This is a genomic window from Paenibacillus sp. AGC31 (assembly GCF_057334655.1).
Map to the genome: position 1 here is coordinate 173,014 of NZ_JBHFJH010000001.1, position 57,671 is coordinate 230,684.

General features: G+C 44.6%; 45 protein-coding genes (2 of these 45 only partly in view). 19 read left to right on the forward strand and 26 right to left on the reverse strand.

What is annotated here, in order from left to right; translation table 11 throughout:
* Together ACE04G_RS00705 and ACE04G_RS00710 are read right to left on the reverse strand one after the other, a co-directional pair.
* Positions 1–526: the 5' portion of an MFS transporter gene (locus ACE04G_RS00705; protein ID WP_449003508.1), read on the reverse strand. The gene continues 722 nt to the left of window position 1, outside the view; only the first 526 of its 1,248 coding nucleotides appear in the window; it begins with the start codon at positions 524–526; its stop codon lies off the left edge, out of view.
* A gap of 26 nt (positions 527–552) precedes the next feature.
* Positions 553–1,479, reverse strand: coding sequence for an ADP-ribosylglycohydrolase family protein (locus ACE04G_RS00710; protein WP_449003507.1), 927 nt, complete (start codon positions 1,477–1,479; stop codon positions 553–555).
* A gap of 499 nt (positions 1,480–1,978) precedes the next feature.
* On the opposite strand from ACE04G_RS00710, the gene ACE04G_RS00715 reads away from it, so the two are divergent.
* Together ACE04G_RS00715 and ACE04G_RS00720 are read left to right on the forward strand one after the other, a co-directional pair.
* On the forward strand, positions 1,979–2,647 hold the full coding sequence (locus ACE04G_RS00715) for an HAD family hydrolase (protein WP_449003506.1): 669 nt from the start codon (positions 1,979–1,981) through the stop codon (positions 2,645–2,647).
* A 47-nt stretch (positions 2,648–2,694) separates the two neighbouring features.
* Positions 2,695–3,867, forward strand: a complete 1,173-nt coding sequence (locus ACE04G_RS00720; protein WP_449003505.1) for a mannitol-1-phosphate 5-dehydrogenase — start codon at positions 2,695–2,697, stop codon at positions 3,865–3,867.
* 246 nt (positions 3,868–4,113) lie between these two features.
* On the opposite strand, the gene ACE04G_RS00725 is transcribed toward ACE04G_RS00720, so the two are convergent.
* The 3 genes from ACE04G_RS00725 to ACE04G_RS00735 form a co-directional block, all read right to left on the reverse strand.
* A complete protein-coding gene (locus ACE04G_RS00725; RefSeq protein ID WP_449003504.1) occupies positions 4,114–5,004 on the reverse strand; it encodes a hypothetical protein in 891 nt (296 codons plus the stop codon).
* A 142-nt stretch (positions 5,005–5,146) separates the two neighbouring features.
* Positions 5,147–5,800, reverse strand: coding sequence for a YkyA family protein (locus tag ACE04G_RS00730; protein WP_449003503.1), 654 nt, complete (start codon positions 5,798–5,800; stop codon positions 5,147–5,149).
* A 40-nt stretch (positions 5,801–5,840) separates the two neighbouring features.
* Positions 5,841–6,743: a polysaccharide deacetylase family protein gene (locus ACE04G_RS00735; RefSeq protein ID WP_449003502.1), complete on the reverse strand. Its 903-nt coding sequence runs from the start codon at positions 6,741–6,743 to the stop codon at positions 5,841–5,843.
* Positions 6,744–6,970: 227 nt separating this feature from the next.
* Here ACE04G_RS00735 and ACE04G_RS00740 point away from each other — a divergent pair, with 227 nt between their 5' ends.
* The 4 genes from ACE04G_RS00740 (at position 6,971) to ACE04G_RS00755 (ending at position 13,701) form a co-directional block, all read left to right on the forward strand.
* Entirely contained in the window at positions 6,971–7,915 is a 945-nt protein-coding gene (locus ACE04G_RS00740; protein ID WP_449003501.1) for a DMT family transporter, read from the forward strand.
* Positions 7,916–7,978: 63 nt separating this feature from the next.
* On the forward strand, positions 7,979–8,812 hold the full coding sequence (locus ACE04G_RS00745) for a sulfurtransferase (protein WP_449003500.1): 834 nt from the start codon (positions 7,979–7,981) through the stop codon (positions 8,810–8,812).
* A 678-nt stretch (positions 8,813–9,490) separates the two neighbouring features.
* Positions 9,491–12,682 (forward strand): sacsin N-terminal ATP-binding-like domain-containing protein, encoded by a 3,192-nt coding sequence (locus ACE04G_RS00750; RefSeq protein WP_449003499.1) that lies wholly within the window; start codon positions 9,491–9,493, stop codon positions 12,680–12,682.
* Positions 12,683–12,702: 20 nt separating this feature from the next.
* Positions 12,703–13,701, forward strand: a complete 999-nt coding sequence (locus ACE04G_RS00755) for a TIR domain-containing protein (RefSeq protein WP_449003498.1) — start codon at positions 12,703–12,705, stop codon at positions 13,699–13,701.
* A gap of 103 nt (positions 13,702–13,804) precedes the next feature.
* Here the strand turns inward: ACE04G_RS00755 and ACE04G_RS00760 are convergent, their stop codons facing one another.
* The 4 genes from ACE04G_RS00760 to ACE04G_RS00775 form a co-directional block, all read right to left on the reverse strand.
* Positions 13,805–14,077: a hypothetical protein gene (locus ACE04G_RS00760; protein WP_449003497.1), complete on the reverse strand. Its 273-nt coding sequence runs from the start codon at positions 14,075–14,077 to the stop codon at positions 13,805–13,807.
* Positions 14,078–14,210: 133 nt separating this feature from the next.
* Positions 14,211–15,770 (reverse strand): acetamidase/formamidase family protein, encoded by a 1,560-nt coding sequence (locus tag ACE04G_RS00765; protein WP_449003496.1) that lies wholly within the window; start codon positions 15,768–15,770, stop codon positions 14,211–14,213.
* Between the two features lie 456 nt (positions 15,771–16,226).
* Positions 16,227–16,814 (reverse strand): imm11 family protein, encoded by a 588-nt coding sequence (locus ACE04G_RS00770; protein WP_449003495.1) that lies wholly within the window; start codon positions 16,812–16,814, stop codon positions 16,227–16,229.
* Between the two features lie 607 nt (positions 16,815–17,421).
* On the reverse strand, positions 17,422–18,255 hold the full coding sequence (locus ACE04G_RS00775) for a helix-turn-helix transcriptional regulator (RefSeq protein WP_449003494.1): 834 nt from the start codon (positions 18,253–18,255) through the stop codon (positions 17,422–17,424).
* Between the two features lie 126 nt (positions 18,256–18,381).
* Here ACE04G_RS00775 and ACE04G_RS00780 point away from each other — a divergent pair, with 126 nt between their 5' ends.
* The 3 genes from ACE04G_RS00780 to ACE04G_RS00790 all read left to right on the forward strand — a co-directional run bounded on the left by ACE04G_RS00780 (position 18,382) and on the right by ACE04G_RS00790 (position 21,280).
* Positions 18,382–19,155: an SDR family NAD(P)-dependent oxidoreductase gene (locus tag ACE04G_RS00780; RefSeq protein ID WP_449003493.1), complete on the forward strand. Its 774-nt coding sequence runs from the start codon at positions 18,382–18,384 to the stop codon at positions 19,153–19,155.
* A gap of 329 nt (positions 19,156–19,484) precedes the next feature.
* Positions 19,485–20,453, forward strand: coding sequence for a phosphotransferase (locus ACE04G_RS00785; protein ID WP_449003492.1), 969 nt, complete (start codon positions 19,485–19,487; stop codon positions 20,451–20,453).
* Between the two features lie 32 nt (positions 20,454–20,485).
* On the forward strand, positions 20,486–21,280 hold the full coding sequence (locus tag ACE04G_RS00790) for an ankyrin repeat domain-containing protein (protein WP_449003491.1): 795 nt from the start codon (positions 20,486–20,488) through the stop codon (positions 21,278–21,280).
* Positions 21,281–21,437: 157 nt separating this feature from the next.
* On the opposite strand, the gene ACE04G_RS00795 is transcribed toward ACE04G_RS00790, so the two are convergent.
* On the reverse strand, positions 21,438–22,475 hold the full coding sequence (locus ACE04G_RS00795; RefSeq protein WP_449003490.1) for an NAD(P)/FAD-dependent oxidoreductase: 1,038 nt from the start codon (positions 22,473–22,475) through the stop codon (positions 21,438–21,440).
* A gap of 21 nt (positions 22,476–22,496) precedes the next feature.
* Entirely contained in the window at positions 22,497–22,883 is a 387-nt protein-coding gene (locus ACE04G_RS00800; protein ID WP_449003489.1) for a winged helix-turn-helix transcriptional regulator, read from the reverse strand.
* 140 nt (positions 22,884–23,023) lie between these two features.
* Here ACE04G_RS00800 and ACE04G_RS00805 point away from each other — a divergent pair, with 140 nt between their 5' ends.
* Positions 23,024–23,377: a DoxX family protein gene (locus ACE04G_RS00805; protein WP_449003488.1), complete on the forward strand. Its 354-nt coding sequence runs from the start codon at positions 23,024–23,026 to the stop codon at positions 23,375–23,377.
* A gap of 227 nt (positions 23,378–23,604) precedes the next feature.
* On the opposite strand, the gene ACE04G_RS00810 is transcribed toward ACE04G_RS00805, so the two are convergent.
* Positions 23,605–24,534, reverse strand: a complete 930-nt coding sequence (locus ACE04G_RS00810) for a DUF5050 domain-containing protein (protein WP_449003487.1) — start codon at positions 24,532–24,534, stop codon at positions 23,605–23,607.
* Between the two features lie 213 nt (positions 24,535–24,747).
* Between ACE04G_RS00810 and ACE04G_RS00815 the strand changes: the two genes are divergently transcribed.
* The gene (locus ACE04G_RS00815) at positions 24,748–26,709 is read left to right on the forward strand and encodes an AraC family transcriptional regulator (protein WP_486094111.1); all 1,962 of its coding nucleotides are present in this window, start codon (positions 24,748–24,750) and stop codon (positions 26,707–26,709) included.
* Positions 26,710–26,889: 180 nt separating this feature from the next.
* On the opposite strand, the gene ACE04G_RS00820 is transcribed toward ACE04G_RS00815, so the two are convergent.
* Entirely contained in the window at positions 26,890–28,242 is a 1,353-nt protein-coding gene (locus ACE04G_RS00820) for an exosporium glycoprotein BclB-related protein (RefSeq protein ID WP_449003485.1), read from the reverse strand.
* 32 nt (positions 28,243–28,274) lie between these two features.
* On the reverse strand, positions 28,275–28,634 hold the full coding sequence (locus tag ACE04G_RS00825) for a hypothetical protein (RefSeq protein ID WP_221824409.1): 360 nt from the start codon (positions 28,632–28,634) through the stop codon (positions 28,275–28,277).
* Positions 28,635–29,502: 868 nt separating this feature from the next.
* On the opposite strand from ACE04G_RS00825, the gene ACE04G_RS00830 reads away from it, so the two are divergent.
* The 3 genes from ACE04G_RS00830 (at position 29,503) to ACE04G_RS00840 (ending at position 34,499) form a co-directional block, all read left to right on the forward strand.
* Positions 29,503–31,437, forward strand: coding sequence for a carbohydrate-binding protein (locus ACE04G_RS00830; RefSeq protein ID WP_339178360.1), 1,935 nt, complete (start codon positions 29,503–29,505; stop codon positions 31,435–31,437).
* Between the two features lie 33 nt (positions 31,438–31,470).
* Positions 31,471–33,534, forward strand: a complete 2,064-nt coding sequence (locus tag ACE04G_RS00835) for a beta-xylosidase family glycoside hydrolase (protein ID WP_449003484.1) — start codon at positions 31,471–31,473, stop codon at positions 33,532–33,534.
* A 245-nt stretch (positions 33,535–33,779) separates the two neighbouring features.
* Positions 33,780–34,499, forward strand: a complete 720-nt coding sequence (locus ACE04G_RS00840; protein WP_449003483.1) for an SDR family oxidoreductase — start codon at positions 33,780–33,782, stop codon at positions 34,497–34,499.
* Positions 34,500–34,511: 12 nt separating this feature from the next.
* Here ACE04G_RS00840 and ACE04G_RS00845 read toward each other — a convergent pair whose 3' ends face one another.
* Positions 34,512–35,540, reverse strand: a complete 1,029-nt coding sequence (locus tag ACE04G_RS00845; RefSeq protein ID WP_449003482.1) for a leucine-rich repeat domain-containing protein — start codon at positions 35,538–35,540, stop codon at positions 34,512–34,514.
* A 256-nt stretch (positions 35,541–35,796) separates the two neighbouring features.
* On the opposite strand from ACE04G_RS00845, the gene ACE04G_RS00850 reads away from it, so the two are divergent.
* Both ACE04G_RS00850 and ACE04G_RS00855 read left to right on the forward strand, forming a co-directional pair.
* The gene (locus ACE04G_RS00850) at positions 35,797–37,872 is read left to right on the forward strand and encodes a methyl-accepting chemotaxis protein (RefSeq protein ID WP_221824418.1); all 2,076 of its coding nucleotides are present in this window, start codon (positions 35,797–35,799) and stop codon (positions 37,870–37,872) included.
* A 94-nt stretch (positions 37,873–37,966) separates the two neighbouring features.
* On the forward strand, positions 37,967–39,139 hold the full coding sequence (locus ACE04G_RS00855) for an aminotransferase class I/II-fold pyridoxal phosphate-dependent enzyme (RefSeq protein WP_449003481.1): 1,173 nt from the start codon (positions 37,967–37,969) through the stop codon (positions 39,137–39,139).
* 220 nt (positions 39,140–39,359) lie between these two features.
* On the opposite strand, the gene ACE04G_RS00860 is transcribed toward ACE04G_RS00855, so the two are convergent.
* The 9 genes from ACE04G_RS00860 to hcp form a co-directional block, all read right to left on the reverse strand.
* Entirely contained in the window at positions 39,360–41,408 is a 2,049-nt protein-coding gene (locus ACE04G_RS00860) for an iron ABC transporter permease (protein WP_449003480.1), read from the reverse strand.
* Positions 41,405–42,406 (reverse strand): ABC transporter substrate-binding protein, encoded by a 1,002-nt coding sequence (locus tag ACE04G_RS00865; RefSeq protein ID WP_449003479.1) that lies wholly within the window; start codon positions 42,404–42,406, stop codon positions 41,405–41,407. The genes ACE04G_RS00860 and ACE04G_RS00865 overlap by 4 nt, the downstream gene beginning before the upstream one ends.
* Positions 42,407–42,589: 183 nt before the next feature.
* Entirely contained in the window at positions 42,590–43,132 is a 543-nt protein-coding gene (locus ACE04G_RS00870; RefSeq protein ID WP_221824426.1) for a CueP family metal-binding protein, read from the reverse strand.
* Between the two features lie 313 nt (positions 43,133–43,445).
* Positions 43,446–44,114 carry a collagen-like protein gene (locus ACE04G_RS00875; protein ID WP_449003478.1) on the reverse strand — a complete coding sequence of 223 codons (669 nt, stop codon included), beginning with the start codon at positions 44,112–44,114 and terminating at the stop codon, positions 43,446–43,448.
* 327 nt (positions 44,115–44,441) lie between these two features.
* A complete protein-coding gene (locus ACE04G_RS00880) occupies positions 44,442–45,467 on the reverse strand; it encodes an NAD(P)/FAD-dependent oxidoreductase (protein WP_221824430.1) in 1,026 nt (341 codons plus the stop codon).
* Positions 45,468–46,484: an ABC transporter substrate-binding protein gene (locus ACE04G_RS00885; RefSeq protein ID WP_221824431.1), complete on the reverse strand. Its 1,017-nt coding sequence runs from the start codon at positions 46,482–46,484 to the stop codon at positions 45,468–45,470.
* Between the two features lie 102 nt (positions 46,485–46,586).
* The gene (locus ACE04G_RS00890; RefSeq protein WP_221824434.1) at positions 46,587–48,212 is read right to left on the reverse strand and encodes a helix-turn-helix domain-containing protein; all 1,626 of its coding nucleotides are present in this window, start codon (positions 48,210–48,212) and stop codon (positions 46,587–46,589) included.
* Between the two features lie 257 nt (positions 48,213–48,469).
* Positions 48,470–49,852, reverse strand: coding sequence for a PTS transporter subunit EIIC (locus ACE04G_RS00895; RefSeq protein ID WP_221824436.1), 1,383 nt, complete (start codon positions 49,850–49,852; stop codon positions 48,470–48,472).
* 299 nt (positions 49,853–50,151) lie between these two features.
* Positions 50,152–51,444: a hydroxylamine reductase gene (gene hcp, locus ACE04G_RS00900; RefSeq protein ID WP_221824438.1), complete on the reverse strand. Its 1,293-nt coding sequence runs from the start codon at positions 51,442–51,444 to the stop codon at positions 50,152–50,154.
* A gap of 310 nt (positions 51,445–51,754) precedes the next feature.
* On the opposite strand from hcp, the gene ACE04G_RS00905 reads away from it, so the two are divergent.
* On the forward strand, positions 51,755–54,406 hold the full coding sequence (locus ACE04G_RS00905) for a cation-translocating P-type ATPase (RefSeq protein WP_221824440.1): 2,652 nt from the start codon (positions 51,755–51,757) through the stop codon (positions 54,404–54,406).
* Positions 54,407–54,469: 63 nt separating this feature from the next.
* Here the strand turns inward: ACE04G_RS00905 and ACE04G_RS00910 are convergent, their stop codons facing one another.
* Positions 54,470–54,853, reverse strand: coding sequence for a VOC family protein (locus ACE04G_RS00910; RefSeq protein WP_221824442.1), 384 nt, complete (start codon positions 54,851–54,853; stop codon positions 54,470–54,472).
* Between the two features lie 286 nt (positions 54,854–55,139).
* Here ACE04G_RS00910 and ACE04G_RS00915 point away from each other — a divergent pair, with 286 nt between their 5' ends.
* Complete coding sequence (locus ACE04G_RS00915; protein ID WP_221824443.1) at positions 55,140–56,480, forward strand: MFS transporter; 1,341 nt, start codon at positions 55,140–55,142, stop codon at positions 56,478–56,480.
* 153 nt (positions 56,481–56,633) lie between these two features.
* Here ACE04G_RS00915 and ACE04G_RS00920 read toward each other — a convergent pair whose 3' ends face one another.
* On the reverse strand, positions 56,634–57,290 hold the full coding sequence (locus ACE04G_RS00920; protein ID WP_307416601.1) for a DUF2625 domain-containing protein: 657 nt from the start codon (positions 57,288–57,290) through the stop codon (positions 56,634–56,636).
* A gap of 102 nt (positions 57,291–57,392) precedes the next feature.
* On the opposite strand from ACE04G_RS00920, the gene ACE04G_RS00925 reads away from it, so the two are divergent.
* A protein-coding gene (locus tag ACE04G_RS00925; protein WP_449003477.1) for a right-handed parallel beta-helix repeat-containing protein crosses the window boundary here: on the forward strand, positions 57,393–57,671 show its start. 1,209 nt of this gene lie beyond the right edge of the window; the window shows 279 of its 1,488 coding nt (coding positions 1–279); the start codon lies at positions 57,393–57,395; its stop codon lies off the right edge, out of view.

The window sequence follows — 57,671 nt, forward strand, 5'->3', positions numbered from 1 at the left end:
ATCCAAGCTGTTGCCCGATAAACGTACCAAACGGAACGCCAATGATGTTGGCAATCGTAAGGCCCGCAAGAACAACCGATACCGCTCCTGCCCTTCTCTCGGGCGCAACAAGCCGTGTCGCCATGATTGAACCTACACCAAGGAACGTACCATGGGCAAATGCCGTTAAGATCCGTGCTGAGATTAACAACCCATAGGTGGGAGCAATAACGGACAATGCGTTCCCGATAATGAAAATGCACATCAGCAGCACCAGCAGTTGTTTCTGCGGAATCTTGTGTGTAAATACGGTCAAAATCGGTGCACCTACCGCTACACCAAGCGCATATCCCGTAATGAGTTGTCCTGCCTGCGGAATGCTTACATTCAGGTCTGTTGCCACATTGGGCAGTAAGCCCATAATAATAAATTCAGTCATACCAATTGCAAAAGCACCTATCGTCAGGCATAACAGGGATAATGGAAACGCCCCTCGTTTACCTGACTGTGAAGCCTGTGGTTGTAATGTGTGTCCAGTCGTGCTCATAGATGTTCTCTTCTCCTGTCTCTTAATCAACGATTTTCTGTCGCCTTTAACCACAAGGCTTCTGTTAGTTGTTCGAACGTTTCACGCATGGCCAGCTTGTCCCGCCAGTGTACCGGTATACCGCTGAGTCCATAATAAGCACCTGCGATCTGCCCATACACCGCGCCCGTAGTGTCCGCATCATCACCCAGATTAACAGCTAACAAAGCACCTTCTTCAAAGCTTGATGACTTATGGAACGCCCATAGTGCTGCCTCAAGTGAACGAACCACATAGCCACTGCCCTTAATTTCCGGTGGTTCTTTGCTCTGATAGGAACCCATAACAACCTCTTCAATAGCAGGTGAAAAAGCAGGTTCCTCCCTCCACTGTCGGCATGTCTCCGACATCAGCATGACGCTCTTGTCCGCTCCACGCAGACCGGCAACAAGTATGGCGGCTAGCACTTCACATGCTTCCACACTTTCCGTTGCAGCATGTGTTGTCCGGGAGCTCAGCCCGGCATAACGAACCGCCTCGTTTGGTTGATTGGCATAAGCCATCACGACAGGTGCAAGCCTCATAATAGAGCCATTGCCCGCCGTCATCGGATCCGTTGATCCGCTGTAGGCTTCTCCGGTTATCTCAAACCTCTCCAAGGCACTTCGTGTGGCCCCACCGATATCAAAACAATCGCCTGTGCTGCTCATATACCCGACCTTGTACCAATTGCTGTATCTGCGCATCTGATCTGCAGGATCAAAGTCTGCCTTGCGTACCAGACTTTCTGCCAGGCACAGAGCCATCGACGTATCATCTGTCCACTGCCCTGCCTCCAGCCCGAATACGCCGCCACCCACGATATCCGTTACGGGTTCAAATGTGCCCGGGCTACTGAATTCCACGGTAGTTCCCAACGAATCACCCGCTGCAAGCCCGATGAAGCAGCCATTAAAACGGTCCTTTTGCAACATGCTTGTCTTCCTCCCTTACTCCATATACTTTCAAAATCTTTCTTCCATTCTCCCACAGGGCCTGATCTGGCGTAAAGCTAATAAAATCCAATACATTCAGCTCCATTTCTTCTATTATAAAAGTGTCGAAAGCTGTTGAACGGCCAGACTATCTAATTTTCATAAAAAAAGTTTTATTTTTTTGAGCTGTAAAAACAGTTTATTCAGTACACCGCTTACATGCAAAAGGGTTAACGGTTTGCAACTTTCTCCTTTTTCTGAAAACAAATCATACCTGTGAAAATTTTCAATGTAAACAATCATGACGCACTTGACCCTTTGGTTTGTCCTATGTTACGGTTTTATTAGCTTCAAACGCATATTTTTTCCCAAATTAATATTCATTTTCGGTTTATTGTGTCAACTAATATCCCGTAGGTTAATGAATACAGGGAATGAATTTGCAGAAAATTTTCATTTTTTATCCCAAAACTAATTCTGAAACAGGAGGAACAAATTTATGATTAAGGCACTGGTGTTTGATTTCGACGGAACGATTATTGATACAGAGACAGCATGGTATATTGCTTTTCGCGATGCTTACAAGGAACACGGCGTAGATTTAACCCTGGAGATGTATTCACAATGCATCGGTACCAGTCTGAAAACATTTAATCCATATGAGTACCTCATCACAGATTTGAATCTTCCGATCGATCGGGAAGCGTTCAGGGAATCTGTTCAGTTGCAGCACGTTGCATTGATGAACAAAGAGGTGGTTCGTCCGGGCATTCAGAGCTACCTTGACGAAGCGCGTAAAGCTGGACTAAAACTCGCTGTAGCCTCCAGCTCCAAACGGGAGTGGGTTGAACAGCATCTGGAACAACTGAAACTGAAAGACTATTTTGAAGTTATCCGTACGGCAGATGATGTTGCAAATGTGAAGCCTGATCCGGAACTCTACAATCAAGCGCTTGAAGCCCTTGGAGTAACTGCAGACGAAGCCGTAGCGATTGAGGATTCACCTAACGGCGCGCGTGCAGCTGCTGCGGCTGGTATGCACTGCGTAGTCATCTCGAATACCATTACAGGAACATTGGAATTCGAGATGCCTCACCAACGGCTGTCTTGCTTGACTGACCTTACATTTAACGATTTGATTTCGAAGCCACTCGTCACTACCGTCTAAGGTCTGCACGAATTTCGCGATTTAATCCTTAAAGGGGGAGTTCATACATGAAAGCTGTACATTTTGGTGCGGGCAATATAGGCCGCGGTTTTATCGGTCATATGTTGTCCGCTTCCAACTACGAAGTCTGCTTTGTCGCACGTAACCCGAAGAAAATCTCCTTGCTTCAAGAGAGACAGGAATATCCCATTACACTCGCCAATAGCGATCAGGATACAACGATTGTAAACAATGTGACGGCGATCAATGTGAATGAGCAGAATCTGGTTGCTGAAGAGATCGCTTCAGCCGATCTGATCACAACCGCCGTGGGTGTATCTGCACTCGGAGATATTGCCGAGCCGATCGCCAAAGGCATTCAACTTCGCATGAAAAACAATAATCAGACTCCACTGCATATTATCGCTTGCGAAAATGCCATCGGTGGCAGCACCAGGCTGAAGAAACGCATCTATCCATTCCTGGACGAACCTACTCGTAAAAAAGCCGAACGTTATATTTCTTTCCCCAATGCAGCTGTGGACCGGATTGTTCCGGCTCAAAACCACAAAGACCCGCTGCAGGTCACTGTTGAACCTTTTTACGAATGGGTCGTTCATCGTCCAGCACTTCTGGATGGATTCAAGAAAATAGATGGCGTCCACTATGTGGATTCGCTTGAACCTTATATTGAGCGTAAAATGTTTACGGTAAATACAGGCCACTGTGTCGCCGCATACTTCGGCTATCTCGAAGGATTCAAGACGATTAGACAGGTGATGAGTAATTCCACCCTTCGGGCCAAGGTACGCCATGTTATGGAAGAGACAGGTCAGATGCTCATCCAGAAGCATGGATTCAACGCACAGAAGCATAACAAATATATCGACACCATACTGGAACGCTTCGCCAATCCCAACCTGACGGATCAGGTCACCCGGGTTGGACGTTCCCCCCTTCGCAAGCTTTCGCCTCATGATCGGCTTGTTCGCCCAGCGCTGCAGGCCAGTGAATTCGGAATTGAAATTCCCCATTTAACTTCTGCTATGGCGGCCGCAATGCTGTTTAATGATAAACACGACGAGGAAGCCATGAAGCTACAACACATGATTCGCGAAGATGGCATCTCCGCCTTCATCCGTGAACGCATGGGAATTCCCGACGAACATCCCGTTTATCAGAATGTAATCGCCCGTTATCAAGAACTCAGAGGAAGCAAGGAATCGACTATACTAACCTGAGTAACTGATCAGGGCATGGGTTCGATCCTGCAAACTGAATAAAAGCACGGCCAAGAAGCCGGGAGGAATCTATGCATCCGCATCGCTCCTTCCGGCTATTTGTCTATACACAGCACGGTACATTGTATCTATATTGTAGTAACGTTAATAAAACAGCGCATCTCCTCTCTCAAGGAAACACGCTGTGTAGGGAATCGTTTTAATTTTACTTAGCCGTCCTGCTTAACCATGTGGCTCATCCCTTTTCTACTCATTCATAATGGAATTAAGGGATGCATATGCCATAGGCAGGAAACCTTCAGAAGGTTCACCAATAGGTGCTTGGATGTGGAAAATGAAACCATTGCCGTCCAGTTCTTTCACAATAAAATACTCTGTTTTCTTATCATTCTGGGACATCATGTACAATCTTGCATCCTTCATCGGCCCGTTACTAAGTTGTTCAGCTGTCAATTGCTTCACTTCTCCGGTCTCGGACAACTCTTCCTTGGCATCCATCTTCAACATATCCAGGTTAAAATCCGCAGGCAGCTTCTCAATCTCTACCTCATAATCCGGATCAATCTTCATTGTTAATTCATGGTCTTCCGCATCAAAAGCCATCGGTTCAAACACATAAAGTGAATAACCTTTTGCTTGTGCCAGTGTCACTGGGCGTTTCTCGGTCATTCCTTCTACCGTCACTTCCAGCTCTGATGTCTTCGGACGATCGGACGTTACTGTACCGCCTGCATTGGAACCGTTATTGTCATCACTCGACTCAATCTTTGCAACCTCTGTAAGTACCAACTGTTTCGTAGTTGCATCAATCGTTTTCTCTACATATTTGAAACGCACGGAATCTTCGTCATCGATATCATCCAGAGACTTCTGCAGATCTTCGCTCACCTGGAATGACATCGGCTTCTCATTCACTCGAATCTCAACGGTATGCGGATCAGCCCATCCAGTCAGAATACCTTCCGCTTCTATTACAGCACTTTCATTCGGTTGTTGCTCCGGTGCTGGTGACTGTTCTTCCGTATTATTCACTGGTGGCTGTGCAGCAGGATTACTGTTCCCACAGGCCACAAGCGAGAATCCCATAAGTAAAACCAGGAATGATGCACTGACTTTCATTGTATTTCCTTTTCGCATATGAACACCTCCGTTAGCTTAAACGCAATGATGCTTGTCCATGTTGCTTATCATCCATTGGCTTGGCTGTATACTAGTATTTACACGGGAGAAAGGCAGCTCAATCATGCAAAATGTCTGAATGGTTGCTCAGATCCTCTGCTCAGCCGGCCTGATCCATCTGTACCAGTTTGGCATTGGCTCCGTTAAACGCTTTGGTCTGGAGGTTAAATTGCTTCCGGAATTCAGCAAGCTTCGCATATTCGCTATTCCGTACCCGAATGGCTCGCTTAATCTTAACCAGATTAGGTTCTGCACTTTCTCTCATTAGATCATACAGCTGCTCATCGGCACTTAGACTCAACTGATACGAGGCAATAAAATTTTCCAATGCTCGTGCTCTTGCTTCATATTGATCCAGCACCTTTTCCGCCTGTGCCAACGTTTCTTCTTTTTCAAATGATAGTTCTTTCAATGAACTGCGCAGGGCCACCGCCTTCTCGTTGGTCTGTTTCATGGCCTCTTCCGCCTGTTTCAACAACGTTCTTCGTTCATGAATATGATCTGCTGCCTGATCCAGCAGTGCTTCGAGATCACTATTTTTGTTCTTGCCTTTGTCCAAAATAGACTTGTATAACTTCATATCTTCCTGCTCATGACTGACCAGCGTCTTCAGACTCTGATCGATCTCCTGACCACTGAGCACCAATTGGTTCACCTGATTTGCCGCAGGCTCCTGCGGATCTCCACAACCACTTACCAGCAGAATTAGCAATACGCTGACTGCCGCAAGCGCCACCTTTTTACTCGTTAGCACCCAAGTCCTTCCTCTCTTGCATCATCATCTTGTTGTTATATTACAAACGGCTATCTGCGCTAAAATTGGCTACCCAGTGTGCATCCGGATCGTATACTTCGAACTCGTAACCCCGATCCTCGAGTAGCTTCAGAATACGCGGTAAAGCCTGAACGGTCTGCTCGCGCTCGTGCATCAGAATCACTTCCTTATCCCGATGTACACTTTTGCTCACCCGGGCCACAATCTTGTCAGGCTGACCGGGAAGATTCCAATCGAGTGAATCTGTCGTCCAGTCCCACATTTTGAATCCGGCCGCCGCAATGTCACCTCTGAACTTTTCACCGATCTGTGGACTGCTGCCATAAGGTGCACGAATCAGATGAGGCGTAAAACCAATCAGGTCCTGCACCATCTTCTGCTCTTTCTTGAACTCTTTCACAAAGTTCGCAGAACTGCCGCTCTTATACAACTTTTTATAGTTATGCGTCATGCTGTGGAGTCCAGGGTAACTGCCTTCCTTCAACAGCCGTTTCACTGCTTCGGGATGCTGATTCAACTGACGTCCGATCATGAAAAAGGTAGCCTTTGCCTCATGTTGCTTCAAAATATCCAGCAGTTGTTCCGTATATTCAGTTGGCCCATCATCAAACGTTATGTATGCCAATTTGCGAACCTGGCCCTGGAACCGGGCCGGCTCCTCCTTCGCATCCGGAGTAACTTGTATCATGCCAAGCTTGGCGGGCTGTTCTATTACAGTAATCGGAGGCGGCGCCACAACGCTTTTGATCCAATGCGTCATGCCAAGGAATACATATGTAATACCGGTAACGAACAGTATCAGGAGCATTAGAGCTATGCTTACCCTTCCATACCGGATTTTTCTTCGTTTATGTGTTTTCGTGCGACTTGTGCTAGGCGGAATACTGCCACGTTCTCCCGCTCTCTCTTGTTGAACTCTCACTGTCATGCCACTTCCTTACTTTCATTTTTTCCCGATTATTGGTATATTATCTCGTTTCATGTCTCTATATAGAAGATTAATAGAAAAATGGATCGGGAGAATGACAGAATAGTTACAAGCCCGGTTACAATCTACTTATCTCTTCGTTCTCTTATCTTTCCTACGGTTACCTTCTCCTGTATAATGAAGTGATTTACGCCATCAGACTTCAAGAAGGAGCTACACCCATGACAAGCTTGAACCGTGCCGGCAGATCCATCTATCTGTTATTCTTTGTCGGCATTATCGCCATTTCTTTTTCTTCGATCTTTGTACGCTGGTCTACCGCAGATGTTGCGGTCATTGCCATGTACCGTCTATTTTTGACCAATCTGCTAATGCTGCCTTTTGTCTGGAAATACAGACATGAGATGACGCGTCTACGTATACGGCAGTGGGGCTTGCTGCTTGCATCCGGTGTGATGCTGGCCCTTCATTTTCTGCTCTGGATGGGTTCGCTACGGCTCACCAGTGTTGCCAGTTCCACAGTTATTCTCGCGCTGGAGCCTATACTGATTCTTGCCGGTTCGGTATGGCTGTTCAAAGCCAAAATTAACCGCATGATGATCATCGGCATGGGCATCGCCCTGCTTGGATCAATCGTCATTGGCGCAGGAGATTTCCAGTTGGCAGGTACTGCTCTGCAAGGTGATATCCTGTCTTTACTTGGCACAATTGCAGTCGCTGTCCATATGTTGCTGGGTCAATTTTTGCGAGCGGGACTTAGTGCATTCTCGTATAACTTCTGGGTGTTCTTCGTGGCTGCTTGCACGCTGGCGGTATATAATCTGATCATGGGCCACCCGTTCGGAGGTTACGCTGCGTCAGAGTGGGGAATCTTCCTGCTGCTCGCCATTGTGCCAACGATCTTTGGACATTATCTCTTCAACTGGCTGCTTCAATATATGAATGCCACAACGGTATCCATGGGCGTACTTGGGGAACCCGTATTCTCTTCGTTGCTGGCCTGGATGCTGCTCGGCGAATCCCTCAGTGCATTACAGATGTCTGCCGGGGTTGTCATTATATTCGGGGTATGGATATTCATTCGATATGGCAAAACCAAACCTCAACCCATTCCTGCTGATGCTCCTATCGCTGGCAAAGGGCCTGTTGAACCTACCACGGTATAACGTTTTTTTTTCGTAAAGCATAGTTATAAACGACCTACCACTCTCATAAGGCGGTGTATTTTCATGAAAAATATTGTATCCATGCGCTGGCTGCTCGCCAGAATGTATGAACCGGATGTAGTTATTGCAGATTGCAGATTCTTGCTCGGTCAACCGGAGGCTGGAAGACAAGCCTATGAAGCTGGACATATTCCAGGAGCTGTCTATCTCGATTTGGAAAAAGATCTGTCTTCTCCTGTGTCTGCGCACGGAGGGCGTCACCCGCTTCCTGATCCGGCTCTTCTCGCAAGTCGTCTCTCCAAAGCTGGCATCGGCTCCAATAGTCGTATTGTTGCTTTTGACGATCAAGGCGGGATGAATGCATCTCGGCTATGGTGGCTGCTTCGCTATATCGGTCATGAACAGGTGTATATCATGGACGAAGGTTTCTCCGCTTGGAAAAACGCCAAATTCCCGGTGACCACGGATGTGCCGGTTCAGATCCCATCTTCGTTTGAAGTGAATGTGCAGCCAGCCATGCTGGCAAGTGCCCAGGATGTTCAGCAGGCTTCGGCAAGTGGCAGCTCCGTGTTAATCGACTCCCGTGATGCTCGCCGTTATGCGGGTCTGGAGGAACCGATTGATACCAAGGCTGGACATATTCCGGGTGCGGTGAATTATTTTTGGAAAGATGTGTTAGATTGGGATGGACGTTGGACAGATACTGGGGTGTTAGAAGAGCGTTTCAGTAAGCTGGACAAGGATCGTGCCATTATCGTGTATTGCGGCTCCGGCGTCTCTGCCTGCCCTAACGTGATTGCACTGGAAGAAGCGGGATATACGAATGTGAAGCTGTATTCCGGGAGCTGGAGCGACTGGATTAGTTATGAGGAGAATGCGGTGGCTGCGGGGGACTGAGTAAAGACAAAAAAACGTATAATAGTGGTTCATCGATGGATACATCGCTATGTAGGCTCAGTGCCTTGGGCGATGTATTTTTTATGTCCGAAATCAACACGGAACCAACACTCAATCTCTGTAAACACTTTCAGTTCACCCCACACTGAGCTCTTAATTGTACGCATACTCATGTATCGTACAGGGTCACACGTGCGTGCGTCCTCACCGCTATACTTACGCAAAAAGGTCGGTCAGCCCTCCTCTCTCGAGTGGATGACTGGCCGATTTTGGTAAATCAATTTTTCGCCTGGTTGACCAAAATCTACAGATTTCTCTAACCGAAATTATTCGTTTCAAGCAAAAACGACCTAACTGGACGCTGAAATGCTTGCTTCTTAAAGATATAAAAACTTTTCACTGTCCAGTTAGAATAACGTAGGTTATAATTTCAGGAGAAAAGATATGGGAAACGAAGGAAAACTTAAAGAATTTGAAGAAATTAAGATATTTTCTGATAAAGCTGTAGCCCCCTAAAAATTAAAATTCCCCATTATATTACAACAAAGGATATAGACACTAGACACAACCTGCAATTGAATATTCTCCAAATAATAAAGACCTGATTGCTGACCTAAAATAGCACTATGGTTCTTCGTAATCGTTAAATAACAGATTATATTAAAGGAGGTTAGCTGTATGAGTTTTAAAGATAAAGTTGATGAATTGCGTAATCAGGCGCAAACAACACAAGCTGCAAACAAAATTATTGATCAGCTCAAAAAGTTAGAAAATAGTAATAATGAAGATACTTCTTATCGTTGGATTTGGGAGCTTATTCAGAATGCAAAAGATGTAGTTAACTCCACTGGTAAAGTTGATATTCTTGTTAATTTTGATGAAGACAGAAAAATTATAGAGTTTAAGCATAATGGAAAGTTATTCTTGACAAAAAATATTGTTTTTCTTATTGAACAAGTTTCTACAAAAGAGCGAAATGAACTTGATAGGAAAACAAAGAAAATAACAGGAAAGTTTGGAACGGGGTTTCTAACAACTCATTTACTTTCAAAAAAAGTAAATGTAACTGGGTATTTGTGCGATGAAGATGAGCCTGTACACCAATTTAGAATTGATATTGACCGTTCAAGCGATGATCAGACAAAAATTATCAAGTCAATTGAAGATAGCTGCGAGCAACTTAACAAAAATGCTGTAAAAGTTGCAAAAGAAATAAATGAAAGTGATTTTAATACTTGTTTTACATATGAGTTAGACGTTCTTGGAATTAAGACAGCAAAGGCAGGTTTAAATAATCTTGTTGCGTCAATTGCATATGTTTTTGCATTTGTCCCAGAGATAGAATCAATTACTATTCAAGCTAATACTGTGAAAGGCAATTATAAGCAGGTGCTTTCTCGTGGTTATGATGTTGATATTAATTTGAGAAATGCAAAGGTTATTACTGTGTGTGATACTAAAAGAAATAATCCAAGGTATATTTTTGCTTTAAAAGATGAAGCGTTAACAAACTTATCAATTGCGGTTGAACTGATAGATATTGGCGAAAAAGCTAATATTCAAAAAATAAATGAAAATTTACCCAAACTATTTTGTGATTTCCCGTTACTTGGAACAAGTGACTTTTCTTTTCCAGTAGTTGTCAACAATCCATATTTTGAACCTACAGAACCACGTGATGGAATTGAATTGGAGAGCAGAGCCGAAGAAAAGCAATTTATTAAAGACAATAAAGGGGCATTAGAAACTGCTGTCAAACTTTATAAAACTGCATTGAGTTTTTTTGTGGAAAACAATTATAAAGGTGTTTATAACATTGTAAAAATAAAAGAGCAACCTCATAAAACTTGGCTGAATGCAGAATGGTTCGATAATAAAATACTTGAACCTATAAAAGTAGAAATAAAATACTTAAACTTAATTACAACAAATACTGGCGATAAAAAACCATTGTTTGGGGTATTGGATGATCCTGTTGTTTTAGTTCCTAAATATCAAGAAAACAGAGAAGAAATGCTTAAACTTTGGTCGTTGTCAAATGCTTTGTTTCCAGAGTTCCTCCCAAAACAAGATGAGTTAGAAGCGTGGTGCAGTTCGCTTTGGGATGAATGTAAAAACTTAGGTATCGACAACATAGTGCAAGTAATTCAAGGTTCTGAAAACATATCTTCTTTAGAAAATAAATTAAGTGGACAAGATGTATTTGTCTGGTTGAATGAATTCTACACATTACTTTTAACAAACGAAGATGAGAGCTGTAAAAGAGCAATAGAACAATCCGAAGTCTTCCTCAATCAAAATGGTAAGTTCTGCTTCTTTAATAAAGTTTTTCTTGACAAGGAAATTGATAATGTATACAAGGAAGTTTTATCAATATTAGATATAGATGTTAAGGATAAATTGCTTCATAAAATGGTTTCAAGAGAGATTTCAAATCATATTGAATTAAGAGCATATGGATATGAAGAACTGTTATCTGAAACTACACGTTGCTTACAAAACGAACATGAAAATCGTGAACATTTCTTTCAAAGAATACTATGCATACAAACAAATGAGAAACCGAAACAAGATGACTTTTTGAACATCGCCAAAAAGTTTTACAATAATACCGCATGGGAGACTGTTGGTGCTAAAAAGTGTTTGAAATCCATTTTTAAACAGGCACTGGAGTATTGGGTTGTAAAGTTATGTGCTGATATACAGAAAAGTAAAACGTTGGATGTTTTTTCTACGGAACACTTTTCAGATGACAAAGATAGTGCGATTACGTTTATAAATCAATTGGTGTTGTTTTTAGAAAAAAATGATTATATATATTTGGCAGACAAGTATTCCGTTCTTCTAAACCAAAATGGAGTGTTTAAAAAAAGCACTGAACTACAGCTCGATACACGAGAGATTGACGAAGTGGTGAAAGATGCTTACTCTTTTACAGGAGAAGACATTAGAGTAAAACTGCTTATGAGTAGTATAGATTTTCCGTTGTCTGAAAACACAGCAACAAATCTTTACCCATTAGCAAATGCAATAACAAATTATATTGAAAATCATAAGAATAAGCTTGGTGAAGATAGTGATCGAGAGAAATTGGTTTTTCAAAATTTCTTTTCATACTTAAAGAGAGCAGATAATAAACAAATTAAAAATGCTTTTAAAACCTTATACAGCAATTTATATTGGTTTTATAATGACGACATAATTTCTGACAACATGCAAAAGGCTGAGAAGTACGAACAGTTACTATCTAGACATAGTGTGAAAAGTTTCCAAGAGTTAGAAGAACTATTAAAACAAGCTACAAGCAATGTACAATCAGCAGAAACAATTAATATTTCAAGAGAACAACTTGCAGAAATCGGGATTAATACTGAAGAAGAGTTGTTGCAAGTTTTAAATGTGTTATTAGGAGAAGGAGAAATAACTGATTCTCAATTAGGCGAACTACCAAGTGGTTTCTCCATAGAGGAAGTTTCCAAGAAATTTTTGCACAGTTCAAAAAACAATAAGTATTCACGTAAATATTATGAAGAAATAATGAATAATGCTATAGAAAAGGTTTTTTACTACTTGAAAGAAACTGGAAAATATGTAATGTCTGAAAAGCTTGAAGAGTGGAAAAACACATACAATTCAAAAACCGTTTTTGGGGCAAAGAAAAATGGTGCTGATATTCGCATTGTTGTAAGGCCGAGCGATGACGATAAAATTATTTTCTTTTATGAGCAAGAAGTTGCTGCAATGGACGATACCAACTATGAACTTTGGACTAGCAATAATGATGGAAATACACGCATGATTACATTAGGCGACATTATTAAGACCACGGGAATATCAGTCATTCCGCTTAAAAATCTTAATCCAAAATAATAGGAAGTGGGGCTGCCGTCTTGACACCAAATGAAGTATTAAGTTTAATAGCAAATAATAATCGTGATAATATTTATTGTGTTTATCCTGTTACACCTGATGAAACTATCGGAAGATTAATCTCTGCGCTTTCAAATTGTGGTGGAGGTTTAATTGTTTTTGGTGTGCAAGATGATGGAAAAAAACTAAGGGTTAAAGGATACAAATTTAACGTAGATATTGATTCGATAAAAGCGAAACTTAGTGACAACGTTAATTTAACATTTTTTGATTTGCCACACGAAACTGCGGCGCTCAAATGTATTAATGTGGACAAATGTGAAAATGTGGTGGTGTTTAGTGGAACACCTTACACACTTGACCATAATAAGAACGTTGCAGAGCTTCATATAAAAAAAGTGTTTCTATCGTATTCACATAATGATACTTGTATTGCCGATTTAGTCGATGAAAAGCTAAACTTTTTTGGAAAAGGTAGATTGGTTATTACAAGAGATAAAAGAACGTTAGAATATAAAAGTGATATTGATAAATTCATGCAGACAGTTTCTACTCATGATTATATGGTATCTATTATATCTGATAGCTATTTAAAATCTCGAGGATGTATGTATGAAATTTCGGAATTAATGCGAAATAGAGCGTTTAATGATAAGCTGTTGACAATTATTTTATCTGAAACAGATGAAAATTTTTATCCTAAAGATAAGAAACCAAAACAGGTAAAAGCAGATGTATATTCACTAAATCGCTTCGAGTATTTAAAATATTGGGAAACCGAAAAAGGAAAAGTAAATAAACTGAATTCAGAAATAAGCGATTTAGCTCTTAAACAAGGATTAGTTGATGAAATCAAACAGATAAACACTATTTCAACAAATATTTCAGAACTAATTGAAATTTTCAAAAAGAGTTTAGGAAAAGACTTCACTGAAATCAATCAAAATGAGTTCTCGGATTTATTATCTATTTTACTTTCATGGAATGAAAATAATATATTCGGGGCTATAAATGGGTAAGTTGATACGTTAACTCATGATTGATAATAATCTATGTGGAAACAATGGAAATATTACAATTAAAGCAAGAGCGATTTCGGTAACTTTGAGTAAGAGTATATCTCTATTGATTCTTTGCACATAATGAAGCAATAATATTGAAAGCAAACTCCTTACTCTCGATCATGTATCTGTAATCGCCATAACCCGCCATGCTTGAAACCATTTGCTTGCAATAACCGGAAGCTGGAGCGACTGGATTAGCTATGAGGGGAATCCGGTGGCTACAGGTAATGCGGAAGCAGACAGAGGAGTATAGCAGTGTATCGATGTTGAATGCATCGCCAGTTGGCTTATCTGCCCCGGCGATGTATTTTTCTATGTTCGGATTCAACATCGAGTTAACAACACCACCCTGTAAGTATTTACAAGCGTACAGAAGTAGACATCAAGTGGCATTTTTTTGGATTCATGATAACCGAAAAAACCGTGATGGACATCCGTCCACCACGGTTGAATAATGAAATCTATTATTGCTTTTTACTTAACGATACATTAGCTGTTAACGTCTTGTCGATCGTCGTCCAGTTGACATAAGCACCTAGTATTTCATTAATAACAGAAACCGGAACTACAGTTTCGCCATTTAAAAGCTTTGGTACGTTACTGTTGAACACTAGTTTATCGTTAATCGAATACACATCTGAACCAATTTGAGCACTTATATTTTTCACACCTAATTTGATTTGCGTTGTACGTGTCTTATTATCCCACACTACTGTACCGCCCAATAGCTCCGAAATTGTTCGAATCGGTACGTAGAACTCATTGTTATGAACAACCGGTTTGATTACCGTACCACCTACATTCATTGCAACGTCAACATATTCAAGGAAGTCGGTCTTTCGAATGAGTCCATGAACCCCTTTAGTTCGGTCTACGACCTGAGATACTTCATAATCCGTTGCGGCCGATAGGTACGCATAAGCTACACTTCTATCCATATCAAGCTTATCAGATAAGAATTGAATCGATTCACGTACTGATTCTTTCATGGCTTCATCCAAATCAGGGTCCAGTCCAATTGGAATCCAATAATCCTCTGTTTCAGCAAAGGGTTGTGTAAATTCTCCACTGTGTGGTAGTGATGGATCACCTTTCTTTAACACCGTTAACCGAACTGTCCCTCTTAAGGAGGCTTCCAATGCAGTTAACGCTACTTCTCCATCTCCTTGAGCAAAGTGTGGATCACCAGTATAGAATAGCCCGCCTTTAACTTGAATCGGATAATAAATAGTTGCACCAACACCCAACTCATTAATATCCATATTCCCTCCTGTTTCGATAGGTGGGATAGAACTCACAACTTCACTGGTATTTGGTGCAACTCCCATAACACCTAGAAACGGGTTAATTGGGAAACGTACATTTTTGCCAGCTTTTGTTGGTAATACCCCATACCAATTGCCGTTGATTTCTTCAATAGGCGTAAATATAGATACATTATTATATAATTCCGGTTTTGTTGCGCTAGCTCCCTCTTGTGGGCCTGTATTTTCTGGAAATTCGTTAGGAAGGGCACCTTTACCATGGCGGTTAGAAATGACACCATACGGAACTCGAGTCTGCAACGAAAGGACTTCTACTTTAAGAACATCTCCTGGCTCCGCTCCCTCAACCGCTACTGGCCCAGTGATAATATGAGGTCCGTCTTTTACATAATCATGCTTAATCTCAGAAGCCGCAATTGCCTTCGCATCATCCAACACTCCATCGGGTGAGATACCGAATTTGCCGAAGTACTCCACTGGATTTCTCCCTTGATCCTCTATCATTCCCTCATGCGATACCGTATCAAATGTTACAGCACTTCCTGATGGTACAGTAAGAATCGGAGAGCTGTCTCGATTAGGCAGTGATCCCCAGCGAATGTTCTCAATCGCAGACGTTACATAATAATCACCTTCTACCTTATCAAGGGTTGTTGGTTGCAATGGCATACTAAAGCCCACTGAAGGTAGAGCAAATGTAAACATACTTATAATCCCTACTGAAATCCCAAATTTCCTAATCGTTCGGTTAATAAACATTACGCTCCCCCTCTATACTATGTAATATTTTCTAACACAAATATACACTAACATATAAAAATATTTACAACAATAATTATTTGTTAATAAACATAACATTTAAGAGATAAATATCAATAAAAACATTACATTCACAAACAATTTGTAAATATACTTAACACAATCAAGTCATGTAAAACTTAAATACATTCGGTAAACTGGAGGATCCTCCTTCAGAGATTTGAACAAACGAAATTAATTTCAGGAATACTACTGCACTCCGGTTCAGGGATAGTCACCTCTCCGCACGTGATTGCGCTGGAAAAAACGGGATATACGAATGTGAAGTTGTATTGCGGGAGCTGGAGTGACTGGATTAGTTATGAGGGGAATCCGGTGGCAACGGGGGAAAATAAAAACTAAAGAGCCCACGTTTTGCACGGGCTTCTCTGCGCTTTCATTATAATCATGTAGCATTTAGCTGCTTACATTTCCGACTTCTGTAACGTTTAGATTCAGCTTATGTTTTCGGCATACTTCGTAAAAATCTTTTGAAACAACGGGTTTGAAGATATTTATATAATCCAGCATAAAAAATTCATGCTTGCCAATTCGCTCTTCATGAAGGCAGATTCGAGATACAACTTTGACGATCTTACGTGGAGGCTGTTGTACAGATGCAGCAATGACCGCTTTGCGCCCATATTCCGAACGTTCATAATCGAAAACATCCAAACGATCAAGCTGATGTGCAGTCCAATAGGTTTTTTCAACCGAACGACCATTGTGGTAACACACCGTTGTCGGAATAAACTGTGTGTTTGTTTTCGTTTCCTCCAACAGTTTTTTAAAACGATCTGATACGTGTCTCGTTCCTGTGATCGTCTCAAAATAATCTACATTCAAATTCCGCACCGTAGGCAGTAACTCAACCTCTGCCGTTGTCCCCTCTGGCAACGGATTCTCTATCGCCAAATAATTCATATCTAATTGGGGAGTGAAGGCTGTTCCGCCACTAATAAACCCTCTACGTGGATATTGAGATTCCAGAAAATAATAGTTCAAAGAATAATGTCTCCTTTCCGAATGAAGTGCTTTTCAATCAATTATACGGGTCAAATAAAGATAAATAAAACACCAAGACAAGTTAGATTTCTCTATCTTGGTGAACTTTTTCATTTTTGATAGACTGCATAGAGGCCCACATCGAACGATGCGGACCTTCGTTAGGGTTATATTGTTTTAATGAATAGCGTTACTGAGGTTCGTTAAACCTTGTAGTCTTTCATAATCCACCATTTAAGATGCGCTAGATTTGTTAACGCTTGAAACGCGGGGGAATCGATAGGAGTGAAGTCCCTCCTGCCTTTGCATAGTTATATGGCGAATATCCATTATTTTAATAGATGCCTTGTTCCATAGTAGCAGATGTTCATTGAAATGTAAGATGGCTTCCTAGCTCCTTAAAATCATTGCTCATATATAATCTAGTGAAATCAGTATGCAATATGTACAATAGGATCAGCTTGGATTCGTACGTCTTTCATACCAGCCCGTTTTCTTCTATTTGCGCTTCGCCCAATTATTATTATAACTCCAACTTTCACAGCAGAAGCGATTGACAGAAATGCCGCCTGAAATAACTTCCGGCGGCATTTTGCTTTCATTTTTTTTACATATGACTACTGGTGAAGTAATGCTCTAAACGGGATTTTGTTGCTGCATGAGGCATATAAATCATGATTCGCTGATCTGGTTCATTTGGAAATTGAAGGGTGACATGCTCAAATTCAATAAGTCCAAAAGTGGGGTGCAAAAGTCTCTTGTAGCCGTCAAGGGAGCTTGGTACTTCATGATACTGCCACATCCTTGTAAAATCAGCACTTGTCCTCTTCAGATCTTCGATTAACTTGTCGAAAGAATCATCGTTCAGATAGCGTGCTCTTGACGTTCTAAACTCGGCAATCATTCTCCGTGAGACACTTTCCCAATCCTCCGATCCCTCTTTCCACACAGGATCCGTAAATTGGCGCCACATCAAATTATAATCATGCGGGGGTGATACCCTATTAATCGTAAATACAGCATCTGCCGCTTTATTCCAAGCGAGAAAATCCCACTTTTTCCCGATTACATAGGCCGGATTAGGATTCAATTCATTCAGCATGTCCTGAATGGATGGGCTGATTTTCTCTTCAATAATAGTCGATTGAGGAGGCAGTGATTCTCCAGCAAGCAGAAAGAGATGCCTCCGCTCATTGGGTGTCAGCTTGAGCGCCGAAGCCAAGCTGTCCAGTACACCTACCGATGGACGGATATCACGACCTTGCTCAAGGCGCGTATACCATGAGAGTCCTATGTTGGCGATCCCAGCGACTTCTTCTCGCCGCAAACCTCGTGTGCGACGACGATTGCCAGGCAAAAGGCCGACATCAAGGGGAGAAAGAGAGGAGCGTAAATCTCTTAAGAAATTACCTAGCGCTAAACGGCGCTCACTGTCGTTCAAGTAAAACCTCCCCCTTATCCTATCACTCGCAAACCCACCATCAAGCAGGTTCTCGTGACCATTTAATAGTCAAAGTATACTTAAGCCAGTTGATGAGATCAACAATTCCAGGCAAGGAGAATGAATATGACAACCATTGCAGGACAAATGTTGGCGAGCAAGGTAGTAATGATTACAGGTGCGGGGCGAGGCATTGGAGCTGAGGCAGCAAAGCTGTTTGTACAACAAGGAGCTTCTGTAATGCTCGTCGCAAGAACAGAATCTGAGTTGCGTAAAGTCAGGGATGAAATTGTGACGTCGGGCGGAGATGCTGCATATTTCACAGCCGATCTGTCAGATGCAAACAATGTTGAGGAAGCTGTTAAGGCTACAGTGGAACGATATGGTCGTCTTGATGCTGCTTTTAATAACGCAGGCATCGGAGTCACTTTATCATCGCTGGTGGACGAAAGAGAAGAAGACTTCGACCTGATTCAGTCAGTAAATTATAAAGGCGTCTGGCTGTGCATGAAAGCCCAGATTAAAGCTATGATGGAGACTTCAGGGTCAGGTTCCATTGTTAACACCAGCAGCGTGGGTAGCCTGAAAGGGAATCCGGGATTGGGAGCGTACGGGGCATCTAAACGAGCGGTAAACAGTCTGACTCAAACGGCTGCGGTCGAATATGGGCCAGCGGGTATCCGTGTCAATGCAATTGCTCCGGGAACCACAATGACGGATATGATTCAGCAGTGGGTTTCTATTAACCCCAACATTATTGAACAAATTAGTGCTAAGACACCTCTTCGACGTCCGGCTGAACCTATAGAGATTGCTAATGCAGCCGCTTGGTTGCTTAGTGATTTTTCATCTTTCGTTACCGGAGTAGTTTTGCCTGTAGACGGTGGACTTAGTGTATAGAATTCGTTGCTACGGTCGAAGTGTAAAAGGCTTATACGGTATAATCCATAACTCAGATCTGACTAGGTGTACACGGAAAAAGATACCTTGCAACATAATATCCGTGTCTTAATTGATGTCAACAGAGAGTCAACTTGCATGCAAAATAGGGGCCAGTCACTCACTAACGTGAGTACCTAGCCCCTTGCTTTGATGTACATATGAATATACAGACCTTAATCAACACTCTAACAGATCGAAAAGAAACAGTCTATATTTTTGGGAAGATATTCTATATATTTAGGTTGCTGGCCGGCAAAATAACAGTTGAAACGGAGCATACGTCAATAATGTCCAACAACCATCTTACTCGTGAGGAATTACAGGATTATGTGCACAATGTATTTGGTGCCAGTTACTTCATAACGCAGTGCACAAGAATACATGGCGGTGCACAAAAAGTCATTTACAAAATTGACTGCAAGAATGGTTTCACTTGCATGTTGTACGTTTGGGATATTTCCAGCAACTATTTTCAGGAAGAGATCTTGAATGAACCCACTTTCCACAGTTCCTATGGCAGTGAACTTTTCTCTTTGAATACTCGCTTTCTCGCTCAACATGGAATTCGAACGCCAACTTTGTATGATCTGAATAACGATAGAGACCGGAACTCTTATGATTTTGCTCTTGTTGAGTATGTGGATGGACAGAAAGCCGAAGCGTATTTCCAGCATAAAAATCACAAAGATCGGGATCAGTTGTTTCAACGGATCAGGGATATGTTGTCTAATATGCATGGAATCCAAAGAAACGTTTATGGAAACGCCAACGATAACAGTAAAAAGGCTGGGCCTTGCTACCAAGTTCAGCGGTTGGATGCCGAAACAGCCTTATCCTATGCATCCAAGCACATGACAGATATACGGAAAAATGACGAAAGGTTGCTTGAGAAACTTTACGAATTGGAAGCAGCCATTCAACCGAGAGATCTCTATAGTTTTATTCATGGAGAGTTAGGTCCGGATCATATCTGGATAGATCATGCTATGCAACCATGCCTTATAGATATTGATGGCGCAGGATTCTTCGATCTCGAACATGAGCATAGCTTTCTGGAGTTTCGATTTGGAGATTTTTATCACTACTTAAAAAATAACGATCTCGACCCGGAGCGGATGACATTTTATCGATTTTGCCATCATTTGTCCTTGATATCAGGAGGATTGAAACTGCTTCACAGACAATTCCCCGATCAGCAATTCGCTAAGGGTCTCGCGGAGTATCATGCCAGATGTGCAGTTCAGATGCTTTCATGAATATGGATACAACCCCGGAAGGAGATTTGAGCATGGAATTTATTCACGAAGATGAAAAACTTGCAGTGATCGTTATTCAAGCCATTCACACTGGAGATATTCCAACGTTAGAGCAACTGCTGGCAGAGAATCCGGGATTGGCAAAGATAAGAATATTGAAAAGAAAGCCTGACAACGTAGATTCAGATTCTAGTATCTATCGAACACTGCTGCACGTGGTGACGGATTGGCCGGGGCACTTCCCTAATGGAGCGGATACCGTGCGAGTATTGACCAAGTTCGGTGCGGAAGTGAACGCTCCTTTTGTCGATCCACATATTGAAACACCTTTGCATTGGGCTGCAAGCTCCAATGATGTCCAAGTGCTCGATGCCCTTCTTGATGCTGGCGCAGACATTGAAGCGACTGGCGCGGTGATCGCCGGTGGCACGCCGCTGGACGATGCTATTGCTTTTGCACAATGGGATGCAGCACAGCGCTTGGTTGAACGCGGCGCGATCTTTGCTCTTTGGCATGCGGCTGCCCTTGGAGATATTCACGCCATACTAGAACATTTTAAAGGAGTCAAACTCCCGGAACGTTATCCTTGGGGAACAAACACCTCCCCTTCTCCTCCCGATGCAGTAACCGTTGCCTTCTGGTGTGCTTGCCATGGAGATCAAAGAGAAACAGCCGAATACCTGCTTGACCAAGATGCCGAACTGAACTGGATAGCCACCTGGGATGGAACGACTCCACTGGACACAGCAAAACGCAATTTTTCAGCTGAACTGATCCCGTGGCTTGAGAGTCAAGGTGCCAAATCCGCTAGCGAGATTCACAAGTAGATGAAAGGCTAGCATGGAATTGCCAATCGCCAGCAACTGCGAATATAGTATGAGGAGAATCCGGTGGCTACTGGGGAAGTGTAGAAGACTCCAACAATTATACACAACGAAAAGGACATCGCCACTTGAGCGATGTCCTTTTTGTTCTGGAGTGATTCTAAAACCGTGAGAGGCGACAAGGGTCTAATTCATTTCTTGATTTGCCATCAATAATTTCACTTGCAGCCAGATGCGCAATCAGCGGCGCCAGCGTAATTGCAGAATGCATTACCGTCAGATAAAGTCCATTCATGTGATCATGGAAGCCCACAATCGGATAACCGTCTTCAGGCATGGGTCTCCATCCAACTTTTATGCTCTCCAGTTCCAGTTGATTACCGTGCTTGAGACTGCGACGCAATGTGTCGTAAGCTCGCTTACCGACCGCCTGTGGTCCGTTTTCATCCGACTCGTCGATATAATCTTCCGCAGCCAGCAGCGTATAATCTGTCAGTTGACGCGCTTCAAATTGCGCATTGGAGATTAATGTGTGTATCAGTTTATTAGCAGTTTTCATCCGAATCAGAATCGAAGGTGACGAAGTTACCGGCACGTGACAACCTAACGGGTTACAAAGTTCGGGTGTACCTGTTCCTGCGGCCAGTACCACAACATCCGACTCCACAAAACCCTTGGACGTATGAACACCAACCAGACGGGAACCCTCTTGCTCCAGCTGTGTAACGTTGGTATCGAACTGAATCTTTGCTCCGTACTCTTGCGCTTTGCTCAACAACAGCTCCGTTACCGCTATAGGGTCCACCGCACCTTCTTTGCTGACAAACATGGCTTCATCCGGATATTCCTTCAGATTGGGCTCCAATGCCTCAAGCTGCTCCCGGTTTAATTTTTGAAAGTGTTGCTCCCTTAGAGGCGGGGTGTCCCAAGTTAGCGCACCATGCCAATGAATGTTCAGTTCGGACAACTCTTGCTGAAGTGTGTGATATTCTTCCACAGCCGCATCGTACAAATGCCAGTATTCAGGACCCACTCTATGCGTCGTATGTATCCAGGCAAATGACTTTTCCGTGACTTCACGCGCCGCGGCTGAGTGCCGTTCAATAACAGTTACATCTTGATTTCGTTTGGCTAGATGATAGGCCATACACGCCCCAACAATCCCTGCACCAATGATCACAATTTTTTGTTTATTCAAAACTAACTCTCCCTTGTCACCCTATCCCCCCAAGGAATCGATTTTCCGAGGTTCGGATGGGTGTGCTCCTTTTCCGTCTTCTTCGCTGTACAGCTTCTCCATATGCTGCATATGGCCGGCTCCCCAGTCGCTCATTGTTTGGAGCACAGGTTTCATGAGCTGTCCGTACTCCGTAATCGAGTATTCGACCTTAGGCGGAATTTGAGGATACACTTCCCGATGCACAATATCGTGATACTCCAGTTCTTTTAACTGCTGGGTCAGCATCTTTTTCGAAATATCTGGAATGGCTTTTTGTAATTCGCTAAACCGCATTGTACCGTTGCTCAACAGGCGTAGAAGAATCAGAGATTTCCATTTACCCGTGAGGATATCCAAGGCCGTTCCGAATTTGCAATATACCGTCATTCTTATTCCTCACTTTCTGACCATACCCGGGTATACTTTTGGTTACCTGGTTAGGTTTAAGTGCCTACTTCCAGATTGGGCCTTCTCACTTTAGTATAGAGGCAGATATTAATATCGAGCAAGTGAGGGGATCAGAAAAGATGAATGTAACGTTATGGATCGTACAAATCATATTGGCGCTAGGTTTCGTATATTCAGGATGGATGAAAACCATTCTTATCGAGTCGTCAAAAAAGACCTGGGCCTTGGTCAATGATGTGCCGAGAAGTCTAGTTGTTCTGATTGGTATCGCAGAGCTACTCGGAGCGCTGGGCCTTGTTTTGCCTTGGGCACTGAACATCACTCCAGTGCTTACGCCGATCGCCGCAATCGCTTTGGCTGTTGTCACACTGCTTGGAATGCTGTTTCATATTCGGCGTAAAGAGTACCGGGAGCTTGGCGTAAATATCTTTTTTATAGTTCTTGCGTTGATCATAGCCTTTGGAAGACTATAAACATCGCACTAAGTAAACCTTCGTGGTCCGCTATGGCTCAGACGTCTCGACTTGCCCTAACGGATGTGATCACACTGGAAGAAGCGGGTCACACAAATATGAAGTTGTATTCCGAAAGTTGGAGCGACTAGATCAATATAAGGAGAATCCAGTGCTACCGGAAAAACATATTGAAAAGTGACAAAAAGCCCGCCAGGAAGGCGGGCGAATATGACCAGATTTATTATTCACTTTCCATCAAGCCCAATTTTATACACATCTCCTTTTGGAAAGGTTAGGAATGCAAGACTGTTTCCAACTTGTCCTAAGAAGCGGTCATAATAATCTATAGAAGCAAATTTATTCTTCTTACCTGTATAGCGATTATAAACATAAATAATACTTTTAGTATTGCCTACTTTGTCTATCGTATTTTTTCGGTAATAGAACTTATTATTCAAGTATGCTAAAGGATGAATATAACCATCTGATGCAAATGTCTTTTTTCTGGCTCCATCCAACTCTGCAAAGACACCTCTGGAACTATAGCCTCCATCTATCATCTCAGAAAAAAACAACACATTACCATAAAATTTGTATACTGACACACCTTTTGAGGATAATGATTTAGTTGCGGTACCATCTTTTTTCATACGATAAAACAAATCTGTATGCCGCTCCGTATAGTATACATACTCTTTATTAATCTCAAAATTATAAAAAGGAGATACAGGCAAAATAATCTGTTTCTTCGTACCATCTGTCTTCATTGAGCCATAAGACAAATCATCGTACAAATTACCGTTGTATTCACTTTTCACAAAGTAAATCGTATCTCCAGCAACATCAAAACTTGCAAAATTATCATCTTGGGATACGTAAGCGAATGCCGAACCATCTGTTTTAATCTTAGCGATAGAATAATGATCTTCTTCGTCCTCTACTAAAAAATAAATCCAATTCCCAATAATTTTTTGCTGTGAAGCTTGCTTATTATAAATAGATTTCGTTGTGCTTTTTTCGCCTGTAAACGTAGTAAAATTAATACCCACCATTCTTCCGTTGTCGTTATAACCCTCCCATATTAAAGAATTTCCAGAAGTTCCTGCACCATATGCAGGTACCACTCCAAATAACATGATCATACTTAATAGTGCTATTAACAATCTTTTTCCCATCTTGGCTCTCCCTAAAATATGTATTTTTATACATCTGTTATTATAGATCGTTTTTTACCTGCAACACAATTCATTTAGACTTCGGAATATGTATATCGCATTGCAGCGGCTGTATTTCAGTTTTTTTGCAAGTAGCCACTAATATTATTATATAATAACCTCACCACATAAAAGGCTGGCTTCAACAGCTCATGGAAGGAAGACAACTCTTTATTGAAAGCAACCTTGAATGTACAAGAACACATACTCATCTGGAATTGTGCATCGCTCAAAATCATGGATGTACGACATATTGTCATACAGGCCGACGAGTGCGTACGTCCTTACCTGTTCCCTGCCAGCGCCTTTTTGTACGTAACGAATGGCAATGCAACCGTGATCTTAGACGGAAATGAGCATGCTACCAAACCATTTTATATGCTTCATGGGGGCAAAAACACCCGTCTGGACATCATCCCAACGGACGAATCCTTTCATTATTACCTTATTTTCTACAAAGCCTCCTTACCGTTAACTGGCAAGCAGCATACACTTCAACAACCGGATCAACCATTGCCATTCCACCTCCAGTACGGTTTTATTCCATATCATCCTGCCATCCTCTACGAAATCACTGAGCGAATGCTGGGCGAGTGGAATAAACCCGGACGCTTGGAGCGACTCCATACCAAAACACTATTCTATCAATTTGTATATGAATTGCTCAGACAAATGGATCAACAGCAGGTAAGCATTGTTAGGCCTAACCTTGCTTCTCAGCTTATTCGCTATATGCAGGAGCACTACGCCCAGCCTCTGACGCGGGAAACCCTCGCTCATACATTCCATTACAGCGTCCCTTATCTTTCCAAGTACTTTCGACGCGAAACTGGCGCAAGTCTAATCGATTACTTAATCGGTATTAGGATGAACAAAGCAGTAACGCTGCTGCAAAAGACCGAGTTATCTCTGCAAGAAGTCGCTGCAAGCGTCGGATATGCTGATGTATCCTATTTTATAAGAATGTTCAAAAAACATACTGGAGTCACACCAAAGCAATTCAAGGATGAGTCCGGACAAGTGACGAGAGGTTCTTATCGTCCTATCCTTAGGCTTCGATCATCCATTGCTCCGCGTAAACTCCGTCGTTATATTGATATCAGAGATGATAATCATTATCAACATAGCGAAAAAGGAGATTTACGGATGTATAGAAGCAAACTACCTGTAGGAATTACCCTACTGTTGTGCCTAACTCTATTGGTTAGCGCATGTTCCAGGCCAGCAAACACGAATGGAAGCACTGGCAGTACGCAAAGTCCAACTGTAGGTGCAGAGAGTAATATCAGTAACACCACAAACGGAAGCTCGGAGATGGTAACCTATTCTGCGGTTAACGGTGAAGTACAAATCCCCAAAAAACCTCAAAGGGTCGTAATGGTTGCAGGAGCCTTTACTGGTCATTTGCTAGCTCTTGGCCTTAAGCCTGTTGGAACTGGTGACGAGTCCTTTAACAGTTATACAGAAGGAAAGCTCGATGACGTTGTCAACATCGGTAACGATGTACCCTACGAGAAAATCATGGAGTTGCAGCCGGATTTAATTGTCGTTTGGAATGACCCTGAAACGATCGAAAAGCTGTCCAAAATTGCACCGACCGTCGCTGTTGAATATGGAGTACCTCTGCGGCAGCAATTGATAGATTTTGGCAAGATGACTGGTAGAGAAGAGCAAGCGAAGGCCTGGATCGCAGAGTGGGACGCTAAAATCGCTGAATATAAACCACTCGTGGAGCAAGCAGTAGGTAATCGCACGGTTTCGATTTTTGATACGGGAAGTGCCAAAGAATTTTATGCCTACGGGAGCTTTGGTAGAGGTGGAGATATTATTTATGGCGAGTTTGGCCTGAAGGCACCGCCGATCATTCAGAAGGAAGCCATCGACAGCGGCAAAGGTTGGGCCAAGTTATCACTTGAATTGTTACCACAATATGCAGGAGATTATATCTTTATTAGTGGATGGACAGGGGATGAGAGTGGGGATTCCGTTTTTGAAGGTCCTATCTGGGATAACCTCACTGCTGTCCAGAATAATCACGTTTATCGCGAGGAAAGCCGTGGCTTCGTGTTTAGTGACCCAATTTCGTTGGAAGCACAGCTTAAATTTGTCGTAGACAGCCTAACTAAAACAGAGTGAAATTGAGTAGACCACGGTATGTACGAGGCGAGGAGCAATCCTCGCCCTTTTATGTTTTTGTATAGTTCTTACCTTTCATTTGAAGAGAGTTTGAAAACAAAAGCACACACATAAATAGGGACCTCTCACCATGTTGGCAAGGGTCCCTGTCTTTAAACTTGTTATATAGCCCATTTTCCGTTAAGTGATGGTAAGGCCGCCGCTTGCATATCCGGCTATGGATGTAGCCACATCAATTCCGGCTGTTACTGATGCTGAGAACACCATAAGCAGGCGGTCACCAGCAGATACCGGAATACTCAGTCCTGTAGTCACTCCGCTGGATATTGTGCCCAGTGCCAAAACGCCGGTCAGTGGAGGAGCTAAGGTTACCAATGCACCCGGTACAGCCGTAAAGGAGTTATTAGGTGTAGTGGAACGGAATAATTGTGCAGTTATGGTTACTGTAGATCCAACCAGACTAAGTCCTGCTGTCGTGCTGAAATAAGCGGCCAGTGAAGTAATCGTTCCTGCACGCGATGCCGAGAAAGCAAAGTTAAGCAATGTGCCTGCAGCCCCTGTGAGATCAATAATTCCTCCGTTAACACTTACTCCGGTAGCACTGTTGCCAAAACCAACTAAACTGGAAGTATTCAAAAGTCCACCCAAAACTGTAGTCAACGCAACCGGAAGTCCTGATGCATAAGGAATAATTGTTCCGGAACCTGTCGCACCCGTAGCCCCGGTTGTACCTGCTGTTCCTGTTGCTCCGGTTACTCCAGTTGTACCTGCCGTGCCTGTTGCTCCCGTTACTCCGGTTGTACCTGCCGTGCCTGTCGCTCCCGTTACTCCGGTTGTTCCTGATGCGCCTGTCGCTCCGGTTACTCCCGTTGTCCCTGCTGTGCCTGTTGCTCCGGTTACTCCCGTTGTACCTGCTGTACCTGTCGCTCCAGTTACTCCAGTTGTACCTGCCGTGCCTGTCGCTCCGGTTACTCCGGTTGTACCTGATGCGCCTGTCGCTCCCGTTACTCCAGTTGTACCTGCCGTGCCTGTCGCTCCCGTTGCACCTGCTGTGCCTGTTGCTCCCGTTACACCCGTTGTACCTGATGCGCCTGTCGCTCCGGTTACTCCGGTTGTACCTGCCGTGCCTGTTGCTCCCGTTGCTCCCGTTGCACCTGTGACTCCCGTGATGCTTGGGATTTCACCCAGCAATTCGGAAGAAACCAAACGATGGGCTGTTACCAAAGTGCCCGTGCTGCTCTTACCCCAGACGGATACTTGAACAGGATCATTAACCACCGCTGGTGTTGAAAAAGTAAACTCGAAGGCATCAAAATTAGCATAATAGTTGTTGGTTATTACTTGATTGGGTACGATGTCAAAAGACTCACTGACATACAGTATTCTTATTCCACTTTCCATGTAATACCCTTGTATTTGTACGGTTGAGTTACTCACATCACTGCGGTTATCAATTCTGACAGTAACTGTCTGAGTCGGTCTTACACCGCTAACAGCATTATTTTCAATCGGCCCTGTTGATAAAAAGCTCATCGCTACATCTCCTTTTTGAGTAGATTTATCTTTTAGCTGTTCTTGACCGATTTTTCGTGCTCTACAACACGATGTGCATCAACCAATTGTCCAGAGGCTTGTTTGCCCCACACTGAAATCCCTACTTCCTCTACACCTTCCACATCTGTTCCAAAAACAAACTCAAAAGCATCTAAATCTGCAAAATAATTTCTGGTCACTGCTTCATTAGGGGCAATATTGATTACTTCACTCACATACAGCGTTCTTGTTGTGCTTAACACATAACCCTGAATGGACACTGTTACAGAATCCACCTCAGCCCGACTTACCAATCTAATCGTTACCTGTTGGGTCGGTCTAACCCCGGAAACCGGATTGTTTTCAATCGGCCCAGTTGACAAAATAGCCATTTTCCCATCCCACCTTTTATGAACCTCTGACTCTAGCAGTATTTGGCATAAGCTCACTAGATAGTAATATTCAAACACTCAACCAACGGTGTGGACAAAACACAGGGGGCAATCACCATTATCACTTAAGAACCTTTTACGCTCAGGGCTTTAGCTATACAAAAACTGGGATATGTACAACAAAGAGAAGAAATTATGCAATGTTAAAGTTGCCAGCAAGTAAAAGTAGATTTTGTTATATAACCAGGATCGTTTCCAGAAAAAAAACGAAATGACCGTTCCCCCGGTAGATTCCAGGGAAACGGTCGCAGCTTAAGACATCTTTTTCTAGTATCTAAGTTTTATAGAATACGAGATAGTATTTTACCATCAAGCCCAATGTTAAACACATAGAATAATAATGGTCTTCTTCATCCTCTACTAAAAATAGAAAAAGATTGTATTATCTTAAAATTGTGATATGATATCGTCAAGTTAATAAACATTTAAAAGAAAATATGAAAAATAATTACATTTAATTGTGACCAAACCTCTTTCTTCGCCAAATTTCAGTGTTCTAACCCATTTTATTGAAAGCGATTACAAAAAGAAACCTGACTGATTATAGCTTTTCTAATCGCACACACAGATGCAAGCTTACTTCGGGTTATAGCCACTCCCTTGCCACTGTGAACACGTACGCGGTGCACAGGTCGTCTGGCTTAAACCATATATGACAACATGAGGATTTAACCTAACAGCAACCTAACCATTATTTCAATAAGGGGGGTGACATGAGGAGAATCTCTTCGTTTTTTCGGTATTTCATCATCACTGCTATTCTGAATTTCAGCTCACCAACCAATCCAATCTCATGGAGGCGAAACGTATGATCCGTAAACCGCTAGTTTTGTTGTTGTCGTGTCTGCTAATCTTTGTCACCCTGCCCGTTGAATCGAGCCATGCAGCCAATGCAGCCGTTGCCAAACTTCCTGGAAACTCCAATTCCCTCATCGATCATAAACTGGGAGCCGATCCTTATGTGCTCGTCCATAACAATCGGGTCTATGTCTACATGACAGGTGATGCATATCTGTACAACAGTGACGGCTCTGTCAGAGAGAACCAGTACAGCACGATCGGGAAAATTAACGTCATCTCATCAGCTGATATGGTGAACTGGACAGACCATGGTTCCATCCCGGTAGCGGGTGCGAATAATGCCAATAATGGACAAGGGATTGCTAAATGGGCTACCCAGTCCTGGGCTCCTTCGATGGCGAAGAAAACCATTGCTGGCAAAGAAAAGTTTTTCCTGTACTTTGCCAACTCGGGTGGAGGTATTGGCGTACTCACGGCGGATTCCCCCATTGGACCGTGGTCCGATCCAATTGGTCGTGCCCTCCTGACTCACGGTACACCGGGTATGTCTGGCGTAACCTGGCTCTTTGATCCAGCTGTACTTGTCGATGATGATGGCTCTGCTTACTTGTATGCTGGAGGTGGCATTCCGAACGATACCAACGCTGCTTCCATTGCCAACCCCAAAACAGCTCGGGTCATTCGTCTCGGTGCCGACATGACCAGCGTGGTGGGCAGTGCTGTGACTATTGATTCTCCTTATATGTTCGAAGATTCTGGCATTCACAAGTATAACGGCAAATATTATTACTCCTACTGCATCAACTTCGCGGGAACACACCCCACTGCATATCCAAAAGGTGAGATCGGATACATGGTCAGCGACAGCCCGATGGGGCCTTTCACGTATAAAGGACACTTTCTGAAAAATCCCGGCACGTTCTTCGGTGTAGGCGGCAATAACCACCATGCCGTGTTCCAATTCAACAACGAATGGTATGTGGCGTACCATGCGCAAACGGTAAGCAAGGCATTCCTCGGTGATGGTAAAGGGTACCGTTCCACACATATCAACAAACTGACACATAATGCGGATGGAACAATCCAGGAAGTTCAGGGGAATATGACAGGTGTACCTCAGACCACTAACCTCAACCCGTATGTCCGGGTGGAAGCCGAAACCATTGGCTGGCAAGCAGGAATTAACACTGAACCGAGTCAAGCGAGCGGTGGACCTGTAGCCAATCAGAATGTCACTAATATTCATAACGGGGATTGGATCGCGGTCGGCAATGTTGATTTTGGCTCAGCTGGAGCCTCCAAGTTCAAGGCCAATGTCGCTTCTACCGGAAATGGCAACATTGAGGTTCGACTGGACAGTCCGACAGGCCCACTAGTTGGAACACTTAACGTAAGTTCAACTGGCGGTTCGCAAACTTGGCGCGAGATGGAGACCAATGTTACCAATGCTACAGGGGTACATCGTTTGTATCTGGTGTTTACAGGCTCAGGCAATGGAAATCTGTTCAAACTGGACTACTGGCAATTCACATCCGGTTCGGGCGGTAACCCTAACCCAAATCCTAATCCCAATCCAAACGTTACCCGTTACGAAACCGAGAATATGACACTTGGCGGCCAATACGCTGGCGTAGTCAGTTCCCCTTTTAATGGAGTCGCTCTTTACGGGAACAATGATTATGCGGCATACAATCAATATTTTGCATTCCCAACCCATCAATTCTCTGTCCGCGGCGCTTCCAACAATAATAATACAGCCCGTGTTGATCTGGTCATCGGGGGTGTAACCGCTGGTTCTTTCTACTTCACGGGAACGGAGCCGACCGTTCAAACCCTCAGCGGCATCACACACGCTACAGGTAATCAGGAAATCAAGCTGGTCGTAACAACGGATAATGGCACTTGGGATGCTTACATTGATTATCTGGAGTACTCGCTTTAATTCCTAGGACATGATCAATTGGGAGGATAGAATATGTGGAAAAAGATCAGTGCTCTTCTACTCGCTCTTCCTTTGCTTATAACATCATTCCCTTTGACAATTCCGGCAGCTTCAGCCGCAACGTTCAGCAATCCGGTTATTTACGCGGATATTCCTGACAGTGACGTCATTCGGGTAGGCAATGCATTTTATATGACAAGCACAACGATGCATATGAATCCGGGAGTCCCGGTCATGAAGTCTTATGATCTGGTCAACTGGAGCATCGTAAACTATGTATACGATACGCTTGGAAACGGGGATATACAGAATCTGAACAATGGACAAAACGAGTATGGGCGTGGTTCCTGGGCGAGCAGCTTGCGGTACAACAATGGTATATATTATGTGGCCTTTGGATCGCTTTCCACGGGCAAGACGTATATTTACCAAACCAGCAATATTGAAACAGGGCCATGGACACCTTACACATTGAACAGTTATTACCATGACCCCTCCCTTTTGTTTGACGGGAATCGAACCTTTCTTGTTCATGGCAGTGATAACATCAGTATCGTTGAGCTGACACCTGATGCCAAGGCCATCAAGTCCGGCGGACTCAATCAGGTCCTGATTCCAAATGCGAGCAGTGTTGCCGGCTCCAACATGATTGTAAAGGCAGAAGGAGCACACATTCAGAAGATCAATGGCATGTACTATGTATTCCTGATTGCCTGGCCTTCGGGTGATGGTCGCATTCAGCTTGCCTATCGTGCAAACACATTGACAGGTCCATACACAGGTAAAGTTGTACTCAGAGACTCGGGAATCGCCCAAGGAGGCATCGTGGATACCACATCCGGCGCTTGGTACGGCTTGCTGTTTCGTGATAGCGGGGCCATTGGGCGCATCCCCTATCTCGTTCCAGTGACGTGGTCAGATAACTGGCCAGTGTTTGGGTTGAACGGCAAGGTTCCCCTTAACATGAATATGCCCGTTGAAGGTCAGCCTGCTGCCAAAATCTACGGGTCCGATGAGTTCAACGCAACCACATCCGGCACCCCCTCAGTAACGCAACTGTTAGTGAACGGCGGCTTTGAGGAAAGTACCATTCAGCCGTGGGCCAGCAACAATACGGCGACCATCACCGTAACAAATGCCGAAGCGTTCAGCGGTACAAAAAGCCTGTTCGTCAGCGGCAGACAGCAGACAGCTGGTGGTGCCAAACAGATGGTTACTGGCAAGCTGATACCTGGAGGAACGTACTCTTTTCCGGCAAAGATCAAATACACTACTGGTCCTGCAACCAAAACGTTCAATCTCAGCATCCAGAACGGTGCAAGTTATACCGGAATTACCATTATGGGCAGTGCGACGTTAACCCGCGGACAGTGGGGTACCATTCAAGGTACGTATACCGTTCCGTCGAATGTAGACCTGTCCCAAAGCTTTATTTTTGTGGAAACACCGTATAACTCGAATCCGGACCCGACCAATGATTTGATGGCGTTTTATGTGGATGACGTCTCCCTGACAAGCAATTCATCTTCCGGCACATCCAGTCTGGCCACATTTTGGCAGTGGAATCATAACCCTGATGCTGCTAACTGGTCCCTGCTCCAGCGGCCCGGTTTCATGCGGTTAACTGCAGGCAAAATCAGCAAAAACCTGTTAGAAGCCCGCAACACACTGACACAACGAACCTTTGGTCCAAAAAGCACAGGGATGACTGCTTTGGATACAGCAGGCATGAAGGATGGTGATTATGCAGGACTCGCTGCTTTTCAGGCCAAATATGGTTTTGTCGGCGTAAAAATGAAGGGCAGCACCAAATCCATCGTTATGGCTAATGCCAGTTCCGGCACCATGACTGAAGTAGCAACTGTGCCATTAAACCAGAACAGAATCTATCTCCGCGTCATCTGTGATTTTACGAACCAGACCGACAAAGCCTACTTTGCTTATAGCCTGAATGGAAGTAACTGGACAACCATTGGTAATACACTTCAAATGTCTTACACACTGCCACACTTTATGGGATATCGGTTTGCACTATTCAATTATGCAACGAAGTCTACCGGAGGATATGCAGATTTTGATTATTTCCACGTAGAATAAATGTAGTTTTATTCGGTTATTAATTTTTCGCTTATGATCAGGACCTGTAACTTCACCATGTGTGGAGCCAGGTCCTTTTCAGTATATTTTATATGAAGAGATTCACCTTTTAACTTCAAAAACCCCGAATCTTGACAAGGATGAAGCATACCTCATGTAAACTTCATGTTCCATATATCACCTCTATAGTAAGATATAGATTAATGTAAACATTATTAATTTCTAATCGATAAGGTGGGTTTTATTTGAAAAATATAATTGTCTTTGGTGCAAGCAAGGGATTAGGCGATGCATTTGTCCGAGGTGTGCCGCAATCCGGTGATAAGGTTTGGGTGGTCTCTCGCAGCAAGCCGGAAAGTCTCTCCGTGGAGGATGGCGTCGAGCGAATATGGATTCAGGCTGATCTTTCCGAGCTTCAGGCCGCAGAGCAAGTTGCCAGCCAACTTCAAGGCGAGACGTTGGATGTGCTTATTTATAACGTGGGGATCTGGGAAAAGGAAGGATTTGAAGAGCACTATACGTTTGATAAGGATGAACCGGCAGATATCAGTCAGCTGATCCATGTGAATGTGACTTCTACAATTGTATGTATACAGGCTTTACTGCCTCAGCTCCGCCAGTCTGAAGCAGGGAAGATCATCCTGATCGGTTCAACAGCCGGTTTGAGCAATGCAAGCAGCAGCCAGGTTTCTTTTGTCGCCTCCAAATTTGCCATACGGGGTATTACGGAAGCTCTAAGAGAACATACGAGGAATGACCGCATCGCGGTGACATGTATCAACCCGGGAGAACTGGCGGCAGAAATTCCGTATGAAGACGGGATGGAACGTGCACTGGCCGAGTATGATGGGACCCGCATTCCCCTGCAGGATATGGTCGCCATCGTTCGATGTATCATCAGCTTGTCCAAAGCGGCCTGTGTAAAAGAGATCAACATGCCCGCCTTAACGGATACGAACACCTAGATAGCAACCCGTTTACATTAATACATGCGACAAGTGCGTAATACCTATAGAATTCAGGCGTTCATGCTCAGGAATATTTTCATATAACAAATGGGATTTTCCGGCCTTGTCCAAGTGATCACGCATAGCTGCAATCCGTCCCTTGTTAACATCAATAAAACGAAAATCGATTTGGCGCAAATGCTCCAGCCCGGTCAGTCCAGCAAAAGAATCCGCCTTGAGCGCCGTACTAATCTCTTTCAATTCAATAGACTCCAAAGCACGGGCTGTCCATAGATGTGTGGTATCCCGCAACGATTTCATATAGTCCAGTTCGAGCTGTCTGAGAGAGGTCATATGGGAAAAGTCGCATAACTGCTCCAGCTTGGGCAAGGACAGATGCAGATATTCCAGCCCGCGCATCTGTTCGAGCCCCTGAATACTCGTCAGTTTGCGAATAGAGCTTAGTTTCAACATCGAGATGGTCGACTGTATTAATACATCCAGTCCCCCTTTTAACTCACAGTGATCCAGGGACAGATACTGAAGCATGGGCAGTTCCGCTAACACATCGGCACTTTCGAGCGTGCAGCTCAGAATGAGCGTATGCAGTTGGAGGCATGCCGCAATGGAAGCAAATCCGTTGAATTTGCCACGCAGTTCAAGAAAGGTCAATCGTTTGTAGTGTTTAATAAAATCGAGTCCGGTCGCCTTTGCAGGAGAGTTCAATCTTAGAAACTGCAGTTGCTCCATCGCACCCAGAATCGTCAAATCCTGTGCCTGCGAAAGATCAAGCTGCAAGGCAGACACATGTTTTAACTGTGCCAGTCGCCCCAAAAATCCGGATGAATATACCCCTTTAGGGTCCATATGTGATATGTGTAGGATCAGATCCGGCCGGGCAAAGAATACTTTGGCATCGAGCTCGGCAAGGTCCTCGTATGTATCCGCGTCAACGCGAAAATGAACCGTTGCTCTGCGGCGCAACAGATGCACCGCCTGGTGCATCTTTTCGGCATTCCATGGAGCCCCCTGTATTGATGCATGCCATAACTCACTCACAGATAATCCCCCTTTTCACCCATAGTTCCAATCCATTCCATTATAAACAAGATCACCTGGATGAACCACTACCGATCCCATTTTTTCATTCCTTTCCTCTTTTTTCATCCCTCCCCTTTCACCCTTCTCATACTCATGCCTTTCCTTTCCGTTACTTTCAGGATTATTCGACAGAAATCTACATAAAATTAGAGATCATACCGACATATAACTTAGGCGTTTTGAGCTTTTTATTAATCATCTGGGGAGATGGAATATGTCGAACATGTTAAACAAGCGGGGGAAAACGGGAGCACGGACATCCAGTATGGCAAATACGTTGTCCATTGTGCTGCTGATCATTATCGTAGTTGTCTTTGCCGTGCTGGGAACATTTATGTTTGCAAGCACACGAAACATTCTGGTGAAACAGCAGGAATCCATGCTCCAGACCAAGACACAAGCCATTGTTAGTGAATTTGATGCACTATTCAAGGAAAAAGGTGCACTGGTCAAGCAAATGTCCACCAACACATTATTTCAGCAATACATAGAAACAACAGCATCTGCTGCGGATGCGGCAAGTTCTACCTACGCTGCGGAAACACAGGCGACACTCGCCGCTATCGTTAAGGCAGAGCCTTCGTTTGCAGATGCCTGGGTCGCGGGTCTGGATGGAAAAGGCTTTTGGATTCAAAATGATGGTGTCGTATCTGCACCGGACTTTGATATCCAATCACGTCCATACTACAAGCCGGTTACCGACGCAGACGGACTTTATTTCTCCGATCCGTACATTGATATTGCAGCAGGCGATGTACTCATGGGTATCTTTTATCCGATCAAAGACGACAACAACAACACGATCGGCTTTGCCGCAGCGGATATTGCATTCAAGGATATTCCGGCGATTATGGAGAGTTATTCCCTTGGAAGCACGGGCTATTCCATGTTGCTGTCCAAGAGTGGGGAAATTCTGTACCATCCGGATCAAGAGAAGGTATTGAAGGAGAACATCCTGGACAGTACAGGGGACATGGGGGACATCGGCAAGAAAATGCTTGCTGGGGAAAACGGCGTACAACTTATGAACGACAATGGGGAACGTCGTTATATCGGCTACGCTACCAGCAAGGATACGGGATGGTCCGTTGGTCTGACCATATCCGAAGAAGAAGTTCTCGCGGAATTAAAAACATTCACGTGGATTACGCTTGGCGGTTTTGCTGCAGCCACCCTTCTACTTGTGATTATCTGTTACATTACCCTTCGCCGTCTGTTACGCTCCATACCACAGCTGCTGGCTAAGATTAAACAGATTGAACAAGGTGACCTGACTGTCCAACTGGATATCAAATCTAATAATGAAATTGGACAGATCGCCACAGGTTTGAATTCCATGGTGCAGAAAATTCAGGGCATGCTGCAAATGGTCGGCAGCTCGGCGCAAATCCTGAACCAGTCGTCGAATGATCTGCAAGACATCTCCTCACGAACGGCTGTGACCATGAATGACACATCAACAGCCATCAACGAGATTGCCAATGCAACGAATTATCAGTCCATCGAAACGGAAAATATTTTACGCAAAACAGGCTCGTTATCCAGCCAAATTGATGAAATTGCTACCGATGCGCAGGCTATGGGAACGGTCGTGCAGACATCTGCCGATCAAAGCAGCCAAGGACTTGCGGTCGTGGAACAATTATCGAAATGGTCTGAGGAAAACCATCAGTCCACCCAAGCAATGTCCTCTATTATCCAGGAGATTGACCTGAGTCGGAATGAAATATCCAGTTTTGTGGATACAGTCAAACAGATTGCCTCTCAAACGAACCTGCTCGCCCTGAATGCCTCCATTGAGGCTGCACGTGCTGGCGAACATGGAAGAGGATTTGCCGTCGTTGCCGAAGAGGTCCGCAAACTTGCAGAACAGACGGCTCAGGCAACAGAGGAAATCAACAAAAAGGTGAATGTTATTGAAGAGAAAACAACCCTGTCGGTTGAACATACCATGCGCGGTATGAAGATTGCGGAGGAGAATGCCAAATCCGTAGAAGATACCAAACATGTATTCTTTAGTATTAACAAAGACCTGAAAGATCTGCAGCAGCGTATGATGCAGATTACCAACAATACCTCCAATGTACACAAACACAAAGATGAGATATTCCAGGCACTGGAGATTATCTCCTCCACCACAGAGGAGAACTCGGCATCAACGGAAGAAGTAAGCGCCAGCACGCAGGAGCAGCTGGATAGTATCGAACAGGTAGCGGATCTGTCGAAACAGTTGAACCAGCTATCTGGCAAACTGCAAGACGAATTAAGCCAGTTTAAAGTAAAGTCATGATCCGCAAGCTTTCCTCTGCTCTTCTCTTTTAGTCGCTGTCCATTTATTATTAATGAATATGCGTACGAAGAGGATTGGAGGCTGAATCATCATCATGAACTTTGCCAAACGAATGGATCATTTCAACGAAGGAATTTTCACCCGGTTGCTGGAGATCAAACGCCGCAGACTGGAGAACGGGCAGCCCGTTATTGATCTCAGTGTGGGTACGCCAAATATCCCACCTGCGCAGCATATTATAACTGCACTATGCGAGGCCGCAGCTGATCCGGCTAATTATATATATGCTGTGAATGATCAGAGTGAGTTGTTACAAGCTACGAGCAATTGGTACAAGCAGCGCTATCAGGTCGAGTTAGACCCTGCAACACAGATCTGTTCCTTACTCGGTTCACAGGAAGGGCTGGCACATATATCCCTCTCCATTGTCGATGAAGGTGATCTGGTGCTGGTCCCTGACCCCTGCTATCCCGTCTTCGCGGATGGACCGTTACTGGCAGGTGCAGAACTGTATTATATGCCGCAAAAAGAAGAAAACGGGTATGTTATTCAACTTCAGGATATACCGGAAGATATCGCTCATCGAGCAAAATTCATGCTGGTCTCCTATCCCAACAATCCAACAACTGCGATGGCACCAGATCAGTTCTATCTCGACCTGATTGCCTTTGCGAAGAAGTATGATATTATCGTGCTCCATGATAATGCGTACAGTGAGCTCGTGTTTGACGGAAAGTCATGTGGAAGCTTCCTCGCATTCCCTGGCGCCATGGACGTCGGTGTGGAATTCAATTCCCTGTCAAAAACGTACGGACTGGCCGGAGCTCGAATCGGCTTCTGTGTGGGCAATACAACCATGGTCTCCATGCTGAAAAAGTTAAAATCCAATATGGATTACGGCATGTTTCTTCCGATTCAAAAGGCAGCAATTGCCGCCATTACCGGTGATCAATCCGAGGTTGAACGGGTCAGAGCAATCTATGAACAGCGAAGAGACATCCTCTGTGATGGATTCAGCAGACTGGGTTGGCCCATCGCCAAACCTGAAGCAACGATGTTCGTCTGGAGCCGGATTCCGGCGCACTACGACAGCTCAGAGCAATTCGCCATGGATCTGGTTACACATGCAGGAGTCATTGCAACGCCAGGCAGTGCCTTTGGTCCTTCAGGTGAAGGGTATGTGCGCTTCGCCCTCGTTCAGGATAATGAAATATTGCAACAGGCGGTACAATCCGTCGATGACAGCGGGATTCTGAAATCCAGCTAACGGGAGCACAATTCGAATGTGCTCAAGCAAATATCCCCTCAAGGTCCACAGGGAGCAAGAATTTCACGTTTGATAACGTGATCTCTACTTCCAGAGACTTGAGGGGATTTTGTCATTTGGTACGGGAGTAGACATTCATTGGCTGATTTAAGATTGCGGCTGAATGGTGCCAACTTACAGCAAAAAGCCTGCTCGGAGAGCAGGCTTCTGGTTTGGACTTTTATACAGACTTGCGCCAGTTAGAACGATACATCAGATACAGGAAGTACGGTGTACCGATGATCGCAATGAGTATGCCTGATGGAATCTCTGTCGGCGCCATGACGGTTCTGCCGATTGTATCGGCAAGCACCAGCATGACTGCACCCGCTAATGCGGATAGGAACATGGATCGTCTTAACTTATTCCCCGTCAGTAACCGAACCATATGTGGTGCAATCAGGCCGATAAAACCAACGGTTCCTACACAAGCAACCGCACCTGCTGCAAGTAATACACCAACTGTCATGGCTAATAATCGTGTACGACGTACTCCGAGACCAAGCCCGGATGCACTATTGTCGTCAAATACCAGCAGTTCGAATCTGCGTGCCAGCCACCAAGCCACCGGTACCAGAATAACTAAAAATAATCCGATAACCCTCACCTGTTCCCAGGTACGAGCATAGGTACTTCCTGTCAGCCAGATATATCCGCTGCTACCGTATACCGCACCACGGACAATCAGAATCTGAATACCTGCTCCAGCAATGGCAGACATCGCGATCCCCAGCAACACAACCGCCGAAGGGTTCAGTCCTTTCTTCCAGGCGAGGGAGAACACCACCACTGCAGCAATGGCTGCACCGATGATTGCCGCAATTGGCAGCAAGTATATCGGAAGACCCGGCCATAAGATGATGACCATCATCGCTCCAAGCCCTGCACCTGAGGACACACCAACAATTGAAGCATCAGCCAGCGGGTTACGTACCGCCATCTGAATGAGTACACCACTGATTGCCAGTGCAGCTCCTGCACCTGCGGCAACAAGTGTACGCGGAATCCGAAGCTGAATCAGCGCGGAGAACAGTCCATCCGATTGGAACAGACTTGGTAACCAATCGGCCAGGGGAATTCGCATACCGCCAAACATCGTACTGAGCAAGATAAGCACGACCGTTATGACTGAGAATAATACAGCCATCGGGCCAAATGCAAAGCGACGCGCAGCTCCTCCTGTGCTCATTGAAGTAGACATGCCTGATCCGTTCGCAGCCTTCATGCGTGTAAGAACAAGCCAGATGAGCCACGGTGCACCAATGATCGCCATAACGGCACCCGTTGGCAGTTCCATGCTGGAGTTATGCACCATCTTGGCAAGGACATCTGCTCCAACCAGGAGCGCTGCGCCCCATATGAACACACCGGGTAAAAGTAATCGATTAGAACGTACACCACTCAATCGAACCAGATGTGGTGCGACCAGTCCCACGAAGCCAATCGGTCCGATTACACTTACAATCACAGCAGCCAGCAATACAGCAAGTATTAACCCTACTGCACGAGCCAATGTAACCTTTTGTCCCAAGGAAGAAGCCGTTGATTCATCCAACTCCAGCATATCCCACTGTCTGGAAAGGATTAACGAGAGAAGGGTAATACCAACCACCCAAGGCAAAGCATAAAACACACCACTCCAGTCATTCTGGACAAGTGTTCCGGAGCCCCAAAGGAACAACCCTTGTGTCTCCATGGAGAAAAAAATATGTAATGCACTTGTAAATGAACCAAGCACCATCGATACAATCATACCGGACAACGCAAGTCGAACCGGGCTTGATGTTCGTCCGCCGCCCATGAAATAAGCCGCAAATGCTGCCAGCAAACCACCTAGTGCTGCGAAAAGAAAAGGCGACTGACTTAACACGCCTGGAAAAGCGATAGCTCCCAGCACCACCACAAAGTACGCTCCTGCATTAATGCCCAGCGTATCTGAAGCAGCGAGTGGATTACGAGTAATCGTTTGCAGCAAAGCGCCCGCAACAGCCAATGCGCCACCCGCAAGAATACCGATCACTGTACGCGGCATGCGCAAGTCCCAGACCATATTGTGCTCTAATGAATCCTGTCTTCCTGTAAGAGCGTCCCAAACGACATGCAAAGGAATGGATGCTTCTCCATAACACAGACTTACAAAAAAAAGCACGATGAGAGCGGTTAGACCGCCCCCATATATGCTTATTGTGCGCCAATTCATAGCTGGCTTAGATCCTTGAACCGAACTCATTTGGTAATCGCCTCGACTACCCCATCAACCAATACTTTGGAGGAGATCGGTCCACCAAATGTCCATGTTGTACTATCGAGTTGATATGTGCGTTTTTCCTTCACAAAGTTCAGTCCGTTCCATACCGAGTTATCTTTCATGGCTGTGCCAAAGACGTCATCGTTTGGTTGTGTAATATAAATGAAGTTACTGTCCTTCACATCGGTTAAGGATTCAATGCCTACTGTAGAGAAGCCATAGTTTTCAACTTTGTCCGGCTGCCAATCGTTAGCCAGTCCGATTTTGTCCAATGTACCAATCACAACCGAGTTATCGGTAAACATACGCAGGCTGACTGCATTTTGATATGTGAACGCTTGTGTCAGTGCAAAGTTGAAGTTTTCTTTCCCCGCAGCAGCCAGTTTTTCTTTGGCTTCTACATAGTGTTGATCGAGATTACTCAAAACTTCTTTTGCTTTGTCTTCTTTACCGAGAGCTGTTGCAATGTTATTAAAGATCTCTGTCATCTTGTCATAATCATAGCCGTCACCATCATACGGATCATATTCAATCGTTGGTGCAATTGCATTCAGCTGATCGTAGACCGCTGTATTATTATCCGCATTGGCAATGATCAGATCTGGCTTCAATGCAGCAATAGCTTCCAGATTGGGTTCACTGCGTGTTCCGATATCCGTTACACTGTCATCCAGTGCTGCTTCGGATGTTACCCACACTTTATAGTTAGCGTTATCTGCATTACCTACTGGTTGAACACCCAGGGCAACGACATCTTCCGTATATGTCCATTCAAGCGTAACGACACGTTCTGCTGGTTTGTCCAGCTTAAGCTCTCCACGTTTATGCTTCACGGTAACAGGACCTGCTGTCTCTTCAGCCGGAGCACTACCGGAGTCACTACCTTGACTTGTATCTGTTGTAGTCGTGGTTTTACCACAACCTGCCAAAACCAGCACAAAGGCCAGCATGATCAACAATCCGTTCAACCCTTTTTTCATATCTCTTTTCTCCCCTGTTTGTATGTATTTATATGATAACAATTATCATTATCACTATTGGATTATGCCGTAGGAATTGATTTTTGTCAATGCAAAGTACCTTATTCCAATTCTTTTATGAGATAAAAAAAGGAAAGGGATAGCTCAAAAGCCATCCTTCCCTTCTATTGATTGCTGTTTACATTAACTCAACTGCATCGTAGTGATGCATGTATTATCATTTTCGTATGTAGACAATTGCGTTTCTGCAACCTTTCCATCTCGAACAATACGAATCAGATAGGTTCTGTCTCTAGGCACCCAAAAATCCATAAATCCGTTCGCACCAGACTTAATCACTGCGTCTTTCATAAAAGTGTTGCCTTGAGAATCGTGAATGGTAACGCTAAATTCCTTATTGCTCATTTCCCCCTGACAACCGGTCAAGCTATGAATTGCACAGGGATGGGTCTGGTCCACATAGGGTGCAATGGAAAGGAAAAATTCATTTTCAGGCAAATCATATGTAATGGTTTTTTCATCTTGATCGGTGATGATTAACTGTTTGGCATTAATGGAGGCAGATTCCGGTGTCTCTTTTCCTGTGCTGATATCTTCCACCAATTTTCGGATGTTGGGCGCATTGGCTTTACCCGCCTCTTCCTTACCTGTATTGCTTGCAAACAGGTATGTTCCGATCACAATCACAACTACAACACTTGCAATGATCCACATTTGTTTTTTCATCTGGAGTCCATCTCCTCGTCCGTTTTCATCAAGTATAATGGAGAACGAAGCAATATGGACTTATACAACAAACAATTCACCAGATTATCACATTATTGGTACGAATCTCTTCGCATCATAGTTGATTGGTTCGAATGGTAGGCTGGGCTCTGGAAACGCAGAGAGCAGCGGTGAAGTCTATGAGCTTCATCGTCCCGCCACTCTCCAGTGCCTACTAGTTCAGACTATTTTGCTGAATAAATAGACTTATTGACTGGATAAAAGACATAAACTTTTATTTTTATGCTGACATAGACTATATTGAGAATCGGAATTAAGGAGTCAGTTTTAGAATGGTCACAGTGGTATTTAGATTGTTATGCAACTGTGCAGGAGTTGCATTCGCATTTACCAGTTGGATCGTGGTCGGAACCGTTGTAACCGTAACAATAACTTCAGCAGATATAGGTCCACCTCCATTACCTGTGAATGGCACAGGTGTTATGGGCGTTCCATTTACCGTGAGGTTGAAATCCGCATTGCCCTGATTATGAATGCTAAAAGAGATCAAGTAACTTCCTGTTTCATTGATTGTTATCGTCGAGGATGGCGGTACAAAAGTAAATGCACCTCCAACATTAGCCAAAACACCGGTTAAAGTTATTGGAGCGTTTCCTGGAACTGTGTCAGTACCTGTGCCAGGATCTGCTCGGAAAACACTTAGGAAATCAGATATTCCTGCCCCAACTGGACCGGCCGGACCTGTTGCTCCTGCTGGGCCTACTGGGCCTACTGGACCTACTGCTCCGGCAGGGCCAGCAGGTCCTACTGCTCCGGCAGGGCCGACTGGTCCTGGTATACCAGGAACTCCTTGCAGTCCGATCGGCCCCGGTATCCCTTGAGCTCCTGTCGCTCCCTTGGGACCTATCGGTCCTAGTGGGCCAGGAATCCCTGGAGAACCTTGCGGTGCATTAACAATAACTTTAGGTTTAACTTTTACCACTTTTACCTTAACACCACAATGAAAATGTTTTTTAAATTTACGTCTACAAATTCGTTTCCCATGTCTATTTAACAACCAACTCACCTCCGTGATATTTCTCCACATACTATGTGTATCCATCACGAGGGGCATAGACTATTAACTATAAATTAGAAAATTATAGTGCCTATAATGAGTAAATTGGTCTATGAATCCAGTCTATAACATGAATGCATAGACCAATTTTCAATATAAAAGGCAGATAAAAAAGCCAGTTGAACACGAGATACTCTCGAGGTTTGACTGGCTTTTGCTATGCTCATCCCTTTCACACAGGTTCTTCTTATTTTACAATAGTGCTTTGTTTTTCTCATAGAACCGGGCGTTGTGAGAAGAGACACCCGCCATATCAGAAGCAGCAGGTTCCAGATACGTCTTGGCACTGTTGACTGCAAGCACCGCATCGTTAAAAGCACCTGCAATCAGTCGAACTTTGCTTCCATAGGTAATGAAATCACCTGCTCCGAATATGCCTGGAATGTTGGTACGCATGCGCTGATCTACGGATACGCCGTAATCTTCCCGCGCCAGTCCCCATTGCACAAGATTGCCAAAATCACGATCATACCCGTGGCTTACGACGACCTCATCCACCTCAACATGTGTGATCTCACCGGTTTCTATATGGGCCAGCTCGACACGATCTATTTTGTCACCTGTACCGTATAAGCGTGAGATGTTAAATGGCGTCATGACGTTGGCTTGAGCTTTCATCTGAGCAACAGGCGACTCATGTCCGGTGAATTCATGACGTCTGTGTGCTACTGTAACTTCACTTGCTATCTTGCCCATTTCATTCGCCCAGTCGACTGCGGAATCGCCACCACCCGAGATCAGAACACGCTTCCCGGCAAATCGGGACAGGTCGGTTATCGTATAGTGCAGATTTGTCAGTTCATATCGGTTGGCACCTTCAATAGCCAGTTTTTGCACTTGAGTCATGCCTCTGCCCGCGCATAACAGGATAGTACGTGTATAATGACGCTCGCCTGTTTTGGAAATGAGTACAAATACACCATCCTCACATCGTTCAAGCTCGGCTATTTCCTGCCCAAACACAATCGTTGGATCGAACGTTCTCGCCTGTCTCTCCAGTGATTCAATCAGCTTCTCACATCGAATCGGATCTATCCCGCCCACATCCCAGATCAGCTTCTCCGGGTATGTACGCATGAATCCACCCAGTTCCTGCTTGGCTTCGATGATCTTGGTACGCATGGCTCTCATACCACTATAAAATGAGGCATACATGCCAGCAGGCCCACCACCAATGATCGTAATATCGTAGATATCCAATTGTGTCTCCGTTGTCATTTAAGGCACCAACTTTTCAACAACATAGTCCATCAATTTTACAGATCCAATCGGACCCACACCCGATACGAATTGGCTTGTCTTCAGCGGGAAGACATGATCATTCTTCACAGCCTCCAGATTCGACCACACTTGGCTTGCTTTCAGATCTTCCATAGATTTCTTCGTGTCATAACCTACAAGGGTTCTGTCTTCCAGGAAAATATAATCCGGATTCATCTCAGGCAAGAATTCCAGGGAGAACTGGCTAAACCAATCTGTAGAGTCTTTGATCGCTTCAGGACTATTCAGACCCAGGATATCATAGAAGAAAACACTGCTGCTTCCTCCTTTTGGACCCATGAAACGGTAACGATTGTGCTCCACCCGGAGAACCAATACGGTCTTGTCTCCCAGGGCTGCCGCAATCTTCTCTTTCGCTTGGGAGGCTTTCTCGTCGAATTCAGTCAGTACTTTGGCAGATTCTTCGGTCTTGTCAAATATGGCAGCCAGCTTCGGCATAGCACGTTTCATTTCACTGTTGGCATCCAGTGCCACCGTAGGAGCGATTTTGGACAATTCATCATATACGCCCTGTTCCATACCTTCGCCAGCTGTAAGGATCATATCCGGTGTCAACGCAAGCAACTGTTCATAGTTATATTGATATTGCTCGACTTCAATGATCTGGACCCCATGTTCTTTCAGATAATTAGGGCGGTATTCCGCTTCAACTTCTGGAGTTAACAAAACGATTTGAGGTGTAACACCCATTTCAATCAGATACTCGGCATAGATTGAATCAAACACCACCAGATTTTGAGGGTGAGTTGGAATCGTTACTTCTCCAAACTGATCCTTTACCACCTTAGTCCCACTTTCAGTCGCTGTTTCTTCTGCAGTACTCGCTGCTCCTTCAGTTGGAGCACCTGCTGTTCCAGCTGTTGCGTTCTCTTCCTTGGTTCCACCGGAACATGCCGCCAGCATTACACTAACCACCAACAGCATGATACCAAACCCTTTAAACCTTCGTGACATGATATACTTCGCCCCTTATGTATATTGATAATGATAATTATTATCAAATAATATCAAAGAAGGATTATTGCTTCCATAGCATATCGTGCGTATTTAGTTGGATTATTGTGCTCTCTCATGAAGTGTTTCCGTAAGGTAGCGAACGATCTGATTGAGAATCAGAGTGTGTCCCGTAATTCCGTGACCGTCTACCCACAGGTGAGTATCGACGTAAAATACCCGATTATTTTTTACAGCCTTCAGGTCATTCCATTGCGGACTCTCCCATAGTTTCCTCATATTTTCTTCAGCACTGAAGTGCTGCATAATCCGCTTTTCCACAAACAGATAATCGGGATTGGCTTGTGTGAGCAGGTCCAGCGAACAAGGGTTAAACCATGCTGTACCTGAATCCAGTGCTTGCGGCAGTGTTAATCCAAGCTGTTCATATAACAAGTGTGATACCCCGTGTGAATGCCCACCCAGATATCGATAACCAAACGCTTCCACCCTCAGCAGCATGACAGTGGACGCGGATTGGATGATGGGTTGCAACTTTCGCTTAGCTAAGCTGACTTCATGTTTCATCTGCTGATGCAGTCTATAAGCCTCTTCTTCTTTGAGAAACCAGGCTGCCAATTGATCGAGCATGGGTTCTACATCTTGATGAAGTCCGGTTAGAATCGGTGCAATTGTGCGCAGCTCCCTTTTGACCTCTTCCGTCAATACGTTTCCTATCAACATCTCCGGTTGAACTTGTCGAACAAGTTCTATCTCCACCTCATACTGTGTAACCTCCAGCATCTGCACTCCATGCGCTATAAATTGTTCATGGTGATGTGGGAACAGCAGGATTGGGGTGACCACTACGGCATGGGGGATGACACCCAGATGAATCATAATTTCTGCACAGATTGGAGAAAGTGATACGATCTTGCGCTGCGTCATCGTCTGCCTATATATCTTAGGTGATACGCCAGTCAACTGTTTGAAGCGTCGGCTAAAATAATGAGCATCTTCAAATCCAGTCTTTTTGGCAATATCCTGAGAGGTTGCAGCGGTTAATAACAGTTCTTCCTGCGCACGGTAGATCCGGTAGTGGGCCAGATAATCCAGAGGTGGCTTACCATATCGCTCACTAAATTTGCGGGAATAATGCCATGGACTAATACCGGCGATCTGAGCTAACTGTGTACGTGTAATGACCTGATCATAATGCTGCTGCATGTAGTCAATGGAGCGAAGTATACCGTGTTCTGGCTTCAACTCGTTATCCGGCTGTTTCCGATATAGATTACTCAACAACTCATATAACAAATGCTGATTGCCAATCCTTTCTGCACTCTGTTCCTGTGAATGCGCTTCACTCCAATGCTGAATGATACTTGCCAAACCTCCACCGGACAGTTGCACTTTCTGATACGCCTCTCCTGATGGTAAATGCCATTCGAACTTCTCAGCCTCCCGCCTATCATGCAGCACCGAATATGTATCGAACTGAACATGCCAGCCTGCCAGATCCAGGTTGCCACCTTCAATGACCTCCATTACGGAGTTCTCTTCAAGCGCAATTAATTCTCCATAGGAGACGTGAACTCGATGTCCATTTATATTCCAGATCGCTTCTCCATCAATGATAAATATCAAGGTGTGACTGAAAAACTGATGCAGCTCGCCTTTCGTTATCCATGCGTTGCTTAGTGCATCCGTTGACTTCCATTGAGCAATCCATTCCATGTTGTCAGACATAGGTTATCCTTTCAAAGGGATTAGTAATCCAGATTTATAGGTTTCACTATATCAAAATACATGACAACTCCATAACCAACAAGCTATGGCTTGAATAAAATGGTGGACAGCTACTGAGCATTTCATACTTGTATTATTCAGATACAAAAACAACAAAAGGCCGGTACCATCAGGCACAGGCTCTTTCTTACAACTTTAATACTACTTATTCAATTAGTACGTTTTACGTATTACTCAATGCTGGGTTTCGGTCACCCCTATCCCCGTTTCTGTCCTTTTCCTGCCATCCAATACGTTAGTCCACTCGAGACACCAAACGCAATAACCACACCAATGCATGTGTGTAACAGATTCAGGCTACCCTCTTCGATGAAGAGCGGGAGGCTGACCAAGCTCGGATTCCCCACCATAGCAAATGCCTTGACAGATAATAATCCAAAATACAGTCCACCCGCAGCTCCACCCAGCAATGCCGCGTAGAAAGAGGATCTTTTTCTCATGTTGACTGCATACAATGCAGGCTCTACCACTCCAAGGAGCGCTGTTCCCGTTGCCCAGAAAGCAAGTCTTCTGGATGCTGGCTCTTTCGAGCGGATTCCGTTTGCAAGCGCAGCCCCTGCTTGTCCTACAATCGCCACTAACATGGCAGCAATCACCATAGAACCACCATTCATAACCATTTCATTAATGATGATGGCAATCAGCCAGTAGTGTAATCCCATAATTAATATTAGCGAGAAGACTGCTCCCAGTAACATCACCGACAACACTGGAGCATTAGCTACTAGTGAATCCAATGCCTCCGGCAGATATTCATCAATCCAGGTGCCGACTGGACCAAGAATCATCAATACTAACGGAACAAGAACCAGTAACGTCAGGAAAGGAGCAACCATCCCTTTGGAGAATTTTGGACTCCATCGTTCAACGACTCTTTCCAGGTAGGCCCCTGCACAGATCGTGAGAATGACCCAGATGGGCGTAGAGTAAAAAGCTGGCTGGGACACAAGTGGCAAACCCAGGAAATGCACCTCTTTTTCCCCCGACATCAGCATGGTCATCTCCGGATAAAACATGAGTCCGCCAATAGATGCTGCAACATAGATATTGCTCTTCAACCGATACGCTGTGCTGATTGCTACCAATACAGGCAGTACATAAAATACACCGTCTCCAATGATCCTGAAGATCGTAAAGGTCTGGCTGTCCATCAACGCAGAAGAGTCCGTAGAACTGTACGTATCCATTAACGCAATAATGGCGACTATAATTTTAATAACAGCGGCTCCGAGAATCGCAGGCATCAAGGGCCTGAATACATCGGATACAAAATGTAAGATCGAGAATCTGTTCTTCTTCGTGTGTCCTTCTTCCTGCAACCCTGTCCCTGTAGATTCCCAAGTGTCCATACCCAGTAACGTATTGTAGATAAGTGAAGATTCATCTCTTATTACCAGATGGCACTGCTCACCTGTTACCCGAATATCTGCTACAACATCTGCGAAGGCAAGAGCCGACATGTTCAATTGTGTACTGTCCTTCAGTACCAGCGTCGTTGTGCCCTTATCGTGTTCTACGAACCTGATGTTCTCCTTGCCACCTGCGAGTTTCAACCAATCTTCAATCTGTGTGTTATGCATTATGTACAATCTCCTCATGTTACGGTAAACCCGTGTTTTGTGATGTGTTATGATCTAATATGCCTCTATCTATATACACATTTCCATGAAAAAACTTCAATAGGATAAAAAAACTAATTCCCCTTACATTGCATGTTCATTTATACAAGGTATATGGACCTATGACATTGTTTACGTAGCAAAAAAAGCCTACTCTTATGTAGGCTCTTATCCATCTTTAATTATGAGTCATACTCTTCATACTCACAACCGACTTCACAGTCATCAGATGGCGATGCACATAAATATACATCCTCATCCTATGACAGTGCCAACATCGCGTTCATATCTTCTTCTGCTGTTGTAATTAACTTCAGTCCAAACATATCCACGAGTACATCCAAGACACCTTCCGATATGAACTCAGGCGGTTTCGGTCCAATCCGAATGTCCTGAATGCCAAGGCTGAACAGGCCGAGCAGGATCGCAACTGCTTTTTGCTCAAACCAGGACAGCACAATGCTGACAGGTAACTCGTTCACAGTACAGCCAAAAGCATCCGCCAAAGCCATTGCAATTTTCACCGTAGAACCGGAATTGTTGCATTGACCCAGATCGATATAACGCGGTATCCCCGTGTCTCCAACCGTACCATAATCCACATCGTTGAAGCGGAACTTGCCACAAGATGTCGTCAGAATTACAGTATCATTCGGTAAAGATGTCGCGAGTTCACGATAGTAGTTGCCACCTTTGCCTGGCGCATCACAACCAGCAATAACGAAGAATCGACGGATATGCCCGTCTTTCACCGCTTGAATAATCTCGGGCGCAAGCCCAATCACGGTCTCATGATGATATCCTGTCGTTAAGACTTGCTCCGACTGTACATTAGCCGCAGGCAGAGATAATGCACGTTCAATCAGCGTTGAGAAGTCATCATCCATAATCTTGGCAACCCCCTCCAGACCCGCCACTTCGTATGAGAAGAAGCGGTCTGCATATGTGCCTTTGATCGGCATGACACAGTTGGTTGTTGCAAGAATAGCACCCGGGAATTGTTCGAAAAGTCTTCTTTGATCATACCAGGCTTTGCCGATATTGCCCTTGAGATGGGCGTATTTCTTCAGCGCCGGATAACCGTGCGCAGGCAACATTTCCGAGTGCGTATAGATGTTGATTCCTTTCCCTTCAGTTTGACGAAGCAACTCCTCCAATGCATACAGATTATGCCCTGTTACCACGATGCACTGTCCTTCGATCTGATTCTGGCTAACCGTAATCGGTTGCGGTACACCAAAGCGGTCCGTGTGCGCACGATCCAGCACGTCCATAATGCGGATTGCTGCATTGCCGACTTTCATCGCCATCTCCAGATGTTCCTGTACATTAAAATTCGAGTTCGTTAATGTCATATATAATGCCTCATGTGTAATCCGATCCACCTCAGGATCAGAATATCCCAACTGGCGTGCATGTGTTGCATAAGCAGCGATGCCTTTTAACGCAAAAATCATCGTATCCTGCAAACTTGCGATTGTTTCGTTTTTGCCGCATACCCCTACCACGGTACACCCGCCACTCGGCGTCTGTTCGCACTGATAACAAAACATATGGTTTCCCCTCCAAACTTAGATTAAACGTAGTTCGTTATGGAATAGCGTAACAGACCCTGATATGAGCAAGTGTGATGGTGCACACAGTTTCTGATCCAATATCTATATATGGTTCTCCAGACTTTCATCCAAACTGGAAATAATAACATTCGAAAAAAGGCATATCTCGGATCATTATGAAAAATACTGTGTACAGCTAAAAAACGTATAAATCCATAATCTTAAAAAAATACGAAAATGAAACGATTCTAGATTTTGCCCGTAAGGGTAATACACAGAGAAATCTAATATTCAAGGAGCTGGTCAATTGCAACATTACAGACACAGTGCGGAGGAAACCCTTCAGGATGTACAGAGTTCCTCCAAGGGACTTACGACCTCCGAAGCTGCCAAGAGAATTGAAACGGAAGGATATAACGAGTTAAAAGGTAAAGATGCAACACCAGTCTGGAAATTGTTTCTCGAAAATTTCAAAGATCCGATGGTCATCGTGCTGCTGATTGCAGCCGCGGTACAGGTTGTTCTTGGACACCTGATTGAATCGTTGATCATTTTCCTGGTTATTTTGCTCAACGCGGTGATCAGTGTAGTGCAGACCAAAAAAGCCGAAAGCTCGCTCGACGCGCTGAAACAAATGTCTGCACCTGAAGCCAAGGTCATTCGTGACGGGCAGAAAAAAACCATTCCAGCGAGGGAACTCGTTCCCGGTGATATTGTTATGCTGGATGCAGGTGATTATGTCCCGGCAGACGGCCGTATCCTGGAATCAGGTAGTCTTAAAATCAACGAAGGCATGTTGACCGGAGAATCCGAAGCTGCGGAGAAACACGCCGATACCATCCCGGATGAAGCTCCAATCGGAGATCGTCGCAATATGGCCTTTAGTGGCTCACTCGTCGTATATGGACGGGGCATGCTTGTCATTACAGGAACGGCTCTCAAAACAGAAATCGGCAAAATTGCTGAATTGATTGAAAATGCCGAAGCCAAGAACACGCCATTACAGCGCAAGTTGGAATCATTCAGCAAAAAACTGGGCTTTTTCATCCTGGGCTTGTCGATTCTCATCTTTGGCATTGAAGCCGGTCGTGTATGGTTGACCGAAGGTACGGAGAATATCGGGCCTTCCATCGTAAATGCATTGATGTTTGCCGTAGCTGTTGCGGTTGCTGCCATTCCTGAGGCGTTATCCTCCATTGTGACCATTGTATTGTCACTCGGAACAAATAAGATGGCCAAACAACATGCGATCATTCGCAGACTGCCTGCCGTGGAAGCTCTCGGTTCTGCCAGTATCATCTGTACCGATAAAACAGGTACACTAACGCAGAACAAGATGACCGTTGTGGATTATTACATTCCCCATGGTACCAAGGATGAATTCCCTGATGATCCCGATCAGTGGTCAGAAGAGGAACGACGTCTGTTACATATTGCAGTGCTCTGCAATGATTCGAATATTAATCAGGAAGGCAAGGAACTGGGTGATCCTACCGAAGTGGCCCTCATTGCCTTCAGCAACCGGGTGAACAAGGATTACAATGAAATCCGTGACCAGTTCCCGCGTGAAGCTGAGCTTCCTTTTGACTCGGATCGAAAACTCATGAGTACGGTGCATACCTTCGAGGGACAGACGGCTTTGCTGACTAAAGGTGGACCGGATGTGCTGTTCAGTCGCTGTAGTCATGTGTTTATCAACGGTGAGGTTCAGCCCCTCACACCTGAGATTCGCACACAATTTGAAGAAAAAAATGAGGCCTTCTCCAAACGAGCCTTCCGTGTGCTGGCCTACGCGTACAAAAAATTCGATGATAAAAACCAGGTCACCATTGATGACGAGCATGATCTGACACTTGTTGGTCTGACAGCGATGATTGACCCACCGCGTGAAGCGGTATATGGCTCTATTGAAGAGTCCAAAAAAGCGGGCATTCGCACCATCATGATCACCGGAGATCACAAAACGACGGCTCAGGCGATCGGTGTGGATATCGGCCTTGCCGAACCGGATGATCTCGCCATTACCGGAGCCGAACTGGACAAAATGTCTGACGAGGAGCTGGATAAACAACTCGAACACATCTCGGTCTACGCAAGGGTATCACCTGAGAATAAAATCCGGATTGTGCGTGCATGGCAGCGTAAAGGCAAAGTTGCAGCCATGACCGGAGATGGAGTTAATGACGCACCTGCGCTGAAACAGGCCGACATCGGTGTAGCGATGGGTAGCGGAACAGATGTCGCCAAGGATGCGGCTGCCATGATTCTGACGGATGATAACTTTGTCTCCATCGTGAATGCGGTCAGTGTTGGGCGGATGGTATTTGATAATATCAAAAAAGCCATCGCATACCTGTTTGCCGGTAACCTCGGCGCCATTATCGCCATTTTGTTTGCCCTGATCGTCGGCTGGGTTAATCCATTTACGGCCCTTCAGCTGCTGTTCATCAATCTGGTGAACGACTCTCTGCCTGCCATTGCTTTGGGTACAGAGAAACCCGAGCCAGATGTGATGCGGCGTAAACCACGTGACATTAACGAGGGTATCTTCGCAGGTGGAACCCTGCAGGCTGTGATTACACGTGGTGTCCTGATTGGTGCAGCTGTTATTGTGTCCCAATATATTGGACTTGGCATCTCGGAGGAAATCAGTGTGGCTATGGCCTTCACCACCCTGATTCTGGCACGCAGTCTGCAAACTTTTGCAGCACGTTCCAATACACAGACCATCTTCCAGGTGGGCTTCATGACCAATAAATTCGTGCTTGGCTCCATTCTGGTATGTCTCTGTCTCTATGCAATCACACTGATTCCAGGTGTTCGCGGTGTCTTCGCTATCCCGGATACATTCGGTTGGAATGAGTTCCTGATTGCAGGCGGACTTGCTCTTGCTGCCGTCATTCTGATGGATGTCATCAAGTGGATTCGCAATCGCGGTAAACAAGTTACTGCGGCATAAGATTTGTAGATATAACATGCACAAACAGGCGCCCGTTATCGGAGCGCCTGTTTATGTATCTAATTATCCCTGTTTAATGCCAAAAGCGATCCAGCGTCCATCAATATCCTCGATCACAAACTCCTTGTTATTATAGTCTGTATGATTGAGGACTCGTACGATTTTCACATCTGCGTTGATCAATTCCTGTTGAAGCTCTTCCTGGTTCTGGGTAATAAAATATGCATCATATCCATAGCCATATAATTCTCTGTTGGGTATAACTTTCTGTCCATTGCTTTGAGTTAAAATAATCTCGGTCAGATCACGATACAGGCAGACATGAGGTTCTGCGGCATCAAGATATTCGACGACTCGAAAGCTCATCTTTTCTTCATAAAACTGCGCGGTTCGATTCATATCAAGCGTCGGAAATACGCTGTGGGACATTAATAATGCATGAGTCATGGGTATAATCTCCTTCATTTTCAACATGCTAATTACTTATATATCTAGTTACCTAACCGCTGATCCATCTGCTTATGTATGCTTCAATGATCATTTTAGTTAAATTCAGGAAATCCGTCTATTGTTTATTATTAATATCTTTCTATGCTCATCACATCCGAATGAATTATTATGACATTATTGCCATATGATGAAATGGGGTGTAAAATGATATATTGGTTTTCATCAAATATCTATTAAAGATTCTATCCGAATTCATATTCATACCCAAGACAGGAATGGTACCGTGAAAGATAAAATTGTCATGCCACTCTGGACGTGCTGCTTGTTCATCGTTGTGATGAATACCACCATGTTCAATGTTTCTTTGCCAGTCATTATTCATGATCTTCAAATCACCTCAGACCTGGGGTCTTGGGTCATCTCAAGTTATTCGATTGGTTACGCCCTGTCGACGGTGATCTACAGTCGATTGTCAGACCGTATCCCGGTACGCAAACTGTTAACGGTCGGGCTTCTGATCCTGGGGTTATCTTCATTGCTCGGATTGTTCGCGCATAACTTCGCGATCCTGTTACTGACACGCATTCTGCAATCTGCGGGTGCAGGAGTTATGGCCGGGCTGGGTCTCGTCATTGCAAGTCGTTACATCCCGGTGGAACGACGCGGAGCTGCCATCGCGCTGATTTCATCAGGTAGCGCTATGGCTTTTGGACTTGGCCCCATTGTCGGGGGACTCATTAGCGAGTACTGGGGCTGGAACGGACTTTTTGCCATAACCGTGCTTGTCCTGCTCGCCCTGCCTATATTGCTCTATTTTCTCCCCCGTGAGTCCGTCAAAACAGATCAGCCGTTCGATGTTATTGGTGCCATATTAACCGTCATTAACGCAACTACACTTCTCGTCGCAATCACCCAGCAGTCCTGGTTCTGGTTTGCCATCGGCGTTATCTCACTTGTTGCACACCTCTTGTATATTCGGAAAGCGAGTCTTCCGTTTGTGAATCCACAAGTGTTCCAAACGCCGGGATACACCCGGTTAATCCTTATCGGATTCTGCGTGCTGGTGGTGAATCTGGGCAATCTGTTTTTGATGCCGCTTGTGCTTGCTGATCTATATGGGCGCTCTTCGCTCGCCATTGGTTTGCTGATTGCTCCTGGAGCTATTGTTGCAGCATTCTGCACCCGTTTCGTTGGACGCTGGATCGACCGTTATGGCAATATGCGATTTATGATCATCGGACACACCCTGCTCGCAGCGGTACTTGCCTTATTCATGCTCGGACTGGATCAATCCGCCTTGATCATTACCAGTGGTTATCTCTTTTTCTCACCGGCACTGTCAGCCTCCATGGCTTCCCTGAATAATGAAGCGTCACGAGTGCTGCCCAAAGCCCAGATAGGTTCCGGTATGGGCATGTTACAACTGATTCAATTCTTCGGTGGTTCGGTGTCTGTAGCCGTGTGTGGACTGCTGCTGCACAGCATTCCGGGAGTCTCAGTGGAGGAAGCTTATCATGTGGTGTATGCTTGTCTGTTGTTCATCTGCGTTGTTTCACTCGGGCTAACCGTCTGGCATAGCAGAGCTTCACGCTCAAGCATTAAACCTGTTACATTGGACAATTGATAATTGAGGTTTAAAGTTCAGAACAAAAAGGCTTGCGCCAAGCGCGAGCCTTTTTTAGTTTGGAACAGAAATGCCGTTTTTTTAAAAGTGGATCACTTAATGAACTTGAACTTACCGGTTAATTTCCTGATTTCACCCCACAGCAGCATTCCACTATTTACCGTCCAGTGCGAACTTCCAGGCCTCCATTATGCTTATTGGGGCTTTACTGCTGCTCTCGCCGCCACCTTCCTGCGTCCAAAGTGGTGGGTAATACGCGAATACTTGTCCTGTCTGGAGCTGAGACATATCCTCTTGCCAGCCTTTCCAGCGAAAGGTCTGATAGAACTGCTCCAGATCGCCATTCGCCAGCCAGTTGATGAAACCTGAATATGCCAGTTCTGTCGATTCCCATTCGAGTGTATCCGGTGCAAAATAATATATGTGTCCCGTGCGGCCATACTTGCCTGTATCCAGTCCGAAGAAACCGCCTGCCGCATCATATGCAACGACCATCATACCTTCCAGCACATCTACCCAAGGTTGCTCACTTACACCATTCCAACTGGTGAGACTCCCAGATGTACTGTCACCACCCGCACCAAGCAGCGTGATCCAGCCATGGTCCAGTACAATACCTTCTGTCTCATAAGCAACAGCCCCCAAATAGGATTTGGTGCTTATTTGCAGACGATAGAGGGTATCCTCTCCAGCCTCTTGTTTTGCTGGAACATACACATATGTATTTTGCCCACTAGCCAGGAGTTCCTTGAGTTCTTCCCATGCGTGATTCTCCCGATCTACTAATTCAGCTATCGTTAATGTATTCATGAGCAGTCTCCTCGCTGATTTTATAAGAGCATATCATGGGTTATTAACCCGTTCAAATCTGCTATAATCTATCTTCAAAGCTAAATTCAAGGGGGAAACGATTTGATTCGCGTAGTTATACTTATGATTCCGATTCTGATGGTGCTCGTATCCGGTTGTCAGAATCATACATCTGCCATGAAGGAACCCGTTTCTGTTCAAAAGTCTGATCCCCAGGTCATCCATTACATATCACCCCAAGGAAACGACTCGAATAAAGGAACCATTCAATCTCCGTGGAAAACGTTGCAGCACGCAGCCGACCATGCTTCGCCAGGAAGCACGATTTATTTGCGTGAAGGTGTCTATCATCAGAAAGTCAAAATCACCAAGAGCGGTAAT

Excerpts from the sequence above, each read along its gene's own strand:
- ACE04G_RS00750 (WP_449003499.1), top strand. The coding sequence starts at position 9,491 with ATGAGTTTTAAAGATAAAGTTGATGAATTGCGTAATCAGGCGCAAACA.
- ACE04G_RS00785 (WP_449003492.1), top strand. The coding sequence starts at position 19,485 with ATGTCCAACAACCATCTTACTCGTGAGGAATTACAGGATTATGTGCAC.
- ACE04G_RS00830 (WP_339178360.1), top strand. The coding sequence starts at position 29,503 with ATGATCCGTAAACCGCTAGTTTTGTTGTTGTCGTGTCTGCTAATCTTT.
- ACE04G_RS00790 (WP_449003491.1), top strand. The coding sequence starts at position 20,486 with ATGGAATTTATTCACGAAGATGAAAAACTTGCAGTGATCGTTATTCAA.
- ACE04G_RS00835 (WP_449003484.1), top strand. The coding sequence starts at position 31,471 with ATGTGGAAAAAGATCAGTGCTCTTCTACTCGCTCTTCCTTTGCTTATA.
- ACE04G_RS00780 (WP_449003493.1), top strand. The coding sequence starts at position 18,382 with ATGACAACCATTGCAGGACAAATGTTGGCGAGCAAGGTAGTAATGATT.
- ACE04G_RS00810 (WP_449003487.1), bottom strand. The coding sequence starts at position 24,534 with ATGGGAAAAAGATTGTTAATAGCACTATTAAGTATGATCATGTTATTT.
- ACE04G_RS00805 (WP_449003488.1), top strand. The coding sequence starts at position 23,024 with ATGAATGTAACGTTATGGATCGTACAAATCATATTGGCGCTAGGTTTC.
- ACE04G_RS00720 (WP_449003505.1), top strand. The coding sequence starts at position 2,695 with ATGAAAGCTGTACATTTTGGTGCGGGCAATATAGGCCGCGGTTTTATC.
- ACE04G_RS00870 (WP_221824426.1), bottom strand. The coding sequence starts at position 43,132 with ATGAAAAAACAAATGTGGATCATTGCAAGTGTTGTAGTTGTGATTGTG.
- ACE04G_RS00825 (WP_221824409.1), bottom strand. The coding sequence starts at position 28,634 with ATGGCTATTTTGTCAACTGGGCCGATTGAAAACAATCCGGTTTCCGGG.
- ACE04G_RS00865 (WP_449003479.1), bottom strand. The coding sequence starts at position 42,406 with ATGAAAAAAGGGTTGAACGGATTGTTGATCATGCTGGCCTTTGTGCTG.
- ACE04G_RS00890 (WP_221824434.1), bottom strand. The coding sequence starts at position 48,212 with ATGTCTGACAACATGGAATGGATTGCTCAATGGAAGTCAACGGATGCA.
- ACE04G_RS00850 (WP_221824418.1), top strand. The coding sequence starts at position 35,797 with ATGTCGAACATGTTAAACAAGCGGGGGAAAACGGGAGCACGGACATCC.
- ACE04G_RS00765 (WP_449003496.1), bottom strand. The coding sequence starts at position 15,770 with ATGTTTATTAACCGAACGATTAGGAAATTTGGGATTTCAGTAGGGATT.
- ACE04G_RS00740 (WP_449003501.1), top strand. The coding sequence starts at position 6,971 with ATGACAAGCTTGAACCGTGCCGGCAGATCCATCTATCTGTTATTCTTT.
- ACE04G_RS00910 (WP_221824442.1), bottom strand. The coding sequence starts at position 54,853 with ATGACTCATGCATTATTAATGTCCCACAGCGTATTTCCGACGCTTGAT.
- ACE04G_RS00800 (WP_449003489.1), bottom strand. The coding sequence starts at position 22,883 with ATGACGGTATATTGCAAATTCGGAACGGCCTTGGATATCCTCACGGGT.
- hcp (WP_221824438.1), bottom strand. The coding sequence starts at position 51,444 with ATGTTTTGTTATCAGTGCGAACAGACGCCGAGTGGCGGGTGTACCGTG.
- ACE04G_RS00725 (WP_449003504.1), bottom strand. The coding sequence starts at position 5,004 with ATGCGAAAAGGAAATACAATGAAAGTCAGTGCATCATTCCTGGTTTTA.
- ACE04G_RS00715 (WP_449003506.1), top strand. The coding sequence starts at position 1,979 with ATGATTAAGGCACTGGTGTTTGATTTCGACGGAACGATTATTGATACA.
- ACE04G_RS00895 (WP_221824436.1), bottom strand. The coding sequence starts at position 49,852 with ATGCATAACACACAGATTGAAGATTGGTTGAAACTCGCAGGTGGCAAG.
- ACE04G_RS00760 (WP_449003497.1), bottom strand. The coding sequence starts at position 14,077 with ATGTTGAATCCGAACATAGAAAAATACATCGCCGGGGCAGATAAGCCA.
- ACE04G_RS00745 (WP_449003500.1), top strand. The coding sequence starts at position 7,979 with ATGAAAAATATTGTATCCATGCGCTGGCTGCTCGCCAGAATGTATGAA.
- ACE04G_RS00885 (WP_221824431.1), bottom strand. The coding sequence starts at position 46,484 with ATGTCACGAAGGTTTAAAGGGTTTGGTATCATGCTGTTGGTGGTTAGT.
- ACE04G_RS00855 (WP_449003481.1), top strand. The coding sequence starts at position 37,967 with ATGAACTTTGCCAAACGAATGGATCATTTCAACGAAGGAATTTTCACC.
- ACE04G_RS00920 (WP_307416601.1), bottom strand. The coding sequence starts at position 57,290 with ATGAATACATTAACGATAGCTGAATTAGTAGATCGGGAGAATCACGCA.
- ACE04G_RS00820 (WP_449003485.1), bottom strand. The coding sequence starts at position 28,242 with ATGAGCTTTTTATCAACAGGGCCGATTGAAAATAATGCTGTTAGCGGT.
- ACE04G_RS00880 (WP_221824430.1), bottom strand. The coding sequence starts at position 45,467 with ATGACAACGGAGACACAATTGGATATCTACGATATTACGATCATTGGT.
- ACE04G_RS00860 (WP_449003480.1), bottom strand. The coding sequence starts at position 41,408 with ATGAGTTCGGTTCAAGGATCTAAGCCAGCTATGAATTGGCGCACAATA.
- ACE04G_RS00710 (WP_449003507.1), bottom strand. The coding sequence starts at position 1,479 with ATGTTGCAAAAGGACCGTTTTAATGGCTGCTTCATCGGGCTTGCAGCG.